This window comes from Alloacidobacterium dinghuense (genome assembly GCF_014274465.1).
Classification (GTDB): Bacteria; Acidobacteriota; Terriglobia; order Terriglobales; family Acidobacteriaceae; genus Alloacidobacterium; species Alloacidobacterium dinghuense.
Genome location: NZ_CP060394.1, coordinates 4,147,340 through 4,205,010, shown reverse-complemented (window position 1 = coordinate 4,205,010; position 57,671 = coordinate 4,147,340). Strand labels below are relative to the sequence as shown.

The 57,671-nt window shown below is 54.1% G+C and carries 46 protein-coding genes (2 of these 46 running past the window's edge); 29 read left to right on the top strand and 17 right to left on the bottom strand.

Annotated features, from left to right (window positions below):
• The 4 genes from H7849_RS17335 to H7849_RS17320 all read left to right on the top strand — a co-directional run.
• A protein-coding gene (locus tag H7849_RS17335) for an efflux RND transporter permease subunit (RefSeq protein WP_186741055.1) crosses the window boundary here: on the top strand, positions 1-2,837 show its 3' portion. The gene continues 340 nt to the left of window position 1, outside the view; the window shows 2,837 of its 3,177 coding nt (coding positions 341-3,177); the start codon falls outside the window, past its left edge; the stop codon is at positions 2,835-2,837.
• A gap of 10 nt (positions 2,838-2,847) precedes the next feature.
• A complete protein-coding gene (locus H7849_RS17330; protein WP_186741053.1) occupies positions 2,848-3,999 on the top strand; it encodes a permease in 1,152 nt (383 codons plus the stop codon).
• A gap of 286 nt (positions 4,000-4,285) precedes the next feature.
• Positions 4,286-6,085: a multicopper oxidase family protein gene (locus H7849_RS17325; RefSeq protein ID WP_186741052.1), complete on the top strand. Its 1,800-nt coding sequence runs from the start codon at positions 4,286-4,288 to the stop codon at positions 6,083-6,085.
• 166 nt (positions 6,086-6,251) lie between these two features.
• Positions 6,252-8,324 carry an alkaline phosphatase family protein gene (locus tag H7849_RS17320; protein ID WP_186741050.1) on the top strand — a complete coding sequence of 691 codons (2,073 nt, stop codon included), beginning with the start codon at positions 6,252-6,254 and terminating at the stop codon, positions 8,322-8,324.
• A 502-nt stretch (positions 8,325-8,826) separates the two neighbouring features.
• Here H7849_RS17320 and arsB read toward each other — a convergent pair.
• Both arsB and H7849_RS17310 read right to left on the bottom strand, forming a co-directional pair.
• Positions 8,827-9,942, bottom strand: coding sequence for an ACR3 family arsenite efflux transporter (arsB, locus tag H7849_RS17315; RefSeq protein WP_186741048.1), 1,116 nt, complete (start codon positions 9,940-9,942; stop codon positions 8,827-8,829).
• A gap of 3 nt (positions 9,943-9,945) precedes the next feature.
• Positions 9,946-10,338, bottom strand: coding sequence for an ArsR/SmtB family transcription factor (locus tag H7849_RS17310; RefSeq protein WP_251106331.1), 393 nt, complete (start codon positions 10,336-10,338; stop codon positions 9,946-9,948).
• A gap of 104 nt (positions 10,339-10,442) precedes the next feature.
• Here H7849_RS17310 and arsM point away from each other — a divergent pair, with 104 nt between their 5' ends.
• The 6 genes from arsM (at position 10,443) to H7849_RS17280 (ending at position 16,245) form a co-directional block, all read left to right on the top strand.
• Positions 10,443-11,372, top strand: coding sequence for an arsenite methyltransferase (arsM, locus tag H7849_RS17305; protein ID WP_186741044.1), 930 nt, complete (start codon positions 10,443-10,445; stop codon positions 11,370-11,372).
• Entirely contained in the window at positions 11,354-12,124 is a 771-nt protein-coding gene (locus H7849_RS17300; RefSeq protein ID WP_186741042.1) for a PP2C family protein-serine/threonine phosphatase, read from the top strand. Before arsM ends, H7849_RS17300 begins: the two co-directional genes overlap by 19 nt.
• A gap of 13 nt (positions 12,125-12,137) precedes the next feature.
• On the top strand, positions 12,138-12,629 hold the full coding sequence (locus H7849_RS17295) for an arsenate reductase ArsC (protein ID WP_186741040.1): 492 nt from the start codon (positions 12,138-12,140) through the stop codon (positions 12,627-12,629).
• 294 nt (positions 12,630-12,923) lie between these two features.
• Positions 12,924-13,340: an arsenate reductase ArsC gene (locus H7849_RS17290; protein ID WP_186741038.1), complete on the top strand. Its 417-nt coding sequence runs from the start codon at positions 12,924-12,926 to the stop codon at positions 13,338-13,340.
• 140 nt (positions 13,341-13,480) lie between these two features.
• The gene (locus H7849_RS27570; protein WP_432756553.1) at positions 13,481-13,984 is read left to right on the top strand and encodes a tyrosine-type recombinase/integrase; all 504 of its coding nucleotides are present in this window, start codon (positions 13,481-13,483) and stop codon (positions 13,982-13,984) included.
• 254 nt (positions 13,985-14,238) lie between these two features.
• Positions 14,239-16,245, top strand: a complete 2,007-nt coding sequence (locus H7849_RS17280) for an N-6 DNA methylase (protein ID WP_186741035.1) — start codon at positions 14,239-14,241, stop codon at positions 16,243-16,245.
• Here the strand turns inward: H7849_RS17280 and H7849_RS17275 are convergent.
• Positions 16,231-17,307: a hypothetical protein gene (locus H7849_RS17275; protein ID WP_186741033.1), complete on the bottom strand. Its 1,077-nt coding sequence runs from the start codon at positions 17,305-17,307 to the stop codon at positions 16,231-16,233. The two genes, H7849_RS17280 and H7849_RS17275, sit on opposite strands and share 15 nt — an antisense overlap.
• Positions 17,308-17,742: 435 nt before the next feature.
• Positions 17,743-18,123 carry a MarR family transcriptional regulator gene (locus tag H7849_RS17270; RefSeq protein ID WP_186741031.1) on the bottom strand — a complete coding sequence of 127 codons (381 nt, stop codon included), beginning with the start codon at positions 18,121-18,123 and terminating at the stop codon, positions 17,743-17,745.
• Between the two features lie 140 nt (positions 18,124-18,263).
• Between H7849_RS17270 and H7849_RS17265 the strand changes: the two genes are divergently transcribed.
• From H7849_RS17265 to H7849_RS17240, 6 genes are all read left to right on the top strand, one after another.
• Positions 18,264-18,413 carry a hypothetical protein gene (locus tag H7849_RS17265; protein WP_186741029.1) on the top strand — a complete coding sequence of 50 codons (150 nt, stop codon included), beginning with the start codon at positions 18,264-18,266 and terminating at the stop codon, positions 18,411-18,413.
• Between the two features lie 216 nt (positions 18,414-18,629).
• Positions 18,630-18,833, top strand: coding sequence for a hypothetical protein (locus tag H7849_RS17260; protein WP_186741027.1), 204 nt, complete (start codon positions 18,630-18,632; stop codon positions 18,831-18,833).
• 3 nt (positions 18,834-18,836) lie between these two features.
• A complete protein-coding gene (locus H7849_RS17255; protein WP_186741025.1) occupies positions 18,837-20,243 on the top strand; it encodes a tyrosine-type recombinase/integrase in 1,407 nt (468 codons plus the stop codon).
• Between the two features lie 154 nt (positions 20,244-20,397).
• The gene (locus H7849_RS17250; protein ID WP_186741023.1) at positions 20,398-21,315 is read left to right on the top strand and encodes a tyrosine-type recombinase/integrase; all 918 of its coding nucleotides are present in this window, start codon (positions 20,398-20,400) and stop codon (positions 21,313-21,315) included.
• A gap of 126 nt (positions 21,316-21,441) precedes the next feature.
• A complete protein-coding gene (locus H7849_RS17245) occupies positions 21,442-21,639 on the top strand; it encodes a helix-turn-helix domain-containing protein (RefSeq protein ID WP_186741021.1) in 198 nt (65 codons plus the stop codon).
• A complete protein-coding gene (locus tag H7849_RS17240; RefSeq protein ID WP_186741019.1) occupies positions 21,639-22,865 on the top strand; it encodes a tyrosine-type recombinase/integrase in 1,227 nt (408 codons plus the stop codon). Before H7849_RS17245 ends, H7849_RS17240 begins: the two co-directional genes overlap by 1 nt.
• 2,757 nt (positions 22,866-25,622) lie before the next feature.
• Here the strand turns inward: H7849_RS17240 and H7849_RS17235 are convergent.
• A complete protein-coding gene (locus H7849_RS17235) occupies positions 25,623-26,084 on the bottom strand; it encodes a hypothetical protein (RefSeq protein ID WP_186741017.1) in 462 nt (153 codons plus the stop codon).
• Between the two features lie 127 nt (positions 26,085-26,211).
• On the opposite strand from H7849_RS17235, the gene H7849_RS17230 reads away from it, so the two are divergent.
• The 3 genes from H7849_RS17230 to H7849_RS17220 all read left to right on the top strand — a co-directional run bounded on the left by H7849_RS17230 (position 26,212) and on the right by H7849_RS17220 (position 30,159).
• On the top strand, positions 26,212-26,475 hold the full coding sequence (locus H7849_RS17230; RefSeq protein ID WP_186741015.1) for a hypothetical protein: 264 nt from the start codon (positions 26,212-26,214) through the stop codon (positions 26,473-26,475).
• A gap of 84 nt (positions 26,476-26,559) precedes the next feature.
• Positions 26,560-28,671: an RNA-directed DNA polymerase gene (locus H7849_RS17225; RefSeq protein WP_186741013.1), complete on the top strand. Its 2,112-nt coding sequence runs from the start codon at positions 26,560-26,562 to the stop codon at positions 28,669-28,671.
• 753 nt (positions 28,672-29,424) lie between these two features.
• On the top strand, positions 29,425-30,159 hold the full coding sequence (locus H7849_RS17220) for a creatininase family protein (protein WP_186741011.1): 735 nt from the start codon (positions 29,425-29,427) through the stop codon (positions 30,157-30,159).
• Between the two features lie 731 nt (positions 30,160-30,890).
• On the opposite strand, the gene H7849_RS17215 is transcribed toward H7849_RS17220, so the two are convergent.
• The 4 genes from H7849_RS17215 to H7849_RS17200 all read right to left on the bottom strand — a co-directional run bounded on the left by H7849_RS17215 (position 30,891) and on the right by H7849_RS17200 (position 34,465).
• Positions 30,891-31,436, bottom strand: coding sequence for a DUF4760 domain-containing protein (locus H7849_RS17215; RefSeq protein ID WP_186741009.1), 546 nt, complete (start codon positions 31,434-31,436; stop codon positions 30,891-30,893).
• A gap of 100 nt (positions 31,437-31,536) precedes the next feature.
• Positions 31,537-32,307 carry a hypothetical protein gene (locus H7849_RS17210; RefSeq protein ID WP_186741007.1) on the bottom strand — a complete coding sequence of 257 codons (771 nt, stop codon included), beginning with the start codon at positions 32,305-32,307 and terminating at the stop codon, positions 31,537-31,539.
• A 3-nt stretch (positions 32,308-32,310) separates the two neighbouring features.
• Complete coding sequence (locus H7849_RS17205; protein ID WP_186741005.1) at positions 32,311-33,858, bottom strand: esterase/lipase family protein; 1,548 nt, start codon at positions 33,856-33,858, stop codon at positions 32,311-32,313.
• 220 nt (positions 33,859-34,078) lie between these two features.
• Positions 34,079-34,465, bottom strand: coding sequence for a hypothetical protein (locus H7849_RS17200; RefSeq protein ID WP_186741003.1), 387 nt, complete (start codon positions 34,463-34,465; stop codon positions 34,079-34,081).
• A gap of 149 nt (positions 34,466-34,614) precedes the next feature.
• Here H7849_RS17200 and H7849_RS27565 point away from each other — a divergent pair, with 149 nt between their 5' ends.
• Complete coding sequence (locus tag H7849_RS27565; RefSeq protein WP_186741001.1) at positions 34,615-34,770, top strand: pentapeptide repeat-containing protein; 156 nt, start codon at positions 34,615-34,617, stop codon at positions 34,768-34,770.
• Positions 34,771-34,842: 72 nt separating this feature from the next.
• Here H7849_RS27565 and H7849_RS17190 read toward each other — a convergent pair whose 3' ends face one another.
• On the bottom strand, positions 34,843-36,768 hold the full coding sequence (locus H7849_RS17190) for a phospholipase D-like domain-containing protein (RefSeq protein ID WP_186740999.1): 1,926 nt from the start codon (positions 36,766-36,768) through the stop codon (positions 34,843-34,845).
• A 536-nt stretch (positions 36,769-37,304) separates the two neighbouring features.
• Between H7849_RS17190 and H7849_RS17185 the strand changes: the two genes are divergently transcribed.
• The 5 genes from H7849_RS17185 to H7849_RS17165 all read left to right on the top strand — a co-directional run bounded on the left by H7849_RS17185 (position 37,305) and on the right by H7849_RS17165 (position 42,215).
• Positions 37,305-38,744: a hypothetical protein gene (locus H7849_RS17185; RefSeq protein ID WP_186740997.1), complete on the top strand. Its 1,440-nt coding sequence runs from the start codon at positions 37,305-37,307 to the stop codon at positions 38,742-38,744.
• A gap of 850 nt (positions 38,745-39,594) precedes the next feature.
• Positions 39,595-40,395: a hypothetical protein gene (locus H7849_RS17180; RefSeq protein ID WP_186740995.1), complete on the top strand. Its 801-nt coding sequence runs from the start codon at positions 39,595-39,597 to the stop codon at positions 40,393-40,395.
• Positions 40,396-40,583: 188 nt separating this feature from the next.
• Positions 40,584-41,156, top strand: a complete 573-nt coding sequence (locus H7849_RS17175) for a tyrosine-type recombinase/integrase (RefSeq protein ID WP_186740993.1) — start codon at positions 40,584-40,586, stop codon at positions 41,154-41,156.
• Positions 41,157-41,492: 336 nt separating this feature from the next.
• Positions 41,493-41,807 carry a hypothetical protein gene (locus tag H7849_RS17170; protein WP_186740991.1) on the top strand — a complete coding sequence of 105 codons (315 nt, stop codon included), beginning with the start codon at positions 41,493-41,495 and terminating at the stop codon, positions 41,805-41,807.
• A 33-nt stretch (positions 41,808-41,840) separates the two neighbouring features.
• On the top strand, positions 41,841-42,215 hold the full coding sequence (locus tag H7849_RS17165) for a hypothetical protein (protein WP_186740989.1): 375 nt from the start codon (positions 41,841-41,843) through the stop codon (positions 42,213-42,215).
• Between the two features lie 486 nt (positions 42,216-42,701).
• On the opposite strand, the gene drmB is transcribed toward H7849_RS17165, so the two are convergent.
• From drmB to H7849_RS17145, 4 genes are read right to left on the bottom strand one after another with little or no spacing between them, the layout of a single operon-like run.
• Complete coding sequence (gene drmB, locus H7849_RS26530) at positions 42,702-44,615, bottom strand: DUF1998 domain-containing protein (protein ID WP_222439676.1); 1,914 nt, start codon at positions 44,613-44,615, stop codon at positions 42,702-42,704.
• A complete protein-coding gene (locus H7849_RS17155; protein WP_186740985.1) occupies positions 44,608-48,102 on the bottom strand; it encodes a helicase-related protein in 3,495 nt (1,164 codons plus the stop codon). The genes drmB and H7849_RS17155 overlap by 8 nt, the downstream gene beginning before the upstream one ends.
• Positions 48,096-49,859 carry an NERD domain-containing protein gene (locus H7849_RS17150; protein WP_186740983.1) on the bottom strand — a complete coding sequence of 588 codons (1,764 nt, stop codon included), beginning with the start codon at positions 49,857-49,859 and terminating at the stop codon, positions 48,096-48,098. The genes H7849_RS17155 and H7849_RS17150 overlap by 7 nt, the downstream gene beginning before the upstream one ends.
• Before the next feature lie 16 nt (positions 49,860-49,875).
• Positions 49,876-51,099 carry a DISARM anti-phage system protein DrmE domain-containing protein gene (locus H7849_RS17145; protein ID WP_186740981.1) on the bottom strand — a complete coding sequence of 408 codons (1,224 nt, stop codon included), beginning with the start codon at positions 51,097-51,099 and terminating at the stop codon, positions 49,876-49,878.
• Between the two features lie 749 nt (positions 51,100-51,848).
• On the opposite strand from H7849_RS17145, the gene H7849_RS17140 reads away from it, so the two are divergent.
• On the top strand, positions 51,849-52,208 hold the full coding sequence (locus tag H7849_RS17140) for a hypothetical protein (protein WP_186740979.1): 360 nt from the start codon (positions 51,849-51,851) through the stop codon (positions 52,206-52,208).
• A gap of 297 nt (positions 52,209-52,505) precedes the next feature.
• Here the strand turns inward: H7849_RS17140 and H7849_RS17135 are convergent, their stop codons facing one another.
• From H7849_RS17135 to H7849_RS17125, 3 genes are all read right to left on the bottom strand, one after another.
• Positions 52,506-52,934, bottom strand: a complete 429-nt coding sequence (locus H7849_RS17135) for a very short patch repair endonuclease (protein ID WP_186740977.1) — start codon at positions 52,932-52,934, stop codon at positions 52,506-52,508.
• A gap of 86 nt (positions 52,935-53,020) precedes the next feature.
• Positions 53,021-54,145: a DNA cytosine methyltransferase gene (locus H7849_RS17130; RefSeq protein WP_186740975.1), complete on the bottom strand. Its 1,125-nt coding sequence runs from the start codon at positions 54,143-54,145 to the stop codon at positions 53,021-53,023.
• 923 nt (positions 54,146-55,068) lie between these two features.
• On the bottom strand, positions 55,069-55,812 hold the full coding sequence (locus H7849_RS17125) for a hypothetical protein (protein WP_186740973.1): 744 nt from the start codon (positions 55,810-55,812) through the stop codon (positions 55,069-55,071).
• A 3-nt stretch (positions 55,813-55,815) separates the two neighbouring features.
• Here H7849_RS17125 and H7849_RS17120 point away from each other — a divergent pair, with 3 nt between their 5' ends.
• The 3 genes from H7849_RS17120 to H7849_RS17110 form a co-directional block, all read left to right on the top strand.
• On the top strand, positions 55,816-56,799 hold the full coding sequence (locus H7849_RS17120; protein WP_186740971.1) for a ComEC/Rec2 family competence protein: 984 nt from the start codon (positions 55,816-55,818) through the stop codon (positions 56,797-56,799).
• Positions 56,800-57,119: 320 nt separating this feature from the next.
• On the top strand, positions 57,120-57,512 hold the full coding sequence (locus H7849_RS17115) for a type II toxin-antitoxin system RelE/ParE family toxin (RefSeq protein ID WP_186740969.1): 393 nt from the start codon (positions 57,120-57,122) through the stop codon (positions 57,510-57,512).
• Positions 57,509-57,671 carry the 5' portion of a helix-turn-helix domain-containing protein gene (locus H7849_RS17110; protein ID WP_186740967.1) on the top strand. It continues 149 nt past the right edge of the window, so 163 of the gene's 312 nt are visible here — the first part of the coding sequence; it begins with the start codon at positions 57,509-57,511; the stop codon falls past the right edge of the window. The genes H7849_RS17115 and H7849_RS17110 overlap by 4 nt, the downstream gene beginning before the upstream one ends.

The following is a 57,671-nucleotide window of genomic DNA, read 5'->3' as shown; positions in this document are numbered from 1 at the left end:
TGCAGCAGATCAGCGGACGCTTGCCAGAGAACGTGCATCCTTCCATCGGTCCGGATGCGACGGGAGCAGGTTGGGTTTATGAGTATGCCATCGTGGACAAGAGCGGTAAGCATAGCCTGGCTGACCTGCGTACCTTGCAGGATTGGCATCTGCGGTACGCGCTGGAAACAGTACCCGGAGTGGCAGAGGTGGCCACCATCGGCGGTTATGTCCGGCAGTATCAGGTGCAACTGGACCCTAACAAACTGCTGGCCTATGGCATTCCTCTCTCCACGGTCATCGACAAGGTGAAGATGAGCACGAACGAAGTTGGTGGGCGACTGCTCGACCTAAGTGGCGCGGAATATATGATCCGCGGCCTCGGCTATTTGCGCTCGCTTGACGACCTCGCGATGGTTGCAGTCGGCAGCAAGAACGGAACGCCAGTGCTGCTACGCGATCTCGGAACGGTGAGCTTCGGTCCGGATATTCGCGAAGGCGTTGCCGAGTGGAATGGAGAAGGGGAAACAGTCGGCGGAATTATCGTGATGCGACAGGGCTTGAATGCTCTGAATGTCATCAACGGCGTCAAGCAGAAGCTGCGCGAGATCGCGCCATCGCTTCCGCCAGGTGTCCAGATCATGCCCGGCTACGACCGCTCCGGCCTCATCGATGCGTCGATCAAGACTCTCCAGCGTGACCTGATAGAGGAAGCGATCATCGTCAGCGTCGTGATTATTGTTTTTCTCTTCCACTTCCGTTCAGCACTCATCGCAATTCTCGCTTTACCCATTGCTGTTCTCGTCTCATTCATCCCCATGTATTGGCTCGGCGTTACCTCGAACATCATGTCGCTCGGCGGGATTGCGCTGGCCATCGGAGTTCTTGTCGATGCCTCGATCGTGATGGTCGAAAACGGCTACCGCCATCTGTCTGAGCGGCAAGAACACAACACTGAGCCGGTATCGGAACCTGAGCGACACCAGATTCTCATCAATGCAGCGAAACAGGTCGGCCCGGCACTCTTCTTTTCATTGCTCATCATCGTCGTTTCCTTTCTGCCCGTCTTTCTTCTGGAAGCACAGGAAGGACGCATGTTTCGTCCATTGGCCTGGACCAAAACGCTGGCTGTTGGTTCGTCTTCCATCCTTGCCATCACGCTTGTGCCGGTTCTCATGGTGATGCTGATGCGTGGAAAGCTGCGTCCGGAGGAAGCCAATCCTATTTCACGTTTCACCAAGGCTATTTATCTGCCGATTCTCAAGTTCTGCCTGCGGCATCGCTGGCTCACCATTGCTGTCAACCTGATCTTTCTTGTCGCAACTTTCCCATTGGCTACAAAACTGGGAAGCCAGTTCATGCCGCCGCTCTTTGAAGGCTCGACCTTGTATATGCCCACGGCGCTTCCGGGGATCTCGATTGAGCAGGCGAAGGTATTGCTTCAGCAGCAGGACAGGATTCTTCGCAGCTTCCCGGAAGTAGCAAGCGTCTTCGGCGCGGTTGGACGCTCTGACAGCGCTACCGACAACGCTCCACTTGACATGTATGACACAACACTCATGCTCAAGCCACGCGAGCAATGGCCCGCGGGCATGACCTATGACCAGCTCATTCAGCAGATGGACGAGAAACTTCAGTTCCCCGGTCTCTCGAATACCTGGACCATGCCGGTGGAGAATCGTCTGGACATGGAACTGACCGGCATCAAGACACCGCTTGGCATGAAGGTTCAGGGGCCAGGTGTGGAAGGCATTCAGCAACTCGCATCGCAGATTCAGAATGTTCTTTCCGGTCTTCCTGAGATGCGTTCGGTCTTTGCAGAGAAGGTTGCGCAAGGCTTTTACATCAACGTAGATGTTAATCGCGAGGAAGCCGCTCGCTATGGCCTGACGATCGCAGATGTGCAGACCGCCGTACAGTCTGGCATTGGTGGGCAAAGTATTGCAGAGAACATTGAGGGCCGCGAGCGCTATCCCATCAATGTTCGCTATCAAAGGGATTTTCGTGACAGCGTCGAGCAGATGAGCAAAGTCCTGATCGGTACTCCATCCGGCGCGCAAATTCCGCTCGGCCAGGTGGCGCGTGTTTCCTTCTCACATGGTCCTGCAATGATCCGCGATGAGGACGGCGCACTGACGGGATACATCTACATCGATCTCAAGAACACCGACTACGGCGGCTTTGTCTCCAGAGCTGACAAGCTGTTGCATGAAAAACTCGCTCTTCCTGCGAATTACACCTTTCAGTGGTCGGGAGAGTATGAACTCGAACTCCGAGCGAAGCAGCGGCTGCAACTGATCCTGCCAGTTGTTTTCTTTGTGATTTTCATTTTGCTTTACCTGGTCTTTCACTCGGTTGCTGAGGCGCTTGTTCTGATCTTTCCCACGATCTATGCGATGAGTGGAGGACTGTTGCTGCAATGGCTGCTCAAGTACAACTTCAGCGTTGCTGTTGCAGTGGGATACATCGCGCTTTTTGGCATCGCGGTTGAAACTGGCGTCGTGATGGTTGTCTATCTTCACGAAGCGCTCGAACACAGACTGAAATCTGGAAAGACTTTGACGAATGCCGACATTGAAGCCGCCGCGATCGAGGGTGCGGTCCAGCGTCTACGGCCTAAGCTGATGACCGTTTGCGCGGTGCTTGCCAGCCTTGTGCCTATCCTCTGGGAGTCCGGCATCGGTTCAGATGTCATGAAGCCGATTGCGGCGCCGATCGTCGGTGGCATGATCACCTCAACCATTCATGTCCTGATCCTGGTGCCAGTCTTCTTTGTCATGATGAAGGAGCGGGCGCTGAAACGAGGAAGGCTTACTCCGCTTGTCACGTCGGAGTCACTGGTTACATCTCAATCGTAGGAGGCGTTCGATGCTCGCGGCAATCGGTCACGCTCTGATGATGTCGTTCGCAATGACCTGGGAGATTCTTTGGGCACTGATTCTCGGTTTCGGGCTCTCCGCAATCATCCAGGCTGTCGTGTCCAAAGAAGAGATGAGCCGATTGCTGCCCGACGACTCGGCTCGTACCGTAACTGTGGCGTGCGGCTTGGGGGCAGCATCATCTTCCTGTTCCTACGCCGCCGTCGCGCTCGCACGCTCCATGTTCCGCAGAGGAGCGAACTTCACGGCTGCAATGGCCTTTCAGTTCGCTTCCACCAATCTCGTTGTCGAACTCGGTATCCTGCTGGCCTTGCTCATGGGCTGGCAATTCACGCTGGCCGAGTTTACAGGCGGACCGCTCATGATCGCGATCATGGTCCTCTTGTTCAAGGCATTCCTGACGCCCAGGATTGTCGAAGCCGCGCGGCAGCAAGCTGACAAAGGCATCCAGGGACACATGGAAGGACATGCGGCTATGGACATGTCTATTCACGAAGGAACCATCTGGCAAAGGATGTTTTCGAGCAAAGGGAGGACTGCGATCAGCCACTTCTTCGTCATGGACTGGGTGATGATCTGGATCGATCTTGGCGGAGGACTACTCATTGCCGGAGCGCTTGCAGCCTGGGTGCCGCAGCACTTCTGGCAGGCATTCTTTCTACAGGGACACCCGATTCTGTCGAAGCTTTGGGGTCCCCTTGTTGGCCCGATAGTGGCCATCGTGTCATTCGTCTGCTCCATCGGAAATGTGCCTTTGGCCGCGGTGCTGTGGAATGGAGGCATAAGCTTCGGCGGCGTGATCGCGTTCATATTCGCCGATCTCATCGTTCTTCCCATTCTCGACATCTATCGCAAATACTATGGACTGAAAATCGGCGCATTTCTGCTGGCTATCTTCTACGCCGCAATGTCAGCAGCGGCGCTTGTGGTGGAATTTGTTTTTCAGATATTGCATCTGATCCCCCAAGAACGAAAGGCTCAAATTGTCGAGGGGACCATTCGCTGGAACTACACAACCATTCTCAACATAGTCTTTCTGGCGCTTGCGTCGGTTCTGGTGATCCGCTTCTTCCGCACGGGAGGGCCTGCGATGATGCGCATGATGAGCGGTCCGGGTCATCACGGAGAGCATCATGCCTAATTGCCACATTAGATAACGAGTAATGGGAAAATTTGCGGATCTGGGGCGCTTGGTCATTTGACCGCAGAACGCAAAGTCTGTTTTTTTCAGCTCGCACAGAATTTCCTGTGGCCTTCAAATTCAATCGGCGTCCGCGGCGGGATTTCAACCCGCGTTTCGCATGGATCACGGGCATTGTGTGGAATCCAGTGTTTGTCGTTGGACGCAACGATCGTCCAGCCCGGTAATTCATCTGGCTTTAATGCTGAGAGCTGGAACAGTTGAAACCATGGTCAACGGGACTGTGATGAGGTTGTGTGCCGCGAATCCAGCTTTTCGACCTGCCTATAAACGTATCAACGGTATCCTGATTACGCTTTGTGCCGTGTTTCTTGTCTTGTGTCCTTTTCGGGTGCACGGGGAAGTCTGTGCGCGTCCGCAGGCCGGAAGCGTTGTTACCGAGCCGCCTGACCTGCGCAGCAAAAACGGGATACTTGAAATCAACATGACTGCGGAAAATGTCAAGGAAAGCGATGGCCGCACACGCTACTGCTTTGTCGACGATCAGGGCCGCGAGTCCCCCAGTCTGCGGGTGAATCCGGGCGATCGGATCATCATTCATCTGAAAAATGCGATGACGGAGATGCCCCACGCGGCCGCTGTGGCGCAGCATGCTCATTCCCATGCGGCAGGTGGCGAGTGCGCGAGTGGCGCAATGACGCTGGTATCAACAAACCTGCACTTCCACGGGTTGACGATTCCGCCTACGTGCCATCAGGACGATGTGCTGAAGACGTCACTCGAGCCGGGGGACACGTTCGACTACAGTTTCCGCATCCCGGATGACGAGGCTCCGGGCCTCTACTGGTATCACCCGCATATTCATGGGTTCGGCAAACCGCAACTGCTGGGAGGCGCGTCGGGAGCGCTGATTGTCGAGGGCATTGAGCGCGCGAAGAAGGAAGTTGCAGGGCTGCCGGAGCGCGTGCTGATCATTCGCGACCAGGACCTTGTGAACCCCAACTCCCCGCCGTCGAAATCGGAGCCTGTTGTGCCGAAGTTCATGATCGACAAGGATGGAGATTCGGCAAACAACGGGACGGGATTCGGCAAGCCGGCGAAGGACCTTTCGATCAACTACGTGCCCGTGCCATATCCGGACTACCCGCCGGCAACGATCCAGATCAAGCCGGGTGAAAAGCAACTGTGGCGGTTACTGAATGCTTCCGCGATTACGTATTTAAACATCCAGATGCTGTTCGGCCATACGCCGCAGCAACTGGGGCTGGTCGCGATGGATGGCGTGCCGATCGGGCTTGGGACAGGGAATCAGGATGCGCTCGACGCGGTGAACTGGCAGACGCATCTAGGTATTCCACCGGGCTCGCGGGTGGAGTTTATTGTGCAGGCTCCGGCGGCGGGGCAGGATGCGCTGCTGGTGACGAGAACGGTAGATACCGGGCCGGGCGGCGAGAATGACACGAACCGCGCCCTGGCGAAGATCGTGGCTTCGGCGGATGCGGCTGAGCCAATTTCGAGATTGCAGAGCGCGCCGCAGCCGCTGCTTTCGCCTGCGGAGAAGTGGCTGGGCGCTGTGGCTCCGGTGCGAGTGCGGCACTTGTATTTTTCGGAGAAGCTCACGGATCCGAATGATCCTGCGAGCGCGGTCGAGTTTTATCTGACCGAAGAGGGCAAAACTCCGAAGATGTTCGAGATGAATGCGCCTCCGGACCTGGTGGCGCAGCAGGGGACAGTCGAGGACTGGATTATCGAGAATCGGAGTGCAGAGCTGCATGCCTTTCACATACACCAATTGCATTTTCTGCTGCTGGAATACATGGGGCGGCAGGTGAATGAAAACTTCCTTAGGGATACGGTGAATGTGCCGTATTACGGTGGCCGCTTGCTCACGTATCCGAGTATTCGCATACGGGTGGATTTTCGCGATCCGAATACGGTAGGGATATTTCCCTATCACTGCCATCTGCTGGAGCACGAGGACAAGGGCATGATGGGGACCATCCTGGTCGAGCCTGCGCAGGGGGACCAAAAGATGTCGGCAGAGGGACAGCACAAAGCACTACCCGAGTCACGTACTGCTCAGTAGCCCTCTTCAGTTTGTGAACGCCGGGTTAAACGTTCGTGAATCATTAACCGGAAATAGAAACAATATTTACACATTCTTAAACATCTGGACACGAACCCGCAATTTTCGCGGCCATATCCTCGACCTGGTTGACGGCTTGAGCCCCAACCCCCCAGGAGGCAGTTGAATGACCGTAGAGCGACTCGCATCAAGTATTGTGCGAACCGTGCGCGCGGGTGTAATTTCCGCGGCTGTGTTCCAGTTTGCAATCGGTAACTCTTTACTTCAGGCCCAGTCTTCGAGCAATTCCCGTGACAATGACACCAGTTCGCCGATCAAGCACGTCATCGTTATCATCGGCGAAAACCGCTCCTTCGATCACGTTTTTGCAACTTACGTTCCAAAGAAGGGAGAGACGGTGTGGAACCTTCTTTCCGAGGGCATCATCAAGGCGGATGGAACACCCGGCAAGAATTTCTCCAAGGCCGAGCAGAAGGCAGCGTTTGACCAGGCGCCGGACGCATTTCTGCTGAGCCCAACGAAGGACACTTTCCCTGGGAACTTTCTTCCGTCTCCGCTGACGGGCGGTCCAACGGACTCGTACGTCCCCAACGACAGCCTCAGCGTTGCGACGGCGTCTGAGAACGGCCTGCCGAGCGATTATTACAAGTACCTGGTCTCGGGCGGAACGGGTCTACCATCGAAGACTCCGGACACCCGTATCAAGGATGTGGACGTTCTTCCTACCGGACCGTTCCAGCTGACGAACGGCGATACCTTTACATATAACTCCTATGCGGCAAGCCCGGTGCACCGGTTCTACCAGATGTGGCAGCAATTAAATTGTGATGCGACAAAGGTCAGCACGGATAACGGCTCAGGCTGCGATTCCTCCCTATTTGCCTGGGTGGAAACGACGGTGGGCGCGGGTACCAATGGCAAGAAGCAGGCGGCAAACTTCAGCACGGAGTGGTATCCGGGTGCAGCCACAACCGGCGAGGGGTCCACGGCGCTGGGCTTCTATAACGTGCAGAAGGGCGATGCGCCCTATTTCAAGCAACTAGCCGATAACTATGCGATGAGCGACAACTTCCACCAGTCAGTGAACGGCGGAACGGGCGCAAATCACATCATGCTGGGCCATGGGGATGCGATCTGGTTCAGTGACGGCAAGGGTAATCCGCTCAGACCGCCGCACGGTCAGTTAGTAGTTGCGGGCACGGCGAATGCGGGCGTAGTGGATGAGATTGAGAATCCCAACCCGCAGAAAGGTACCAACAACTGGTATGCCGAGGATGGTTATGGCGGTGGGTCATTTGGATCTGCTTCGTTTGGCGGCGGGTCGTACTCGATGTGCGCGAGCCTCGCGCAGCCGGGCGTGGCTCCCATCGTGAACTATCTGCAATCGCTGCCGACGCCGATCGATCCCAACTGTGAGAAGGGACACTACTATCTGCTGAACAACTACAACCCGGGGTATTTCGGCGACGGCAGCAATGCCTTTACCGATACCAATGCGAACAACACGGTGTTCACGATTCCGCCGTCATCGGTGCGCAGCATCGGAGACGAGATGCTCGCCAAGGGTATCTCGTGGAAGTACTACGGCGATCAGTGGAACAACTACCTGAAGGACAAGTACCAGCTCAACTACGCGGCGATCGGCAAGAATACGGACGAGTATTGCAACATCTGCAATCCGTTCCAGTACGACACTTCCATCATGAGCAACGCGAAGGTCCGTACCGCCCATCTTCAGGACACGGCCAATCTGTACAACGACATCAAGAACGGGACGCTGCCCGCGGTCTCGTTTGTGAAGCCGAGCGGCCTCGTGGATGGGCATCCCGCTTCTTCCAAGCTCAACCTGTTTGAAGGCTTCACGAATAAGATTGTGGACGCGGTGAAGGCGAATCCCACGCTGTGGAAGGACACGGCCATCATGATCACGTTTGACGAGGGCGGAGGTTATTATGACTCCGGCTACGTGCAGCCGTTGGACTTCTTCGGCGACGGCACGCGCATTCCGCTGATCGTGGTGTCTCCGTGGACGAAGCCGGGCCACATTTCGCACGACTACTCCGACCACGTTTCGATACTGAAGTTCATCGAGCGGAACTGGGGCCTGGAGACGGTGACCGACCGCAGCCGCGACAACTTCCCCAACCCGGTGACGGATCCGGCCAACCCGTATGTTCCGGTGAACAGCCCGGCGCTAGACGACCTGTTCGGCCTGTTCGACTTCCCTAACAACGAATAACGGCAACAATGAGAGCCTCCCGTCGCGATTTCATCGCGCGGGAGGCTTTTCCTTTTTGCGGCCCAGGTATAGTTTTCAGTGCGACGCCGCCAAAGGGGGCGCGAGATATTCTTTTTCAATTGTTGCTCCCAGGGAGATGCGCTCAGCGAGAGTTTTATTCATGAAGACTCAAAGAATTGGAATCAAGTCTGGCGAGGACGGCGCAGACAGTCATGAGTTTGGGGGCAGACGGTTGACGGCTCTCTCAACAATTCGGTTTTAGTCGGCGCACGCAATGATTCCTACTTGAGTCTGATTTTGATAATTCCATCGAGAATGATGCAAACTACTGAGGGCAATAGAATGCTTCTCACGGGCCGCTCTCTCTGCGTCGGGCGAACTTGCATGTTGCTATGTGCTCTATGCATGCCTGCGATTTGGATCGATGATCATGTGCGCGAGGACCGGCACTGATGCCGGAGTCACTACCGCCGATGATGAGGAAGCGCATGCCGGTATCCTCTCAGGCATTGATTGCAGCTTTATTATTAACAGGCGCCGCGGAGGCAAAATAACGTTTCCGCAACCAGAAGGCCACATTCACCAGACCAATCAATGCCGGGACTTCTACCAGCGGCCCGATCACGCCTACGAAAGCCTCACCAGAGTTCAGTCCAAAAACCGCGACGGCGACGGCAATCGCCAACTCAAAGTTATTTCCCGCCGCCGTGAAAGACAGCGTGGCGGTCTGGGCATAATCGGCACCTAGCTTTTGCCCCATCCAGAAACTCACCAGAAACATAATGAGAAAGTAAACAACGAGCGGCACGGCGATACGCAGCACATCGAGCGGAAGCTTCACTATCAGATCGCCCTTGAGGCTGAACATGACCAGAATGGTGAAGAGCAGGGCAACCAGGGTAAGTGGGCTGATATGAGGAATGAACCGTGTCCGATACCACTCCTCGCCTTTTGCGCGAACCAGCATGAAACGAGTCAGCATGCCAGCGAGAAACGGGATGCCGAGATAGATGAAGACACTCTTGGCTATCTGCTCGATGCCAACATTTACAACTGCACCTTTAAAGCCGAACCATGTGGGCAGAATCGTAATGAAAACCCAGGCATAGATGCTGTAAAAAACAACCTGGAATACGCTGTTCATGGCCACCAGACCTGCCACGTAATCCGAGTCGCCTTCGGCAAGTTCGTTCCATACCAGCACCATGGCAATGCAACGCGCGAGACCGATGAGAATGAGACCTCGCATGTATGCAGGCTCTCCCCGCAAAAACACGATCGCCAAGAGGAACATCAAAATCGGACCGATGATCCAATTCTGAAAGAGTGAAAGGCCCAACACATGACGATTGCGGAAGACCTCGCCGAGCTTTTCATAGCGGACCTTCGCTAGCGGAGGGTACATCATTATGATCAGGCCGATAGCAATAGGAATATTGGTTGTGCCCGACTGAAAACTGTTCACGAAGACCGCAGACCCCGGGATAAAGTGGCCGATGGCGACCCCGATTGCCATTGCCAAAAAAATCCAGAGAGTCAGAAAGCGGTCCAAAAAGGAAAGCCTTTTCCGAGCAGCAGGCGCACACACCTGGCCTTGAGTGTAAGGGACACTGGACATGATTTACCTCGACGCCAAGATTGGAAATGAGTTAACTGGCGTTGGCAGGGGCACACCCTGCAACGTCCCGAATTTCTCCGGCATGCAGCAAGCCTTGGTTAGTTTGGCTCGGTCTGCCTGCATCGTCTTTTCTTCTTTGAACCACTGAAGCATCTGCTGTAGAACCTGGGCTGCCCCCTCATTGGGGGGCATGACGATCCGGTAATGCATCCATTTGCCATCGCGACGAGCAGTGACGATGCCTGCATTTCGCAGGTAGGCGAGATGCCGGGATATCTTCGGCTGTGACTGGCCCAGGATCTCGACGAAATAGCAGACGCATAACTCCTGATCTCCCATGAGGTTCAGGAGGCGCAACCTCGTGTTGTCCCCTAGTGCCTGAAAAAAGCGTTCCATGTTGAAGGATTTCTGTTTCGCGGCCATGTTGTGATTATATTCGCATTGACATATACGTCCAGTGAATAATATATTTGTTTTGGCGGATATATTCGGAGGAGCCGATGGAAGAACAAACAGTGCTCGAAACGGTGCGATCCAAGTACGCAGCGGTCGCTGAAAGCGAACTTTCAACGAAACATGAAGGAGTGAAGGCTGTTGCCGAGGCATTCGGCTATAGCGCTGAGGAGCTAACCTCGATACCCGCCGAGGCCAATATGGGCTTGTCCTGCGGGAACCCGACAGCCATTGCATCCTTGCGGCCAGGCGAGGTCGTTGTGGATTTGGGCTCCGGAGGTGGTCTGGACATTTTTCTCGCCTCAAAATTGGTGGGACCCAATGGTAAGGCGATCGGTATTGACATGACACCGGAGATGATCGAGCGCGCTCGCGGAAACGCTCAGAAGGGTGGCTATGGCAATGTCGAATTTCATCTTGCAACCATCGATCATCTCCCACTTCCCGATGCATCCGTAGATTGCGTCATCAGCAACTGCGTGATCAACCTCGCGCCTGACAAGCCTGCAGTCTTTCGCGAGATCGCCCGGGTGCTCAAACCAGGGGGGAGAGTTGCCATCAGCGACATTGCTCTTAAAGGCGACCTGCCACCTGCAATAGCGCAAAGCATGGCTGCCTATGTTGGCTGTATCTCTGGAGCAATGCGAATTGACGACTATCGTCAGAGCCTTTTGACTGCGGGATTCGAGCACGTCGAAATCGTTGACAGCGGAGCGGACCTCAACGCCTACGCCAAGGTCGAAAATCAAGCTGGCTGTTGCTCGCCATCTATGACGAGCAACAATGATCTAAATGTGCTTCCCGGAGCGTGCTGCTCTCCCGCAGATTCGACATCTGCCACGCTTCATGAAGATCTCAGCAAGCTTCTCTCGGAATACGACGTGAACGGGGCAGCCGCGAGCGTGAAAGTCTATGCGGTCAAGCCGGTAACCCTCCGGAATGAGTGCTGCGGACCGACATGCTGCCCTCCGAAATAAAGCTCATGACACTCGGTTTACAAATCGATGCAGGACTGGAAGCTCAACTGGAATTGGCTAGACAAGTCCAATTGAGCCTCCTCCCCGAGCGGGGCTGTTGTCTGGGTGGCTGGGAAGTCGCCTTTTCCTACGAGCCCGCGGGCTTGTTGAGTGGAGACTATGTCGACCTGATTCCTGCTGGGCCAGATGCTTTCTACTTTGCGCTGGGAGACGTGTCAGGCAAGGGAATCGCTGCATCCATGTTGATGTCTCATCTCCATGCCACCCTTCGGACATTGTTGCCCTTGAAAGCGAGCATTGAGGCGGTTGTGAAAACTGCAAGCCACACCTTTTGCCAGAGCGCTCTTCCCGCTCAATTCGCAACCTTGGTGATAGGAAAAGCAGAACGCAACGGAATGGTGGAGTTGGTCAACGCTGGCCATACTCCGATATTGCTTGCCGACGCCAATGAGGTACAAGTGATAGTCGCGGCAAATCTTCCTGTGGGAATGTTTTGCTCGACCGATTTTACGGCTGTGAAACGAATCGTTAGTCCTCGAAGCACCCTTGTTCTGTATTCAGACGGGATTACAGAGTCAACGGACAAATCTGGTAATGAGTACGATCTGAGTCGACTCTCTGAAACACTGTTCCAATCGAGACACCTATCCCCGCGCGAGATCTTGGATACGATCAGCGCCAGTATTGCTGACTTCAGCAGTAGTGCACCGGCCAGCGACGATCGCACGATGCTCGCGCTTCAGCGACTTTAGAAAGGATTTAGGGATGCCTGCACATTACAAAGTCTTGTTTCTTTGCACCGGGAACTCCGCCCGATCCATCATGGCTGAGGCGATCATGAAGCGTAAGGGTGTGCCGTACTTTACTGCATACAGTGCCGGAAGCCATCCGTCAGGAATAGTTCGCCCGGAAGCCCTGCACCAGCTTGAGATAGCAGGACTAAGCACGGCGGGTTTATATAGCAAGTCCTGGAATGAGTTTGCCGCATCAGATTCTCCGCGGCTTAATTTCGTTTTCACGGTTTGCGACAATGCCGCAAAAGAAGTTTGTCCACTCTGGCCCGGTCAACCGATGACCGCACATTGGGGAGTACCTGATCCTGCCGCAGTCCAAGGCACCCCGGAAGAAATTGAACGTGCTTTCCGCGAAGCCTTTTCTATACTCGATCGCCGAATCAGTTTGTTTCTCTGCCTTCCACTTTCGAGCCTGGATCAGTTTGCGTTGCAGAAAGAGATAGATGAGATTGGAAGGCAATAGAAACCCGGCTATTTGCCGTAAGCGTCACCAGGGCCGTTAATGCACACTTCGTCAGCACCTGGTGGAAACCAAGTGTCGGAGGACTCAGTGCCCAAAGATCCTCATGATTCGAAGCGGGTTATCGTAAATGGCTCCTGAGTGAAGCGCTTCGTTTATGATCGACTGTGAATGCTATATGAATTCCTCATGGATTGTCTTCATGGGCAAGATGGTGACGCGATACGCTAAAGGAGGAGAAGCTCTTACGGACGAGCTGATTTGCATGAAACCCAGACTCAAGGAGCATGTCAGAGAGTGCGAACTTTTATTTTTGCCTGCGTTCACAATGCCGGTCGGTCACAGATGTCGGCAGCGTTCTTCAATCAATTTGCGGATCCGGGATTAGCGCGGGCCATTTCTGCAGGGACTCATCCGGCGGAACATGTGCATCCGGTAGTGGTCGACGCGATGCGTGAGGTTGGAATTGACTTGAGCCATGCCAAGCCACAGAAACTTACCGCGGAACTTGCGCAGAATGCTGAAATGCTGATCACGATGGGTTGCGGGGATGAGTGTCCCTATGTCCCTGGTCTTCGCCGGGATGACTGGCCGTTACCAGATCCCAAAGGACAGGGAATTGAATCCGTGCGGCAGACTCGTGATGAGATCAAGCGGCGAGTTTTACATCTATTGGCTCAGGAGCAGCTACCCGGCGTGTTAGTTTCTGGTTAACGTAGAAGAGTCCGACTCCTTCTTTGTCCTCACTATTTCCTCTCGATTCCTCTGTTTGCTAAGGATTCCGTGCAGATGCCTGGGATGCATCAACCTTGACGTAGAAGGGCCGCGTCAAAAGCGAATACTCGGAAGATGACATCCCGCTCGACCCTGCTGTTGCTCAGGTCTTGCTCGACTGGCAGCAACGCTGTCCAGCAAGCGCGCCTGGTTGGCTGTTTGCAAACCCGGCAACTGCAAATCCATATCACGCGAGCGAGATTTGCAAGAACCATATACGGCCGGCGGGAGAAAAGCTGGGTCTCGAAAGGATCGGCTGGCATACGTTCCGCCACACCTATTGCACTCTTCTCGACGAAACTGGCGCGCCGATGAAGGTGCAACAGGAACTGATGCGGCACGCCAACATTCAGACCACGATGAATGTATACGGCTCTGCCATGTTGGAGAGCAAGCGAACCGCGAACAGCAAGGTCGTTCGCCTGGTTCTAGCTCCATCACCACAACCGGGAAGCGAAAAGGGCCGCATGCCTGCGGCCCCTAATGTTCCCTTTTGTTCCCCCGTTAACGGGGCAATCTCTCGTAACCTATTTAATCTAATGGTTGCGGGGGCTGGATTTGAACCAGCGACCTTTGGGTTATGAGGGCAACTAAATCCTTTGTTTTCAACAATTGAGCGGCACTAATGGCGACGCTAAACGACTGAAAACACTTTAGCACTACACGGTACCTGTCCCTGATCTGTCCCTATCATGCCCATTCTGTCCGAATAGGGCAAATCCATAAACATGAGCTGGAGGGCACTTGTCAGGGAAGCTGCCTTTTTAGATCAATCGCTTAACCGTCCCCACAGGAATTGTAGTAATCTTCAACCCAAACACATTCTGTTTGAGACCAAATGCGCAAGCGATCATCGTCAAGAAGAAGCAGTAAAGAGGCGCCGTTCTTTCCGGGCATGCTCACCCCGAAAGAAGCCTTTCGGCATATCCGCAACTATCTTGCTGGCCAGCATGTCGGAGCCACCCGTGACGATGCGTTGCTCGACGAAGTTCTGAAATGCCTGTTCTGCAAGCTATATATCGAGAGTTCCACCGCCCCGGAGATCCCCGCCAATCTCGACGTAATGGAGAAAAGCAAGCGAGTTCGCCAGGTCTTTGCCAAGGTGCGCTCCGATTTTCCAGACATCTACGATACAGACACCGAAATCATGCTTGATCCGAACGCGGTGAGCATGATCCTTAGTGAGTGCGACTTCTCGCTATTCGACGCAGCGAGCGACCCCATCGGAGACGCATTCGAAGTCTTCGTGGGGTCTGAATCTCGAAGCCGCGCGGGTCAATTCTTCACTCCACGCCCAGTGAGCGATTTTCTCGCTCGTGCCTTAAATCCACAGCCCGGGGAGACAGTCATCGATCCCGCGTGCGGCGCCGGTGGCTTCCTGACGTCCGTCACTCGCCATTTCATCGCCCAGGGCGTTCCAACGAACGAACTGGAAGCGATCACTTCGAAGACGATCTACGGCATCGACAAAGATGCCTACCTGGTCAAGCTCGCAAAGCTTCATGTCGCGCTGATGACGAAAGGTCACCCGCACGCGATCTTCGCCGACAGCTTAGCGCTTTCGAACGGCGAAAGTTCGATCAAGAAGAGACTACCGAAGGACGGATTCGACGTGCTTCTCACCAATCCTCCCTTCGGCGTGCATATCGTTGCGGCGAACCCGGACGTGCTGAGGACGTTCGAATTGGCGAAGAAATGGAAGCACGACATGCACTCAAATAAATGGCTTCCGACGAACATCCTTCAGATGCAAGTTCCTCCTCAAGTCCTTTTCGTGGAGCGTTGTCTTTCGCTTCTCAAGGAAGGCGGACGCCTCGGAATGGTACTCCCGGAAAGCATCCTGTCGAACAAGTCTTACCGGCATGTGATGGAGTTTCTCTTCCAGCACGCCGACATACAGGCAGTCATTGGAATGCCGGAGTCTCTCTTCAAGACATCGGGGAAGGGCGGCACGCACACTAAAACATGCTTGCTCATTGCGCAGAAGCAGACCCAGAGACAATCGGCCAAGGTGTTCATGGCCGAGGCCAAATGGTGCGGCCATGATTCCCGTGCACGGGCGATTCCGCACAACGACCTTCCCGCGATCTCCGACAACTTCGAGCTACACAAGCAGCACAAGCGCTTCGAAGAATCGGCACTGGGCTTCGTCCTCAACAAGACCGAGGTACGTTCGAACGTCCTCTGTCCGCGCTATTACGATCCGCAAATCACCATTGAACTGAAAAGCCTCACGGAGACACACACTCTTGTTTCCTTCAAGGAACTCGCCACCGACGGCGTGTTGTCAGTCACCACCGGCGACGAGTTAGGAAAGCTCGCCTACGGGACCGGAACGATCCCCTTCATCCGAACCTCGGACATAAGCAACTGGGAGCTAAAGGCCGACCCGAAGCACGGCGTGGACAGGAATCTCTTTGAGACGTTCAAGCGCAAGCAGGACGTCCGCGCGGGCGACATCCTACTTGTGAAGGACGGCACCTATCTCGTCGGCACCTGCGCCATCATCTCAGAAGCCGACACGGAGATCATCTATCAGAGTCACTTGTTCAAGATCCGCGTCAATGCGAACAGGCTTGGGCTGGATCCGTATTTGCTACTCGCGATCCTCAGTTCGCCAATCGTGCAGCGCCAGGTCAAGGCGAAGCAGTTCACACAGGACATCATCGACAGCCTGGGCGAACGTCTCTACGAGTTAGTCATTCCAATTCCGAAATCTCCGGAATTGCGACGCGAAGTAGGTGAGAAGGTCAGGAAGGCGGTAAAGCTGAGGATCGAAGCGCGCGAGCTCTCGAAAGAGGCACGCGCGCGTGTGCACGGGTGTGCTGTACTAGACGAGGTGTAGCTCCTCGTAATTGGCAGCGATCTTCCGAAGCAGTTGCCTTACGGTCGTCAGGCTTAGCGATCCCTGGATCCGATTGCCGTCCTCCGAGATCCAGCTAATGTTGTCCGCGGTATGACCGAACACATCATTGCCCGGTTCGTCGAGTTTTAGGGGATTCAGATGCCCCACTTGGAAGCTGGACTTGCCGTGCTGCGGGTTCAGAAGCGCATCGCGGAACACCGGAAACGACATCGGTTCCTGAGTCACTGGGCAGCGGAAGGTCTTCAGATCCGCTGGCAGTATCCCCTCGCGCTGCAGGGTCTCTCGTGCAGCAGGAGGAAATCCCTCGAACGCACAGAGCTGCGTAACGAGCACGTATTCGATCTCCATCGCGGTCCTACGCGTTGCGAACTGCACCGAGTGTGGATGCGTTTCCCACCGCTTTTCCCGGTTCGTCTTATAGGGACCAGTTTGCGCGCGGTCAGTGAGATAGGTCTTGACCTTGATCTTCCCGTCCAGCACCGCCTTGAAGAACTCGACGTCCGGACTCGTCTCAGGCTCACATAAGAAGCGGCGCAGCTTGAGAGTGCGGAGCATAAGCTCGTCATAGATCCAGCCCAGGTTGCCAAGGCGATGGATGCGCGTCGAATGGTCGTCCTTCGCCGGAACCTCTCGATAGTCGAGCGGCGCCTCGTATGCAAAAAGCTTTTCATCGCAGGAGAGGCTGAAGAGTTCGCGATGGTTCTCGGTCTCAAGCCATGGTCCGAGCTCCGTCAGCAGTTCCGCTGCGATTGCCAGGCACTCGTCGAAGGAACACTCTCGCTGATCGCCCGCAAGCTGTTCGTACCAGCGCACGCGGAACTTGGTTGATTCTATCTTTGGCACCTTCACTAGTTCGATCAGGAACGCGTGCCTTAAGATGATGTCGCGCAGCTCCTCGTAATGCTCTCCAAGGCCCTCTTTCAGAGCGTCAAGGTGCACGCGGGTGAGTTCGTGCCGCTCGACAAGTGGCCATGCCGCTCGGCTCAACTGGCCCATATTGAACCGCTCTACATCAATAAGTCGTTCGATAATTTGCTGCAACTATTCCTCCCATCGAAGTTCGACGGGAGTGAAATCCTGCGTCAACTTCCCTGGCCTATTAATGCTCGTTCTCATCACCGGAACCGATTTCCATTAATGATAGAACCCGCAACGGGCTAAGTCGGTTCCTATTCCGAGTTTACTTAAAGCGGCCGGTAACTTCAGTGATGGCCCGAATACGCCAACGCTTAACCGCCAGGATGCGCGCGTTCGGCTCAATCGAACATGCCCAAACCGTGGGTTGGTCGGTGCCAACTCGCTACCGTGACTTAAGAGTTTCAAGCCTAATCGTTTTGGAAGGAGGTGAGGTTATGCGCTACTTATTGTTCCGCGCCATTGGCAGCTTTCTGGCCTTTCTTATGGTCGGTGCCGCTTTTCGCTTTATAGAACGTTCACTGACATCGCGTAGAGGATAGTTGCCAATCGGCAACTATATTATTCCTGATCGTCGAATAGGGTGACGGCGGGCTTGACCGTCTCCTTCTCTCGGGGCGTTTGGATAGCCGTCCTTATGCTCGACAGCAGGTCTGTTCCGTCTTCAGTAAGGGTCAGCCGTTTCATCCGGGGATTCGTGCCGTCCCTCTCATGACTCAATAGACCTGCTCTCACTAACGAGGCGACGAGTTTACTTATGGCGTCCTTCCGCAGCCCAGTCTGGTGGATGACCTCCTGTTGCGTCACGCCTATCACCCTTTCAGCAGCTCGGAGAACGCAGACAACGCGACCAGCATTACCTGGCACGCCGCGCTCATCGAGCAGGCGTTCGACGCGCATGGCTTGCTCAGCAAACTCCCTCAACGATTTCTTAGTTGCCATATTGCAACTATAGCCCACGCAATGGTTTCGGTCCGTGCTTCCCTTTTGATAGCCGTCCGCCGAATTGCCTTTGTCCTGCGACCTGATCCCGCCCGGACGGTCGCTCCCACTCACTCCAACATGAAAGGACCAATCACTCCATGTCGAAATTACCTCGCGATGTCAAGTTCTTCCTCGAGGAGATCATTCAGAAGTACGCTCACGGCGAGCGCGGCGAAGAGTTCGCCGAATGGGTAGCCACCAAGGCCATCTTCATCCTGGAATATCGTCAGTTGCTATATGGCAACTGAGGGGAGGATGGTAGGTTCCCGTAGCATCCCCTAATCACCGTACCTTGTCTTACCCCGCGTCATTGCTGGGGAATTGACGCTGTCTTTGGTACTCCTACCTCTTTATTCCATCATCGCGATGTCATCAGGAAGGTGTGGGCGCGAGCCGCAGACGTCGCGCTGGACGGAGCTTTGGCCCCCACCGTTTGCTGGACGAATTCAGTAGGAGAAGCCAAATTGCTTAATCACCATGAACGCAGGCTGCTGGTGCGGGGCGAAGTTGAAGCCCTGCTCCAGCTGCCACCGAATGACGTGCAGCAGTTGATCGATACTCGCCAGCTGCTCGCTATCAAGATCGCTGGTCAGGAGCGCTTTGACTCCAAGGACCTCTACCAGCTTGTTGAGACGTACAAGATCACTGCCGCGAGGAGGGTCCACTAAGACATGACCAACGAAGAACACGTCCGGAAATACAACGCAGGCGATCGCGCCTGCCCCGTCTGCACTTCACCGCTTCCTGCCCACGAAACTTGGCCCGGAGCACGCTACAAGTTTTGTGGCGGAGCAGTATGTGCCAGGATTCTGAAGCAGAGCAAGCGGTACATGTACATCGAAGCCAATCGGCGCAAGTGCGAGGGGCCGAACTGCGATAACTTCATTCCCGAAGGCCGTTACGACCTCAGGGCGGATTTCCTGACCTGCTCCGGCGAGTGCTGGCTCCGCCGTCGTTCGAAGGGAACGCGGCTGCTGACGTGCGGATGCGGATGTGGTCAGGAGTTCCTCGGCAAGGCCGAACGGAGGCCGACCAATGGTCTCTACTTCCTGAACTCGAAGCACTATGGGGTCTATCAGCGCGAACAACACATGATTGCTTCGTGCGGTCCCCTGTTGCCGATCGCGAACAAGTATTTCAACGGCTGGGCGCCCAGTCACTATCGCGAGACGGACACGGTTCGATCATGCATGTACCCCTTTTTCGAGTTCTTGCAGATCCGCGGAATTAATTCGCTTGACGATGTGACTCCCAAGATCATTACCGACTACCTCATTTGGGGAAGGGAAACTGATCGCAGAAAGGTCGCCAACAGCCCTTCGTTCATCTCAACCTTCTACAAGTGGGCTCGCGCCACAGGGTACTGCACAATCGCTAGCCCTGTCGTCCCGCTTGTTCACCAGACCCGTAAGCCGAAACGGCTCCCTCGGCCGCTGAAGAAGGATCAGCTGGCATACCTGTGGGAGCTGTTGACCACGCGTGGTAATGCCCGGCTTCGGCTTGCCGCGGCCATTGCTGAGGAAGCAGGCCTTCGTATCGGTGAGATCTGTCGCCTTCGGTTGGAAGATCTGGATCTGGTTCGCAAGCGCCTGTTCGTCCGTCTCCCGAACAAGGGCAACCGCGAACGGTTCGCGTTCTTCTCCGAGAAGACCGAGCGCTACTACGCCGAGTGGATGGCAGAACGCGACCCTCGTTGTAAGCACGACCACCTGCTGCACAATACCCGCCTTAATCCCTGCCTGGGCGCCGCACTGGCAGCTGAGTTCAGCCGCGTTCTTTGCAAGACGCACCTTGGGAGGAAGCTGAACGAGGAAGGCTTCGATCAGTGGTCTACTCATGCACTGCGCCACACGATGGCGTCGAACTTGGCTGCAGCCGGTGCAGATGCAATGACGGTGATGCAGTCCGGTGGGTGGCAGACCTACGAAGCGATGTGCGGATATACCGAGATCGACACCGAAATGGCGCGTCGCGGATACGACGAGGCCATGAAGCATGCAGCCCAGCAGAAGCAGGCCCCACGCAAGAAGGCGATCTCTCTTGCTGAGTTCATCGAGCGCGAGCAGAAGAAGGCGTGATCTCGTCCTGCGCCGGTGCCCAACGTGGCGTGTAATCTGAGTTACATGCCACGTTCGAGGGCAGTGAAACGTTGCGTATAAAGTGAGTTACACGCAACGCTCTCTCCACCGGCTCTGAAGCCAAACTCATGTCCACAATTGAAAGGAGTTAACCATGGAGTTTGAGGCATTTCTGTCTCATTGGCAGGCCACCAAGAACGTCAGTCCGCAGACGATCCGGGCATATCGCAGTGACCTTCAATTCTTCGAAGCCTTTCTGCAACAGGAGGGCACTCGCGGGATCGAACAGGTCGACCACGGTGTGATCAATAAATACATCGAGTATATGAAGCAGATGCCGAATCCAAGGTTCGGCCGGACTGGGCTTTCGGACGCGTCCATCTCGCGCCGATTGGCCTCGCTTTCCAGCTATCTCGAATTCACCCGCGCTACATCGAACCACCAACTCCACAATCCAATGCTGGATTTCACCCGGCGCTGGAGTAAGAACGACGATCCCAAACCGATTGAGGAGGTTGATCTGGATCGGCTGCTGTCGGGCGTCACGAGTCTGCGCGACAGGTTTCTGCTCACGTTGTTCGTTGCCACGGGCCTTCGCGTGTCGGAGATGTACCAGCTCAATCGGGATAGCATCACGATCGAGGAAGAGGTCGGTGACATCGGTGACGTGCGGGTGCTCGGCACCGGCGAGGTGATCGGAAAGGGAAATAAGAAGCGGCGCTTCTTCGTGGATTACGAAACATTGCGGCTCTACGCAGAGTACATGGCCACACGTGCGGACGAGACTCCGGCGCTGTTCCTCTCAGAACGGAAGCAGCGGATGAGCGTCCGGGCAATGGAGTACACGCTCGCAGCATGGTGCCGGAAGTTGAGTCTGAGCCATGCCAATGTCCATAGACTGCGCCACAGCTATGCGACCAGGCTGGCAAACGCGAACATCAGTTCCCTGATCCTGAAGGACCTGATGGGCCACACCAGCCTGTCGACGACACAGAGGTACTTCAAGCTGCACGACACGACTCTTGCCCGTGGGTATTTTTCGGCTATGGAGTTCCTCAGGACAGGTTCTTGAGAGTCTGAGTCGGTGGGCAAATCACTCTTAATCGCCTATGGGCGCAGAACTAAGGTATCCACCTGATTTTGGTACTTGCCGCCCGTTGCGCAGAATCAATTCAGCAATAACTACGCAGGAGATTCGATGACTCAGGGTAATACAGCATTTCTCACTGTCAATGAAGTCGCACAGCTTTTTCGCTGCGATCCAGAGACTGTGAAGCGCCAGGCGCGGAGTCGGAAACTGCCAGCCTTCAAGTTTGGCAAGGCTTGGTTCTTCCGTCCTCGCGACATTGACGCTATGATCGACGATGCCATCAGTGCCGCTCATCAGGAGAGTTAATGATTCCTCATGAGCAGCGTCTGCGCTACCAGCACGGGACCCTGGAGCGCATGAAAAGAAAGATTGGTCCTGATATCTGGACTTACCGGTGGGTCGAACGCGGCAGCGGCAAACGCCGCCGCGTCCGTCTCGGTACAACAAAAGAACTCACAACCATGCAGGCGGTCAAGAAGGCGGCGGATGGTTACAGGCTCAGCGCCAATCGCGAGAGCGATGCGGTGTCGCATGTGACCATGGCTGCTGTACTGGATCGTTATGAACGCGAGCTGATCACTCCGTATGTCAACGTGCCCCTGGGCGCTGTTGACGATGGCAGGATCAGCTCGATGACAGCACGTGCGTACCGGTCCTACTTGAAACGTTGGATTTGTCCGCGCTGGGGCAAGTACCTCATCAGCGATTTGGCAAAACCACAACTGCGTTCCTCAATCGAAGCGTGGCTGCGTGAGCTTTGCGAGTCTGGCAGGCTGGCGCCGAAGTCAGTTCGGAGCATCGGATCTCTGCTGCGCCTCGTATTTCGTCAGGCGGTCAAGTGGGGCTATCTCGATCACAGCCCCATGGACTACGTCGATCTTCCGGACGGCTCGACCTTGCGGAAGAAGGAACCTCGTGCGCTGACGCCGGCTGAATACCTGCAGCTGGTCGAATTGTACGGGCCACGGGAACGACTGGCGATCAAGATTGCTGGTTGGCTCGGAACACGACGCGGTGAAGGATTTGGCCTTCGCTGGCAAGATCTGGATCTCGATCGTGACGTCGTGACCTTCCGCCAGGGCTTCGTCTCCGGCCGGATTACTCCGCTCAAGACGAAATCCTCGAGGGCAGAAATGGCTATTCCGGCGGACGTGAAAGAGGCATTGCTTGAGTGGAAGAAGCATACCGCATATAGCGCGCCGGAAGACTGGGTCTTTGCCAGTCCGATTACGAAAGGAGAGCGCCCATTCTGGCCGGACTCAATTCTGGCCAATCACATCCAGCCCGTTGCCGAAGCCGCAGGTTTCGGCCGAATGGGATGGCACACCTTCAGGCATTCGGTTTCGCAATGGTCGAAGCAGGCACTGAAACTGGAGGAGACGAAGGAAATACTCCGTCACGCCAACATTCAGACCACGTCGGACATCTATAAAGGGCTGCCGCTTGAAGCGAAGCGAGCAGCACAACAGCGCCTCGTGGAGTTCGTACGTGAGGAAGCAAAGAAGTCATCGGACCAGGCAGTGTCCGCTTAACTGTCCTCAACTGTCCCCGGAGGTCCGCGGCCAGTCACTTTTCTGATCTTGTATGTGATTGAGATGAGATGAGTTGATTGGTTGCGGGGGCTGGATTTGAACCAGCGACCTTTGGGTTATGAGGAGAGGCGGATTTTACAAAGAAAGGACTTATGCACAATGGAACGAGGATGAGGCCTTGTAGGATCAATGACGTACGACCTCTGCCTCCGTACATCACTCTTATCTCACTCTCCGTTGTTGGCCCCGAAGACTGCGCTTTTCCCACTTCTCCACAGAGAGCTAGATTTTGACAATCGCATGTCCCCCGAAGCGTGCAGAAAGAGCATAACTAGGCTTGGTGTGATAAGTCAGACTGCTTTTTCTAATTGATTGTGAGAAATTGGCGGGCTGTGTCATTAAGTTGCAGGTTATCTTGACTTTCAGTTTCGACTTTCTTACCATCAAGCAGCCTTGAAACCCAATGGAGTGAGTTTGGGGCGTCAATACATTTCCATTGGGAGACAAGGAATGCTCGCACAGCAAACGAATCCACCGCAAGAAATCTCGACGGCCGTTTCCGAAAGACAAGAAAGCGTTGATCCTAGCCCGGTTCTTCATGATTACCTACGGCGCGAGGACCTAGCTAAAGAGCTTGGTGTAAGCCCACGAACAATCGACAGATGGCAAATGATGCGCATGGGCCCCCCTCGTGTGCATATCGGGCGCACAATCTTATACAGCGCTGAGTCCGTACGCGAGTGGTTACGCTCTAGGGAACAGGCATCGCCTCGCGCGACAAGGCGGCGGTATCACCGCTAGGGCGAGCACCTGGGCTCTTAGCCTCTGTCACTGATTTATTCCTTCACAAGCCGTTCATCACGCCCTGGATTCGGGACTAATCCAGCATGAGCATTTTCACGCGCAGCCGGTGGAACATCTGGCTCATGAGGTGCTCTTCACTCAATATCACTTCGTCCATAACGGAGATGACACCCCTATGTAGAAGGGCAGCCAAGATTGCAACCAATTGCAGGAAACACCATAAAAACGAATTCGATTAGGAGATGAGAACCATGCAAAACTTAGCCCGCTGGTATGAGCGTGAGCGTTGGCCGTACGCGGTAGACCGGCAGATCGTAGAAGAATATGCAACGTGGATTAGAACGATACCGTGGCAACTGTTCTGCACATTCACCTTTGCATCGCGTGTATCCGACCAGCAAGCCGAGAAAGTCTTCGCAGAGTATATAAATCAACTCGAGAAATTCTATCGGAGCGATATAGTCTACGTGCGCGGTGATGAAAAACGTCTTTCTGGATGTGGCAAACCAGCATCCGGTCGTCACTTTCATGCCCTCTTGACCAGTGCCGCACCACTGCGTCCGCTCTTTGTGGAATCCATTTGGACAAGAATGGCTGGCAAGAGAGCCAATGGGTCTGGCGCATCGGCCAAACCATACGATAGCACTCGGAATGGCGCTTCATACATCCTGAAGATGATGAATCACCCTGACGGAGGGTTGGCATTGCGGAAACTTCATCTATTTCATCCAGAAGCTGTACTGCTCAATAAGAGAGAGAGACGCCACCTAAGTCGGCATCGTACTCGACAAAAACAATTTGGGAATACGGGGCCTCCACAATGCCATCTACGACCGTAGGTCAGGAATCAGTGGGAATCCGATTTGAGTAGCGAATATTGCGAGCGAGCCTAGGCTAGAGAACGCGAGCGATGCCTTTGCGGCGAGCAAGGCCGAGCCGCGGGTTCTTAAAAAGAAAAGAAGCCTGCTTTGGCGCCGAACGAAGTGGAGGCGCTGATTGATTTGGCGGCGAGCAGGTCGAGCCGCAGGTTTTTCTGAGCAGCAGAATCCGATCTGCATATGCTCAGCGGAGAAAGGGTCCAAAAGAATGCCACCATCGACTAAATCATCGAAGCTTGCATTTCATTGGCAGTATCAAGTAGCTACAGCGCTGAAAGCTGATTCCGCACCATTAACCCCTAAACAGGCGGGGCAGTTAAAGCAGCTTTATCGAAAGCTGGGGATGTATACAGAGCCAGTAGTTTCTTATGCGGTCAGTCACTGGTGTGAATTCACGACACGAGCCAAATGTTGGAACGGACTGGCAACCTGTCCTGACACCCCTCATATCGGATTTTTGCTCGCACATTGTTTTGTAGCAGTCAGCTTGATGACTGACAAAAAGCTCATAACCTTGGACGAGATCGAATGTGCGATGAAGGTCTTATACGGGAAGGACATGTACGCCTAGTTCGATCCCAGTTCGGAGGAATGCCAGTGCAATCGATTGCAATTCTTGGAATTGCTTCGAGTTCTGCTTGCAATCCCAGAGTCCTGGGGCAGGACAGAAGGTTCTGCGTCGAAACAAGTAAATAAGGTGTCAACAGTCGAGAAGCCTAAATCGTGCTACCGTGGCTCAGATCGATAGACCAGTCATCGCTGCGTTGCAATTGATTGCAATTTGGAGACGGCTACACAAGCGAGCCTGAACACTCACCAGCACTTCGCGAAAGCGAAGCGACCGACGGACACGAGGGTATCAGTGTCTCATCTGGGCGCATCCGGATGGGTGGTTTTAACTCCAATCAATTGCAGGGCGCGCGCAATCAAGAACACTCTTTTTCACCAATTGCGAAGCAACACACATATCAGTTGAAGATTTTGTGCGGCCGCGTCCTGCTATTGATTGCACTGGGACCAAGAGAGAGTGGAGAAGAATAGCCCAGTTAAATCTTGAAACGCCAGTCCCCTGTGGTCAATACACGCCGATCTGACGCAATCGCTGCGATAAGGTAATTCGCAACTCTCTGAGATACACCTCAAGATGCCCATTTGGCTCAATTTGCGTGTCCGTCGCCTCAAGCAATAGCTCGTTGACCTTACGTTCAGCGGCGGCCAGACTCTTGCTATATAGCTTTCTAGAAGCGTCGCTCGCCTTACGTTGCAGTTCCCATTCGTATTTTTTGGCTCTTTCTCTAGCTTCAGCCCTGTATTTCGCCGCGGCGATCTTGCGTTCGGCCGGTATCTCGTACTCGTCCGCCGCCTTAACATCGGCGGCGGTCTTTAGCTCGGCACGCTTCCGTTTGACGCCTTCCTTACGATCTTCGTCGGCCTCGCGCTCAGCGGTTCTGAGTTTCAAGACGGCGTCATAGCACTGTGCTGACGCCCCCTTCAGCACAAAACCCGAGAACTTACTCGTCACCTGCTTGCTTTTCATCTTGTCTTCCGCCCCATAATTGCCTAAGAAATCGCCTATCTTCCTGCCGATGAAGAACAGCTTAATGCATTGCACTGTGGCGTAGAAGTTACCGCCAGCGGCGTTTTGGACTTAAAGGCGAGTGATCTTGTCTGCCAAGAATACAAGCCACCGCCCTGCGCCGACGAGTTACGAAGGTACCGTTTCGCCGAAGTCTGCTCAATCTGCGGGCAGCACCTGCAGCAATCAATTGCAGGTTCAGGGCTATCGATCCGCAGGCGGCGACGGGATCAAATTGCAATCAATTGCACAAAACTATTTGGATCGTGAAACCGTTCTGTCGAACACGCAGGGCGCGTTCAAAAAGGAAGCAGGAGGCCTGATCGAAGGGATTTCCGGGTGGCACCTCTGACCTCCCTCGCGACAGTTAGCGATGCGCTCGCAGTTCGATTGACGACCGCATTACAATTTCAGCTTCGCCGGAGGAGGCGCTTGCATGATCAGCAAGGCTTCGCTCATCTCGTTTGGTAACCTCGACCTTGCCTGGTCGCGCATCACCACGGCCATGAACCTCCAGCACAAGCGAATGTTTCGCCACCTCTACCGCGCATACGAGCCTGGGCGAAAGGCGAACCTTCAACTGCTGCACGAAAAGCTCAAGGGCGGATGGAAGCCGACGAGCCCCATTCGCATGTACCTGCCAAAAGCGTCCGGGCTACTTCGCCCACTGACATTGCTCGCGCTGGACGATCAAATCGTCCTTCAAACTATCGCTAACCAAGTGGCGAAGCAGATGTTTAAGCGCCGGCGAGCCGTTGAGAACAGGCTGGTCTTCAGCTCGTGTTTGAATTCGAAGCCAGACTCAATTTTCTTCCTGCAGGACTGGCGACGGACCTATCACGATTTCAAGTTGCGGCTGGCAACGCATTTGGTCCGCGGCAATCACTGGATTGCACACTTCGATCTGGCTGCCTTCTACGAAACGATTTCCCACAGGGCACTGCAGAACGTCGTTTCACCGTCCGGAGGTAGTAACGAAGCCTGGGAGATGATTCGGAAATGCCTCAGCGTCTGGACCTCTGATACCAAGGGTATCCCAGTCGATCACGGCATACCCCAAGGGCCCATAGCTTCAGATTTCCTCGCGGATATTTTCCTCTTGCCGGTGGATGAAGCGATGGACAAGGCCGGCATCCCTTACATTCGCTACGTCGACGATATCCGCGTTCTGGCGAAGACAGAGGATGAGGTTCGGCACGCTGCCGTTGTCCTGGAAATGGAATGCCGGCGTTGGAGCCTGATCCCGCAGGGGTCAAAGTTCAAGGTGTCCTTTGCCAAAGACGTCACGGAAGCTTTGGGCACACTACCGAGTATTGCGGAGTCGACGGGCCGTGACCCCGACGAAACTGACATGGTCGAGGACGCGGCGGTTGAAATATTCGGCGATGCGATCGGAGGCCGCCCGCTGCGCGTGATCGACAAGAGCCGGCTTCGATTTGTGCTTTACCGGAGTGGCCCATCGCGCACCATCTTGAACAAGGTCCTGAAGCTCCTGCCGACGCATCCCGAGCACATCGACGCATTCGCAGCGTTCTTTCAGAACTACCCGAAATCGCGGCTTATAGTCCGTCACGTCACATCCATGCTGAAGAAGGGTGTGCTGCACGACTACGTCCAAGGAGAACTTTGGCTGATAGCATCGCGCCAGGCCAGGCCCAACGAGCTGCAGGTTCTGCTGCCAGTAGCGATCGCTCAAGCAAAGCGCGGTAGTCTCTCATTCTCGATGCAGCGGGCGATATGCGTTTTCTTCCTAGCGTGCCGGAACGCCGGGCTGTATTCCAGCTTCCAGGCACTCAAGCGTGTGCGGTCCAAGAGCCCATATATCCAGTCCCTGCTGGTCCCATATCTATCGAACGAGGATTATTTGAAGGGCGGCATCGCAGCTGAGCTTTGCCAGAGGCCCATGCCGGCGCCGGGCATGACTCTGGCGGAGGAAATTGTCGATCGAGGACTGTCACCGAAGCAGATGGGCATAGCTACCTATCGCCTTTCATTGGAGGTCAAGAACGTTTTTCAAGGCCTGGGGCTAATCAGCGTTGGGTTCAAACCACACTTCGATCAGATCGGCGATATCCTCCGTACGTCCTATAAGCTGCGACCTTGGCGCGGCTGGAAGGCGCTCCTCGGATCGAATTATCAGCACGCCCTCCAGCTTTTGCTGACCGCGGAGAACAAGTTCGACTCGGATCGCTCGGGCTGGCTCGCCTTGCAGAACTCCTTCAACGATGCCGTCTTCGGGGCATTTCAGGATGTCCTGAATACCGAAGGCTTGCCTGGTGCCATGCCACGCAAGGGAAAAACCGGCAAGTGGATATCGTTCGGCGTGATGTTGGAAGCGGCTGCACCGTTCGCACAGCACTTCCCAGCGATGGCGGCGGCCCTGCGATCGACGAACGACAGGCGAAACAGCATACCCGAAAGTCACCCATTTGAATTCAAAACTGGTCAGAAGACGAAACCCCTCAAAGTCAGAGAGCGCGACAGCATCAAGATCGACCTGACCGGCGTCTATCGCGACATTATGGATTTCCTAGACGCTCTTCCTTGAGGCGTATTTCTCGGAGGTGATGAACACATCGCCGTATGGCAGATGATCTCGCTGCGTGTCAGCGGACGGAACAGCACAGCATCGTATGGTACGTGTCTGCCGCAATCGAGACAGACTTTGTAGGTCTGATTGCCATGGGTGAACGGACGCGACAGGCGGTCTTGCTTATGACGGCAACCAAACACCAGGCTCAGCAGGTTCGACATCCAATTCATAACGCCTCATTAAAGAATAGCCGTCCGCCGAGGTGGAAAAGCTGCTCAGCGATGCCTGTACTGAAGTCGATGAATATATCCAGTACACAGCTGAAGAACCGACGTGACGATCCGGCGCACCTCCCAGACCGGCCGATTGGACCATTGCTGTAGCTTGAGAATCCCCGGAATCTGGCTCACGACCTCGGTACGCGATTCCGATACTGCGAACAGAAAAGTGTTGATCTTAGGTTCTTTGTGGCGAAATATCAGTTGTCAGGCGACCCGGCGAGGGAGACCTCTCCCTCACGCTACACAGACATATTGCAATCAATTGCAATTCTGGGGGCTCAATTTCCTTCAACGCGCTCCACCCAAAGGACGCGGGAAAGCGAGGGTAATACTTGTGAAGGCTGCAGAAGAAAGTAAAACAAGAGCGTCATCACCATGTTCCGCGTTCAGGTGCTTGTTGATTCTCCTCTCCGTTGGGCTGTTTACAATGCAATGTTCTGCGCAAAAGTCCCCAGCTACCAAAACACAAAATAGCAATCGCGGCATTTTGTTGGAGAATCTCTCATGGGACGAAGCGGAGCCGATATTGACGCCGGATCGGGTAGTAGTCATACCATTGGGCGCGGAATCGAAAGAACATGGGCGGCATTTACAGCTCAACAATGACTGGGTGATGGCGGAGTATTTGAAGAAACGAGTGCTGGCCGCGACTCCTGTGGTGATTGCACCGACCATCAACTACAGCTATTACCCTGCATTCCTGGAATATCCTGGCTCGACATCTCTCGAGTCGAATACAGCACGCGATATGGTCGTGGAAATCTGTCGCACGCTTGCATTACATGGCCCGCGGCGCTTCTACGTCATCAACACGGGAATTTCAACCATCAAGCCGCTTTCCGAGGCGGCCAAGACGCTCGGTTCTGAAGGCATAACCATGACGTATCTCGATCTCGACGAGATCGATGACGTAGTTAAGAAAGTGCAACAGGAGCCAGAGGGCACTCACGCCGACGAAATCGAAACTTCCATGATGCTCTACATCGCTCCTGACACTGTGAGGATGTCAAAGGCTGAGAGAGACCTGCATCCGCACCATCGAGGAGGGCTCACACGAGACCCGAACGCAACCGACAAAACCTACTCGCCAACGGGAGCATGGGGTGACCCGACGCTGGCGACGAGAGAGAAAGGACGCATCCTCACAGAGGCAACTGTGAAGGCCATCCTCAACGACATCCAGAGCCTACAAGAACTTCCGGTGAACCACGCCGCGCGTTGATCATATGCATTCGGCCACGCACTAATCGGAATTTAGGGGCTAGATGTTCGGATTTGTGCCCACCCTTGCTCCTAGATTCAGACGGGACGTCGGACCGTTTGCAATCAATTGCAATCCGACGGAAGCTCCCTTGCCCCACAATGCGGCCGGAACATCGGAAGGATACCTTGTGGATGGCAGCGTAAGGTCTCAATTGCAATCAATTGCATTCACGGACCGAGAGGCCTTCCGAGAAAGATCAGAATCTACGTGCTTCGAGAAAGAGTGAGGATGTCAGCGCGGAATATGTGTCTCAATGTAGAAAGTCTGGGGAATCTACCAGCATCCACCGCCTAGGGCATGCGGCAAAAGCCGAGAGTTCTGAGTAGCTTCTCAACGATTGTAACTATGTAGAAACTGGCGACCGCAATGCCGAAAATTCATATAGAGGCTCAACTCTCCGATCAACTCCAGGGTTTGTCCCTATGAGCCGATCATTAGGCCGTTCCTATTTTGCAATTGATTGCAGTGGAAGACCGAACGTGCCGAGAGTCGTATACAGTCGCCAAAACCGCAAAAAACGCGACCACCCAGCTCCACCGTCCCGCGTAGTCCCTTCCTGCCCACACTAGATATCGATAAAGCCGTCCTTCACCAGGCACGACAGCGTCGTGAACGCCAGTAGCTTCAGGCTAACTAGGCTTATAGGATTTATCGGATTGGCTGAAGAGGGTCTTCTCTCGCCTACTATTTTAGGCGGTATAGCGGCGTGGCTTAAATGGTTTTCTCTTCCAGTACGCGACTACGGCTGAGTAAGGTTCCCACGCTTCATAACCTCGGTGCTGATCGACGGTCGCTATGAAATTGACAAGAATGTCGTGGACCCGGATTAGTACACTCCGAAATGATTCTTCTAACATCTGCTCATCTGCCACTTTGTTTCGATACGCCGAGGCAATCGCCTCGAGGTGATTCAGGAATTCGACAAAATGGAAGCGAAGCTCCCACTCGGGAGTGTCTGGTTTGGCCGTATAGATTGCTGCCGCATCGGCCCTCGTAAGCTCCGTAGGTGTACCTTTACTGTCGAGATCGATGAGACCAGGTCGAAGCCTCTCTATCGCTTTGCGATGGATAGAAGTCTTCTCATTCCAGCCCGCCACGAGGATCGCTGTGTACTGACGTCTGTTCCAATCATGGTTTGCTCGGAGGGTCCAAACCGCCACGAAGACTCCGACTGCAGTGACAATGGGCCCGAAATCCTTAATTACATCGAGAACACCCGTATACGAGACGCTCATTCGCCTGATCACCTCGTGGAGAAGGATAACGTAGAGCGGCGCTAAACGAACGCAAGATGATTTCGGAACAGCTAGCATGATTTCGGAACAGCTAGCCTTCTTAGCGCGGTTTTGTCGTTGTGTTCTCAGCTCCTTCGACTGGCGGTAGTGCGAGCTTCTGTTTTGAGTTCATTTCTTGTTGCAGAAGGGCTTTATAGTCGGCGACCTTACCCGAGTCTAGAGAAATCGCTACATCGTTGATAGCAGCCATCTGTGTATCGACCTGATGCACATAACTGTCCAATGTCTCAGGCTGCGCATTCTCGGTGCTGCCTGTCGCACAGTAGCTCGCAATCCGGTTGCCAAGTGCCACATATTGCAGGTATAACGCCTTATTTGCTGTGATATTGTCCTGCTCCTTAAACACTGCAATAAGAGAGAAGAAATATGCCCCGATAACAGTTGAAATCACGAAAGTGGTTACGACGTAGTTGCTCGCTGTCGCCCATCCTTTGTTTGCGATGTAAAACAAGCAAATACCTGACACCGCTCCAAGGATGGAGCTCATAATGATGGCGCGATAGTAGTTTGCATAAAAGTAGATCATTACATTCAAGTGGTGCTGAATCCGTCCTTGAACTTCCTGCACGTCATCCTCTAGCCGAAGAGTCACTGCTCCTGCAACCTGTCCTGGTGGCTTGCAGAAACCGGCTTTGCCTGGCTCACGTAGACCATAATGCGGCCGAAGGGGAGACACCCATTCTCTCGCCAAATGGCTGGCATGCCAGTAGGCGATTGAAGAAGTCACGAAGCTCGCAACGATCAGGACCGCGGCGATGGTCGCGTGTTTTCCAAGTTCAGTGCGAACAAACCCGGTCACCAGGTTAAGCACAATTCATCTCCAGTTCGTTGTGACGAATTGGACCGCCGCGTTTGTCCCAAAGAGATCCGGTGCTTTGGGACCGGGCAGCGGGGCCTGTACATAGAAGCTCTCGTCATCCGACATAAGAGTAGGCGTCATTGGGATGCTTGGCTCAAGGCTCTCTGACGCCCACGAGTACTTCGTACGGTAAATCGTGCTCTCTTCTTCGCCCACCTGCTCCAGTTGGACAACCAGAGAGTCTGACCACAGAGGAAGTCGCTCGATGTGATCGCCAAACACTAAAAAGCCTTTTTCATACTGCTGCCCATATAAGGCAATCCTGATCATATATCGCATAGTGCGATCGTCGCGCTTGTTAAGCAAAAAGCTAGTAAACAGGGGCAATTCGTTATCAGGTTTGTCATAGCGCTTGCGATAAATATCTTGGTCGATCGCATCAGCACAGTAGTGCTGAATGGTACGCTCGTGCATGAGGATAGCTAGACCTCGGACGGATACTTGAGTTTCTACAAAGTACGAGAGATCTGGAGTATCAGGGTTATCGTTTTCGGAGTAATCCAGGACAAATTTGACCAGGGACATGCGAACCTGCACATTCCCGAAAAAGAACCTCTGTAGGTTTTGATATCCTTCTTCCGAATTGACCATGCCGAACCGGCCACTGTGACTACGGTGAATATATGCTCGGTGAGCGCCGTGCACATAGGCACTCTCCAACTGCACCAAACCGTCGCTCTGAGGACCAACGGCCGATCGTGAGAGGCCTGCGGCAACAGCATAGTCACCGGCGTTGGTACCAATTACGCAGAACACACGCTTGGTATCGAAACTGTCGGATGGCATCTCGCGCGGATCGAAATTGTCCGGGACCGTTTTCATTGGATTAGGCGTGAGGAACTCGTACATTTTTTCGGGCCCAAAATTGTCGGAGCCGTGATAGCCGACCAGATCGCGAAGCTTCTCCAGGAGGCGTCCGCCACTAATATCGAAATGAATGCCACCATGAGGAGTACCATAGGTGAATAACTTATCAACATAGTTCGAGGCTTCTCCCTTGGGATAGATCTTCTGCAACAAGCAGCGGCAAACAAGTCCTCCCATCGAGTGAGCCACAAGGTACACCTTGGTTAGAGGCACGGAAGCTAGATCGGTGCCTAGGGCTTTAGCCTGCGCAAGCTGTATTGAGCTGCGAACTGTATTGATGAAATCGCGGAGTCCGTCCGCCGCCTGTTCGATCGTGAGGCGTGTGCCTCCGGGACGATCAAACGTTTGCGATGTCGGGTCATAGTAGCGATAAATCCAGATGGTCCGCTCTGGGGCCTTTGGATTCGGTGGCAGTTGTTGGACTGTGCCGTCGATCACATCCTGATAGCCGTGGTCGCGAAACAACCGAGCAAATGGACTGACGAACATAAACATGTCAGCTTTCCCGTTCATCATCTGGCGGATGTGTGTGGAACCAGTGTTGAAGCCGTATGTGGGGTCATCGACTGTCTCCTCGACGTCGGACTGAGTTCCTGCATAACCCCGCACGTAAACGATCGGAAAGTGACTATTCACTTGATCCCTCCCCGGGAAGGCCGGAAAAGTAGCTAGTAGGCAGCAAACTCTACGAAATACCAACCGCCTTCTGTGAAAAATGTGTTAAATGGCAACCTTTACTTCGACACAGCCATAATCAGGAGCGCGAGCCTCCATGCACTCTCGGTAAGCGATAATCCCGCTTATGACCTATTGGGTGTGTCATTCGCCAATCAAGCGCGACTCCGGTCAAGACAAATTAATTTGTTCCGCAGAAGCCAACAATAACCCAAGCGACGATCATCGCGGTCATCGCGACCGCATTTGCCCAACCGGCCCAGACTGCCATCGTCACGGGAATTGCTTGAGTGTTGAGCAGCGTAGGCGGAGTAGGCACGGAACCGAGCACATCTTTTTCCGTCTGAGCATATTCAATTCCTACACGGCTTGAGTAGCGGGCGATAGAGGCACTCGTGATAACGGTTAACAGGCTCTTAACAATAAATACAATTGCGATGACATGATAGATTCTTGGCGAAGGTTTATTCTTTTCGGTGAACGTCAGCAGCCAACCCATCGCACCTAAGCTAAAAGTCAAGAAAACGGTATAGAACTTAATGTAATTATCCCAAGCCGCGCGGAACATAGTGCCTAGTTCTTCGTGTCGTCGCTTCAGCAGCCAAAGAGCGACTCCCTCATCTGCGGATTGCGTCGTTAGAGTAGGTTGAGATTCCCCCATGGGCCCGAATGCTATTCCACGAGCCGATTTGTTGGCAATAACGTTCAATACTTCACATGAAAAGTCGGGCTATCCTCCGGTCTGGCCTTCCACCAATCGTAGAGGCGTGCTTTGAGGCCAAGCTAGAAGGGTCGCAACTGAGTTACGCGAGACTCTTCCGGGCCAACTTGGAAGGGGCCAACTTAAAGAACCTGAGCGTGCGCACAGCTTGACCACATTCCCAAACCGGAGACTGCTGCCATTCGCATTTTTCCGCTATCCCCACCAATAGTTGTTCAGCGTGTCTACACCGCAGCCTTTTTCGCCGGGCGTTTCCGGGCCGCCTTCTTCGTTGCGGGTTTCTTCCGTAAAGGAGTCTTCGGTGACGTTGCGGGCCGAGCGGCCTTGGCAATTTTCTTTGCTTTGGCGGGCGTGACTTTGGTGACAGTCTCGCCCATCACGAACTGCGTCAACTGCAGGTTTTCACCCGCCATCTGGTAATCCTGCCAGGCGTCGGAGTCTTTGTTTCCGTCGTAGCTTGGCTTTACCGGAATCGGGGGCGCCTTAGTTCGTTTTGCGGCGGGTGGCGCCGCGTCCTTCGCCTGCCTCCATGCGTTGTACAGCCATTTGTAGTGACCATAAACGCCGAGAATATTGACCGCATATTCCTGTGCCAACCCCGGCGCGTCTTCGATGATCACAAGATTGTCGTCGTTCGATTTGCTCGCTTTCGGCCCCAGATTGTGCGACCCGGTCATCACCACTGGCTTTTCTCCAAACGGATCGACTACCACTACCTTGCTGTGAATCATCACGTTGCTGAAGTGGAATTCTTGGTGGAACCAGTTCATATTCGCCTCGGTGATCTGATGAGGTGTTATGGCTTCGGTGGAAACCGGGTTCTGAATCTCGTTGTGTTCGGTGAAACTAACGGTCGATTTAGCGCCGCCTCCCGGCTCGTCTTTCTTCGGAGCCGCCTGCGTTTGATTGATGACGCCATGGATATACAGACCCCGTTGGCCCAGGGCTTGGATGTCCTGAAGCAAAGACGGTTCCTTACCCTTGGTTCCGCCCGTTCCGGGGTTGAACATCAGGAACAGGACGCCTTGTTTCGCCGCCCGGATGTATGCCTTCGCGTCTATCAGATCCACGTACTTGTTGCAGGGGACATTCCAAGCAGTGATAGAAGCCGAACCCAGTGGTGCCTTTGCCGGCGTCGATCCCTCTACCATCAATGACGATGGGTATCCGTTTCCAGCCCCCTTCAATTCAGTCCAACGAGTCTTATAGGCCGCCGCGAGCGTAGCGTCCTCGATGAGCAGACCGTTATTGACCTGGGTGCAAAGCCCGGTGACTGTTGTATTGGTGCTACCCGTCCACAACGTCGTTGGATTGCCCTGCTTATCGCAGAAGACGATGAATTTGTTGTGCGCGAAATGAACACCTCCCACGATACGGTCGTAAAGGTTGATCTTGCCGGCTTTACGCAAGGTGGCGCGGACCTGGTAGTTTTCATCCGTCTGCTTGTGGACGTCCTTGCTCGTCTTGTTGAACGCTCCCGAACCGAGCAGCAGATTGCACCTCCTACCGAGTGCCGCGAGGCCTGAAAGGATCTCGCGATCGTTCAATTCATAGAGTGCGGCGTAGATCGTCCCGCCATCACTTTTGGCCTGTGCCAGAAGGTCCAGAAGAGCCACACGTAATGGGCCAGAAAGGAAAGTCCTGACCGCGTTCGGCCGGTTGCTATTAATGTCGCCGGTGAGCGCCTTCGTGAAATCCGCACTTGAGCTGAACTGTCGTGACAGGAATTGGGCACCTACTATGCCGCGGTTGAAATAAGCCTTGAAACCCGGCGTCTGGGCGGTCCCTACTGTGATCCAGTCAGACCAGTCACTCCACTGCGATTGTGGCGCTTGCCTCAGATTGCTCGCCGGACCGAGCATGGGGACAACCCGATAGCGCACAGTTTGACCCTGACTGGGCGCATAGTCGTTCCAGATATACCGTTGGACTGGCCAAACCGTCGACGGTTGCGCCTCACCGCTGGTGTGCTGCTGTCCCTCAAAGCCAACGTAGGTGTTGACGAACCCGTCCTTCGCGTCGCCGGCCGCCCCTCTTACCTGCCGCTCGAGCGCGAAACCACGGCATTCCGGGATTTTTCCATCAGCCTGCCAGGCAATCAGGGTCATGTCGCAGTTTACGAAGACTCGAATCTTCTGAATAGACGGCATTGGTCACTCCAGTCCACGTTGCTCTGTAGAGTCCACTAAGATGTCTGAGGGTACGAGGGAAGGCAGCTCCAAGCGTTGCGCACTCTTGCGATTAGGTCAAGCAAATTTCTTGCCAACTTGGGCGAAGTGTTCCTAAATGGGACTTATTCAGCTCCGCGATGCGGAATCACGTTACCTGGGGAAGGCGGAAACGCATTGATCCCAAAAAACTCTCACCTTAACCATGTCGAGGGCGTGCAATACATGCATCGCGCGGGCCGCGATGTCATGGAGAGGATCCTCACCCGGGAGGGACTTTTTCCGTGACTACCGCGACCTGGCGGGCAAGGGAAACCAGAACCGCGTCGCTGCCAAGAAACATCTCTGGATAAGTGAGCCGTTTCTGCAGCACTATTCCTCGAACTCGTGTCGATCAAGTTTGCTATTCGCGAGTCAGTTCTGCGGTTTTATCAACATTTCGGTGGAGAACAAATGATTCATTGGAGAATGTGCAAAGCGTCCAATGCTTATTTCCACCGAGCTATAATTTGTGACGCATGTGGCAGACCGACCAATTTTACAGTGTGTATCAGGAGGATGCTCTTCACCTGATCAATACTCAAATCGGGACTGTGAATTACTTGCTTCCTCCAATAGCCCCGCGAAAGCGTATACCGGATGCATCCACCTTCACAAATGAAGAGCTCTGGACGAACCTCTTACCACCTAAGGAGCTCTATCGCGCGGGGATGACATTGAGCCTAGAACAATTTTTCCTCTTCGAGTGGTTCCCGCGAGCTCCCGGCTTGTATTTCACGAGAGAAGGTAAGCAAGCTCGACTCTACGCCCGCGAATTCCTCCGACGCGTTGCGGTGCCACGAAAATCGGGAACCCATATGCTGGACACCAATCGTAAAGATCGGGAATTTCTGGACATTTACGATCCGTATGGGAAAATTTCCATGTTAAAGGGCGGCGTCGGCTGCATTCGTTTGCGTCCCAAGGTGCTTGATGGCGGAACCGCATGGTTTCTATCTGCTTCATCTACGGGTGTGGCTCATGAGGGTTTTCCGGTCGCCATCCCCGATCATTTGTTTCAACGCTACATCGATTCGATTAAGAGCGCAGGCGCTCTGCGATGCACGTTGCGAGGTAAACTTCAGTTTCTGCCGGACCCGGTCGCTGAACTATACCGAGAATATCGCGGCGTACCACAGTTGTACCTGCTAGTTGAAACGCTCATTCCGGAGACTAACCAGGATCACGAGCACCTGCTCGTAAGCGCAGGAATTAGCTTCATGAGCAGCTTTGAAGGCATGAATAAAATGTACGCGTCTTACGCAACCTTCGATGCTGCTGTGTCTAATTCCGTTGATGAGATAGTGGACTGGCTTCAAGAAGTCTATGTTCAAGGTCTGTATGGCGGGCGCGTAATCACGGATTTCGACGAACAAATGACTCATTTCCCAAACGCGACATTCAGCCTGCGAAACGTCATGAATAATCAATTAGACCGTGAAGCGGTACAAACAGTTGTTCAAACAATGAACCTTTATGCAGCAGATACCGCGCAACTATTCACAGGCCTGAGTACAATCGGCACGATTCAAATAGAAAGGGTTGAGCGAATGGAACAGAACAAAACCATCAATATCGGCTCAGGCGCGACAATAACAGCCCCGGTGGTCATTGCCGATCATTTACAGGAGAGCTTTAACGTGTTGGAGCAATCCGGAGCAGACAAAGACTTAAAAGACCTTCTGAATCGTTTGCTTCAGGCCGTTGCAGGAGCGGCGCGGTTGGCTCCGTCGCCTGCTGCGGAAAATGCAGCACGTGACTCGCGAAATCTTATTGAAGAGGCCACCGCGAAAGCACCGCGACCAGGTGAAGGCGTGCGTCTGGGAGAAAGAATCATGGACTGGGCTAAGGCAATCGGCGAGACCGGCAAGCCAGTCGTCGAATTGGCTGCGGCGATAATACCCTTGTTGCCCCATTGACTGGCGCAATATTCCCGCAGATGAGATTGATTTTGTCGCTATGGTTCATGCCGTCAGCTCAATCGAAAACAAGTATGAAGGCGGCATTTCTTAGCGTGCACACCATCGCGCTCGGCGCATCTGTCCGGTGCAATCAATTGCAATTCTCAGAATTCATGCAATCAATCGCTATCCTTCCCCCATAAGCACAATTAGTCGCTACACGTTCCTTGATGCTCGCCCACTCTTTCCCAATGCGAGAACATTCGCGCCTTAAAAAGTCGCCAAGAGGAGCACCGACTTCTACATCAAACTCGTGACACGCTAGAATTCCCAGCGTCGATCGTTTCTGATGTGTTGATTTGCATTTCCGCACATTTCACCGCCTTGCCCAAACAAATCCCCGATGTTGGAAGCGCCATCTTCAAGCGCCCTCTCAGCCCTATTGAAGTTCCCCTCTCCCTCAGCGCATTACCCAGAAAATTATCGCTTAACGCGTTTATTTTTAGCCACTTAGAGGAACATACGAGCCTCTTCTTCCGTCTAAGTTAATAGGTACACCATTCCAATGAAATTCGCAGAAGAGTCCTTCTTTTTGAAGTCATTCAGCGGGGGGACTTGGTACCACATCTCCCGCGATGCCAGGACCTGCGACTGCGCCCAGTTTCGGGCAATGCCTGGTCCAGCATGCAAACACTTGAGAGCCGTTGGCGTCCACAGTGAACGACGCCCATTCCTACCTACAGTTCGGCCAACGTTTTCTCAGGCGCTTTCCGGACTGGTCAAATCCCTCCGACTGCGACGGCCCGAGGATGCCGTGTATTGGCTCGTCTACCTAAATACGTTTCGAGAGCCGGCTAGTCGATTGCGAATGGCGCGGCGCCTGCTCATCGGGTCGGCAGAAGACGGTCATTCCATCGAGGTCATGGAAGGTGTCGTTGGCAATTTTCCGCAGCTGGTGCTTGCTCGGGTAGACATCCTTTACCTGGCTGCGGAAGCACTCCGCATCTGCAAGATGCCAAACTGGTGGCATCCCTTATCAGGAGGCAAGGACTATATCTACAGTGGCCTTCTTGCCGAGCGCAAACTCCTACATTTTGACGGGCACCACACACTCGAAAACATGACTCGCATGATTGAAGTAGGCATCGCGGAGCAAGATACGGTTTCAGCCATTGCCGGAGTGATCGGCCTTTCACATGCCCGACTGAGCGCCACCCGGCAAGCGGAATTCCTGGCGGGGATGGCGGCGAAAACGACACATTCTCTTGCGCAGAGACTAGTCGAGATTCATCTGCGGGCCAAATCGGCATTGTCGAGCGACAACAATTTTCTATGTCAAGCAGCATGGATGATGGCGGGAGGCTACAGCCCGGTTGCAGACCGGAGCGAGCCGGTTTTTGCCACAGACGTGTTTGACCTAGTTGACACTGCACGCGAGCGGTGGAAGAACCCACAACCGATTCCGAGGTGGTGTTGCGATGGCCTTCACTCAGCTGGCGACGACGTCCGTTTCATGGGCGTCTGGTTCCACATGTATGCAGCCTGTCTGGCATTCGAGCGTTACGGACGCCTCGACCCGCAGGACAACTGGATACCGAAGTTCTACTGCTACGACGGGCTAACGATCGCCACTGAACTCCCGCCAAGCATGGGTGAAATTCCGCCCTGAGTGCTGCCTCGGCATACTAGCCAAAATACAACAAACTACCCATTCTGTTGCATTCTCGGATATCCTCAGCCGCTAAACAAACCCCTTACGAACTGAAATGGGAGAGCCTCAACTCAATATAAAGTTGCATTTCAAGGAGAATGAACGTGAATCCTACGGGACTTGGCCTCAAGCAAAACGACACTTCCATGCAATACCTCGAACCCGCTGAGGTTCTTGCGACTCTTCGAGCCGCAAGAGCAAGGGGCGCTCGTGAATGGGCAATGGTACTTGTCACCTACAAACACGGGATGCGTGCTTCGGAAGTATGCAATCTGCGGCTCGAAGACATTGATCTCAAGAACGGCAACATCCTAGTCAAGCGCCTGAAAGGCTCTCTACGGACGACCCAAGCCGTGACCGAACACCGGGGCGAGCCTCTTCTTAACGAGCACCGAGCCATTCGGGAGTGGCTACGAGAACGCCGAGCCGATGGCTCAGATTACCTCTTTATAAGCCAGAAGGGTGGTCAAATTCATCGCTCGCAGTTTTTCCGCCTGTTTAAGCGACTGGCCACCGAAGTGGGGTTGCCGCCGGAAAAGCGCCATCCTCATACGCTCAAACATTCCCTAGCAAGCCATCTAGTCGCTGCGAACGTCAACCTCGCACTTGTGAAACAACAGCTCGGCCACAAATCTATCGGATCGACTATGCGTTACGTTCGGACTACGGATCGTCAAGCATCAATTGCCACCGCTTCAGCACTGATGGCGATCTTCTGAGGAGGGCAAATTTGAAATTGCAATCAATTGCAACGAATGAGGTCGCCCCGGGGGACTCGTACAGATTTAACCAATTCCATCAGGAAGGTCCGGCATCTCTCCGGACATCGGCTCCGACCTGTAGTTCTCATCCCGCAGAGGCCCAGTCGTGCTGTATAGCAGATTCACAGGCTTGTGCCTGCTTGTTCCGATGTGGGACTGGGGTTGAGATGAATCGGAGGAATTTCCGGGAACGTCACTACAATAGTGCGTGTTGCTTGTTGAGATCACAGCGGACTTGCACTATCCCCCGGTCGTACAATTCTTATGTTGAGGGTCGTCTCCTTGGAGAAGAAAATGGAAGAGTTCGGTGGAGTTCTGGATGAAGAAGAGATTGTTGAACGAGTAGCCGAAGCACTTCAGGCAAGTGGGCTCGATGCAAGCTCGCAGGATACAGGCGGCGACATCTACTGTGTGGTGCTTCCTACTCAGGTAGGTGGCGAGATCGTCTGGGGCACGGCGGACGTCAACTGGGGAGCGACTGTGACTGACGAGAGCGGGGAGATTGTGTCGTCAATCTCAACGACATGCCCGAGCGAGAGCCAAGACATCGAGACCATTTCCGAAGTCATTAGGTCTCGTTCGATAGAGGCTGGTGCGGCATCACTCTGATGCTTTGCCCTGCAACAGGGACGAGAATACTGTATGCCTAGACAAGAGACATTTCTGAAAGAGAGTGCAGGCCCCGTGACAGTCGAGGTAATCAAAACCTACGACCGCGACTTCGCCCGCGAAGTGTTTAACAGCATGGAACAAGATGCGAAGGAGACACTTGCACAGGCTCTCGAACTGAGCAAGAAATTCGAGCCGGAGGACATCCCGAACTCCAATGGAATTGAGTACGATGACTTTCTTTGGGAAGAACTCAGCGAGGACTCCCTTGAGGATGTCAGGCAGTATCCCAGGCAGCATTCATTCTTTGTGGTCACCGTGAACAAGGATGGCAAATCTCAGGATCGTTACGTCTCCACCGACTGGCCGAGCGCAGAGAGCTATGCTAAATCCGCACTTCAAAAGTGAGGGTGTAAGTACGTCTAACGACAATCTAGGAATCCTGAATTCTCTGGCTTGCAGATCGTCTCAGTCAAAAGCAAATGCAAGCGCCCTGATGAAGATCTATTGAAACCTGTTCGACTAGCTGGCGATATACGCTCGTTTCCGGTCGTAACGACGGGATATTCGATGGAGTGTTGTGGTCAACTTACGCATTGCAATCAATTGCAAATTCCACCAAAGTTGTCCGATGTTTGCCGGTGTTGATCTGCATGAACAAATGCGCCAGTTCTATTGGCGACTTTGTTTCTCCAATCGAGACCAGATGCTCCGGTGAAACTCAGGACATCGATGAGATCGTCCACGCGATCAAAGGGCCTTCCTTCAGCAACGGCGCAGTCATCTCTCAGACCTAAGACAGTGGCTCCGTTGGGTGTGGTTGGGCCGGATTGCAACCTATATTGCTGCTGTATATTAAGTTGCTTGCGCTTCCTTTCAGAATCAGCATTTGCTTTAGGAATTCTCACCGATGCGCCCACCCGGGAAGAAGCCCAATCCGGGGCTTTCGATATCCCCGACCACACAGGCCCGATCAAGGAACCGATTGAATCGTTCGCAAGCGGTTTCCGGAACTAAGGCACAGCCATGGCAAGCAGCGAGATTGCAGGAATCTGGACCCTGTCCCCCCCGTCGGCCCATTTCCAAGCAAACCGGATCGGCGGAACACCACGATGCAGCTTCTAGGGCACGCCGGATCATCGGTTCAAGGTAGCCGGGCTGACCCATCCGAACTAGGCCGCCCATGGTACCTTCTGCATCACCCGCAGCCGTATAGATCAGAATGCCAGCCATAGGAGCCTTCCGGTTTGGCGAAACGAACAACCGCTCTCGAAGTGCCGCGGAACTGTACCCACACTCGAACGTGAGGCGGTTCATCAACAGATGAGCAATAGTATGGAGGAGCACAAATCGCGGGACGATCGGTTCAAAGGGCTGGCGTCGATTTCCCTGCAGGATTCGATAGCTGGCATCGAGGCGACGTATTCGTTCCCCGATCTCAGGGCGCTGTTCCCATTGGTCGATCAGAGCTTCGTGAAACTCAAAGAAAATTCCTTCTCCATAGACTAGGTAGGCCGGCAACCATGGTTCTAAGGGGGAATCGCGCCGAAGTAACCGCACTTTTTCCTCGAGGGTGGCAGCAGCAGTTGGAAATACTCGAGTGAAGCCCGTTAGTGCGCGAGTTTCTCGAAGTTTGTGAATAAGCATTATCCGTTCGAAGGCGCCGGCAACTTCCGTGTCATATTTGCTCATTTCTGGAGCCCGGATCAGGAGCTGATCTTCGTCACGTGCTATCCGCAATGCGCGGTATTCTGCTCTTCGGAATGCCATTTCGCTGTCGTCACCAGGCAACCCAACATCAGCCTCAGCATCTTGCTGCCCAGCGCCAGTGACAATTCCGATGGCCCCGGCGATCTGTTCATCGGTATACTTCCGCAGAACGATGGAGTGTTGGTTTCTGAGCATGTCAGGCTTTATGGTCTTGACGGCACCCTTCAACAAACTGATGAGCGTTGATAGTGGTGGTTCCTGCAGCCGATCGACGAGGTCGGATGGTGCATTTGCGCTGCTGCGGGGCAAATATAGCGCGGTCTGAACGTCAGCAAAATATAGGTTCGACGCACTGCGGAGAGAGCCGCGAAGAGGTCGAGGACACTGCTCGACATCTTCAAGTCCGAGCCACGGTTTCAATCCGCGGCAGAGGTACAGAGTGCCGCTGTCATCGAGGTTGCTGCTTAGAAAGGTGGTCTCCCCCGACTGTGCGGCTGTCGTGATCTGCGCGAGTGTACGGTGAGCGCCACACTCACATTCCACTTTTTGAGCTGACAGAGATGCTCCGCCGGTAGCCACCAGTTTCAGACTCTTGTGACAGGATGGACTCGCGGTCTTGTGGACCCATTCACGCCACGGGAAGTCTTGAAGGTGTCCCTGGTCGCACATGGCAACAAACGGAACCTGCAATAGAACGATTCGCTTTTTTCGAGATTCAAGGCATGCTGGGCAGCGTTCGCGCGTCCTGACCGTAAGCGGCAGTGTGACGAGAAGATTACACGATGGACAAAAATGCCATTTGGGAAATCTCAGAAAGGGGACCGTTAAGTAAAAGTTAGGAGCCTTATCACTCTGGCGCCGTACACGGAAGTCTGGAGGGAGTCTGAAGTGGTCAACACCGAGTCTTCTCTGAAGACGCCACTCTTCAATTCGAAACTCATTAACGTCGATGGTTTGGCCGCTCTCGTCCCTCTGCTCTCTTTCATACCAGTGGTCAACGCCACAAGTAATAACCGAGGTGCCGTCTCTTACGACAGAAAGTGCTCCAACACCAAACGGTGCCACAAGTTGGGCCCTTCGGATCGGACCTTTAGGCATTGTCGGCTCCCCGGTCGTTCAAATAGAGAGTTGTGATCTCGACCTGGCATTCAGCATCGACGGCCCGCATCGATTGGGGAGTGGGCCAGGAAATTCGAACGTGCTCGGGACTTGCATATCCTCCGGCTGGCCGCAGAAGCGGAATCTCTTCGTCTGACGGAGCTCCGCTATACCGGTTGCGCTCCCATCGGCGCCACTCATCTGTTCTTGCGTCATACAGTCGTTCGAAGCTCGCCCTCTCGTCGGGGTCAATTTGAGTCACACGTGGCACAAGCAGGTCACGAAGTGCAGCTAGCTCCCCCTGGGGTATCGGATAGGGGCTACGTCCTGCCGCCTCCGTGCCGAACTGCCGCACATAGGCAACCATGACGGCGTGCAGCGCTCGCTCCAACGCCGGGCGCGAATACGGCGTTACGCTCGTCGGTTCTACTTGGGCGTACAGCCTCTCGTGGTAACTTCGGAATTTCTCGAAATGGGAGCGGTCACGGGGCTTTGATGCAACATATATTGTCACTACCACCCCAGGACGCTCCCACCAGCGTCGCCCCACGCGCCCTGTGACCTGAATGTACTGAGATGTGGTTTTTGGCTGCCCCACGACGGCCATGAGCGAAAGACGATCTATGTCCACACCTACCTCAATGATGTTCGAAGCCAGACAGATATCAACAGGTGTCCGCTGGCCTCCGTATTCCGCTTCAAGCGTTGAGATTGCAAGGGGGATCTCTTCGCTAGGAAGTCTACCCGTAAGCTCCTTCACATTACGGAGACGCCGAATCAGGTCCGGTGCCGCGCCAGTCCGGTTTCGAATGACTTTCAGGTAGTCCGGAATATCGGACTGCAGAAGGGATAGGGTCGTGCCCAATTCGCGCAGACTGTTGAAGAAGGCGAGGATAGTCCACCATGGATCTCTTGCCGCGTCGGGCAGAGCCAGCGGTGCTTGAAGCAAGCCAGTAAATGCTCGAACTTGAGCGGTCTGGAGAGACCCGAGGCCAGGAGCGTGAACACCGACGTAAATCCGGCCGGGAGCGAGAGAGCCATCAGGTCGCCGCGCGTGCTGCGCGAAAAAAGAATCTGATGCGCTAAGGCCAGGAGGCGGAAACAGAGCGACCGTCTCGCGGCCGTAAAGATCCCTAACCTGGCTCGCATACCTCCTAATTGTGGCAGTTGAACTCACGATCTTGGGAGGGACAGAACCGTTGCGGCGGTCTGTACAGAGCTCTTCAATCAGGGCTTCGTAGAGGCCCACCATTGAGCCAAGCGGGCCAGAGATTAAATGGAGCTCGTCTTGGATTATTAGTCCTGGCGGTGACGATTTCCGTGTTCCATTCGAACCAAGACCGAAGATCGCTCTAGCCTCGGGCCGCCACGCAAGCATTGCGAATTTGTCCACTGTGCCGATAATCAGGGTAGGGCACATGTCGTAAATATCCTCGTCGATGACGACGATTGGAAGCCCCGACGAGAAATCACATGTGCGATCTGAGCACTTAAATACGACAGTATCGCCCTGCCTTTCATAACCGTGCACCTTAGGGATGGCAGAAGGTATTTTCCCCTCCAGTTCCACGGGTCCCATTTCAGCCGCACACCAGGGACACTTGGTGATGATGAACGGATTCTCTGCATAAGGCTGAGCCTGGCTGAGGGCCGTCAGTGCACTGCGAGCCTGCTGCCGTGAATTTGGAGTAGAACTTCCGCCCAACCAGATGCCGATTGAGAATCGAACTTGGCCGAGATCTTTCTCGTTTGTCGGTTGCCGCCGGAGGTACTCCAGAGCACATAGTAGACCCGCAGCGCGCTGAAATTGCTGGGCCGTCAAAAGGCGAAGCGTGTAGCGCATGATCACCTCGACCCCCGCGTCAGCCGGATTGCGGAGCCGGCGCATTAGAATCGAAAAAGCTGAAAGCGCGAGATAAGCCTCCGTCTTCCCTCCGCCGGTGGGAAACCAAATGAGTTCAACCGTGCTGCGGTCAGATGCTCTGCCGTCCGCCGTGGATCGGAGCGTCATGAGGAGGAATGCAATCTGAAAGGCGCGCCACTTTCCGCGGCCAGCCGTTTCAATGCGCGTGTCCTGTGCAACGTACGGATCAGAAAACGTCAGCCGCTTTCCCTTTGTGTCATAAACTAGCCGACGCGATTCGCGGCGGCTATGCAGCTGCTGCAACAGAATCGCCTCATTTGCGAGCCTAAAGGCTCTCATGGCGCGCGGATCGGAATTGAGAAAGTCTATGCCATCGCGCATGCGATCTGCGCAGCGGGCGCATTCCCTCATGTGGCGTTCAGCTGGAGTTCTGTGCTTAATGTCCAGAAGAGAAATCCCCTTTTCCCTTTCATCTATCCATTGCTCATAGGCGGCCACTACATCCTCAAGGGCATCGAGTCCGTCGTCGCCTTGGATTAGGCCAGCAAGCGCGGCCATGGAGACATCAATCGCGCTGCCGTCCTGGCGGCGGATATCAGGTGTGACGCTGGGTGTTTCAAACGTGGGCAAGCACTCGCCTGTGATTGCGAGTGCACTAGTCCGTGTTGCGTTGATAGACCAGTCAGCGGCACACCCATGCCCAATCGCAAAGGTTTCGGTTTCTCTGTACAGCAACGCGAGGGACTGCTCCTCATCATCAGGTTTTTCCAATTCGACCGCAGGGTAAGGAAGAATCTCGGCCTGTTTTCCAGTGGATTCGAAATGCGCCTTGAAGTGGAATTGGAAGAGACTACGCTCATCAATCGACGAAGCCGACGAGCGGTTGACGAGACAAACGGTGAATAGCCGGGCATCTGAGATCGAGGAGGGCCTGCCATATACTTCGATTCGAATGTCGAGATCACTCAGATTAGTGCTTTCGACATCAGTCGGTTGAATGAGCTTCTTCTGAATGGAGAGGAGGTCGTCGCGATTGAATTGTGCGCGCAGCCTGACTGGAGACCTAAGCCACCACGTCCGTTCCTTTTCTTCGATCGTAACGGGAAAGCGCTGATAGCGGCCTCCTGTAGCCTCGACGATTAGCTGTGCGCCTTTTGGAACCGAAGCAAGAAAGCTGACTGCGACGCTGCTTGGGCGGTAAGAGTTCGCGGACGACAGGTCCAAGTCCTCCGTTTCTGGTTCCGCTGAGGATCTTTCAGTGCGATGTTGAATATCCTCAAGGTCTCTTCGGGCCTGCGCTGTAAGGGGATCGTCTTGTGGAGGGTCCAAAGCGTCGGGAAGAACCACAGCTGGCTGCGTCAGCAAGGCATCAACACCAGAATCATCTTGATCGAGAGTCTGTGCCGGGTACAAGACGCCGATGCCGTAGCGTTTCGTTGGAGGGTCACGTTGGAGAACCTCTTCGCCGTTTTCTTTCTGACGCCACGGGCCATATGATTTATCTAAGGCCGCAAACGAAACGGGCTGCGTGCAGTCGAGTTCTTCACCGCGAGGATCAGGACCGACGAGTTCGCGGCGGAGCGAATCTAGCAGGAGTGCGCGGTCCGCGATGTGATTTACCATGATGGCTCTCCGGATGAGTTAAGGTTCGGAACAGCGCCTTGTCCCGTCAACGCACGGATGATGTCGGGGCGCGCGGACTCGTGAACTAGAATCGTCAGTCGGTGCAACGCGCGCGTTACAGCAACATAGAACAAATCCACCGCTGCGTCGCCAGTCAGATGTTCAATGTCCGTAACGACAACCGCCGAGGCCTCTAGTCCTTTGAAAGCATGGATTGAAGCATAAGAAATTTGTCCTCCCGTCGACTCAGCGCATGGGCGGAGGCGGCTGCGCCAGGGTTCCTTCGCTACGTGTGCAGCAAGGCTGGTCCGGTCTGCACGCGGCGACAATACGACGATTTCACCTCCACCGAACCCTTCTCCGTACCAAGACTCCAAAACCTGGAGGAAAATGGCTTCTTGTTCAGCCGACGACCCGTAGTATTTCAATTCCGGTTCGATCCCGTTGTCCGGCCGCAGTACGCGGCTGTAATTTGGTGCGAGGCCTCCGAGGAGGTGCACCAAAGTGGAGATTCGCGGCGAATTGCGACAGTTGACTCTGAGCGAGAACAAGGGAACGCTGCCTGTTCGTTGCTGCAGAAGCGCAACAGGGTTAGGAATGCTGCCTGAATATATGGCCTGTTTCTCCAGATCGCCAAAGAGGCGCCATCGGCCCGATGCGAGCCCTCCTCGAAGGAGCAGGTCGAGAACGTCCAGGTAATTGGCTCGAAGAAGATCCTGCGCCTCGTCGATAATGAGAGTATCGAAGGGCGTGAATTGAGGATCACGTTCGACTAGCGCCTCGATTGCCCTCTCTGGAAGCTCCTCCTCCCAGAACGATGTGCTGACGCCTTCACCCTGAGGAACGCAGCCCGCAAGCGATAGGAGAAAACTGTGGAACGTGGATGTGGTCATAGTCTCCCCCAGAGGGGCCATCTCCTCCTGAAGCCAGCGCCCAAGGAGACGGTTGAAACAGACGAAGAGACACCGTTCTCCTCCGGAATGTGCTCGGCGTGCTGATTCAATTGCCAGCAGTGTTTTGCCAGTCCCGGCGGGGCCGGTAAACAGCACGCGCGAGTTGGCCTGCATCGCGTCGAGCGAGGCGAACTGCTCCTCTGTGTAGCGACGTACTTCTTTATCCCAGCGGTCTCGGCGAACTTTAGTACTTTCGAAAATCTCGAAGCTCGGACGCAGTTCCTGCGCAATCGCTTTGGCCTGCTTAGGTGTGAGAGTAGGTAGACCTGCATTGAACCATCGGGCACTCTCGCAAGTCGACAAAAATTCACGGGCATTCTTGAGAACGTTTTCTATGCTTTCTGGAAGAGGGCGCTGCCTGAAGTGCGCGGCATCAATGACCTGCCAGTCGTGCCACTCGTTGGATGGAATCTTGAAATCGATGTACGGAAGGACAACCGCCGACCAGAACAGGATGTGAGCCAAGTCTGGTCTTTTTCTAATTAGGCGGTTCCGTATACTGTGCATGGCTTCCGACGCTTGGCGAAAGGGGCCGCGGGAATCTGGGATTTGCTCAGAGCCATAAAGCCAACCGGCTTCGTTTCGATGTATACGCCGATAGGCTTTAACCTCCAGACAAAGAACGCCTCTAGTTGGAATGATCACGACGAAGTCTGCTTCACCGCTCACTCGCCGGACGTGGTGGGCAATATCCAGAGAATGCAGGACGATCCAATCTGGTGTATTGGAACTATCTTTGAGTCGCGCAAATACCTCGCGTTCCCCTGGACTGGGGCAGCCACTGAAGATCTCAGCTGGAAACATTTTCGCCATACCGCGTTCAGAGCTCGAATGGATGACCCAAACCGTGAATGTCTACGAGTTGGGAGTCGGGTGATACGTCGAGAACGCGGAAAGCCGTAAACCCTCCAGCGTCCATCTCAGGCAGCGTTATCTCCATACGACCGACACGTTCGAGCTCGGTCAGATCCAACTCCTCTAGTTTCCTAAGCAGTTGACGCCGGATACGATGGCCCGCAAGGCGGTGGGCATGATCAATCTCACCCATCATGTTCCAATAACGCTGCCACTCTTCACCCAATCCCACGAGACGCATGATGGCCTGAAAGTCCTCCGTGGCGCGTGTTCTGATGCTCCGGGGTGACAAATAGTTCCGAACGTTGATCTCCTCTGCGCTAGACGAACCCAAGTCGATCAATCGCACACTGGTGCCCAGGAGACCATCCTTCTGCACTTCCTGGCGCAAGAGTGCCTTCCAGCGCTGTTGCGCTTCGCGGACCTCCGGGGCGCGGCCTTTGAGGAAATGACGGTCGGCCTCGGTGACGATATAGTCGCCGCCGCCGCTCGTGCGCAGGAGTAAGAAGGTACCCGGCCTGACCTCATTTGTGGCGATCCGCGCAAGACGTTCTGTGCTTTCATCGGCATCCAAATCGATGGTTAGGACTGACGCCCCATCAGCCGCCTCAAGAAAAACAGCACGCTCACCTTCTAAGAGCACCAGATTGGCTTCCGCCGACTCAAGCGTATTTTGCAGTTCAGCAGCGGCAATCTTCCGTCCTATGCTTCTCCAGTCGACAACTGGGAGCAGATCGGCGGCGTCATAACAATCTTCGTGCTCGGCCGGATCGTCCTCCATCTCGAATGTCGGTTCGGCGGCACAAAGAAACCTCTTGGCGTCCTCACGATGCCCGTCCTTTATCCATGCATACCGGATGACTTCCGTTTTCGTGGAACGTGGGGCATCGAAAATGAAGCTAGGGAACCACCTTGCCGCACCAAGAACATAGAGCACATCGAAGCACCTGTCTCTTGTCAGCTGAGCTGGTGTAATAACGGATAACCGGCGTGTTGAGGGGTTGCGGTAGAGCTGGCGTTCAGCCGCGATAACTAACCGGGAATCACTGATGAGCACTGCTCCGTCCCCAGGATTTCGAAGAACGGCCTCTGCAAGCCAAATTCTGTAAGGATTCTCGTTGCTCTGGATGAGTGCTTCCAGGCACTGGATTGCCCTTCCGAACTGCATTGCTTCGGCCGGATAGACCATCGCCAGGGCTTCCTTACGGGAGTGAAGTTCTCTGATGTCCAACGGCTGAATTGATGGCTCGTTGAACGGCAAGGGGGCTGCACACAGGGCAAATCCGTACCTGCGGAGCGGTGTGAGAATATGCTTCCAAGGCTCTTCGATAACTGCCTCTCCTATACCATGAATGAGACGCCTCACGGCTAGGGAATAGGCTCGAAAACGATCATGCGAAAGCCTTGCGCGGACAAGCACATTAGTTGATCCACAGTCATAGATAGTGCTAGTGGCCGCGAGGGTTGTGATTCTCATTGCCGGTCCTCTAGATGCACCATGAGTTCAATTCCAGCGGGCGGTGCGATGAGCCCGGACAATGAAAAGTCGTCGAGTCGATTGAGGTACCGAGCATTTGCCGAGTCGATCGCGGTTCCGTATTCACACTCTGTTCTGGATAGGATCGAAACCGAATCGCAGTGCGAGTATTCATGGGCCCATCGAAAGTGTGAGACGGCGCCATCGAGGATTAAGAGCGAACTTTCGGCTGTCGAACCGCCGTTCTGGATTGAGTGGCCCCTCGAGCGAGCGTAGACATCTGCCCGACAACCAACCCCGCCCGAAGAGAACTTGGCGACCCGGATTAGATCCTGAAGGACACCCTCGACGTGGTGAATCCCACTCGGAACTGCAAACTGAGTTTGCACAAGCTCGGTTCGAAGGCGATTCTTTTCTCCGATAATGAGTACCGATCTTGCTGTGCTGCACAGAATCCTGTAGTGCTCCGCCAAAGTAAAGAACCGGCCCACGAAAGGTTTCGGATTCCTCAGTCGGCCGGAGTGGCTTATTGGTTTGCCGTTCTCACTTTCCGGTTGCACTTCGACGAACAGACAGTGGCGCTTCGGGATCATGCAAGTCCCTCCGCGGTGGATGGCCATACGAATGAAGTGGCTGTTAGATTGCTTCGCAATACCCAGGAGCGGCCCATTGTAAAGAGCTTTCCCATTGAAGTAGATCAATGGAGTGTGCGTCGGCAAAGCGGCGAGCATGTCGAAGTGAGCATCAACAGCACTCTTCGCTGGTTCCGAAATCGGCTCACTGAGAACGCGGCCGAGAGCAATGAATGCAGCGGCGAATGATGGGGTCGGCACTGATAACGCCGCAACGATCCTGCGTTCGGGTGAAAGAGCCGCCGACATGGCGGCACCCAGCGAGATAAAGAACCTTGCCCAAAGGGGAATCGGCCTCCATTGTATGCCGTCCCAAAATTGCATTCCGAGACTCTTAGCTACCCGTTCGACCATTCGTGAAGACTATCGCCATGACACGTTGTGATTCTAACGGGCCAATCAGCAGGTTGTGGTTGCAGCATCAAAGTAGTAGGTTACCGTGGTACCCTGCGTCACCGCACGTTCAGGTCCGTGAGGGGTCTCGTGCTATTTTTTAGAGCCAGCCTCTGTTTTCCCGAGAAACCGCTTAACCTGGTCTACCACCGCGCCGGAATCTTTCAACTGACATTCCCAAACGACGAGCGTTTCCCAACCCAGCCTGGTCAGCTCCGCTTGATGTTTCCGATCACGCTCAACATTGCTCTGAAGTTTTGGTCCCCAATAGGACTGCTTCGAGGCCGGCATTTTTCCCTCCCGGCAAGCAGCGTGCTGGTGCCAAAAACAGCCGTGAACGAAGATGACCTTCCGGCGCGACGGGAAAGCGATGTCTGGAGTACCTGGAAGGTCTTTGCGGTGGAGGCGGTACCGATATCCCATTCCATAAAGTAGGCGCCGAAGTGCTACTTCAGGGCTCGTGTCTTTAGATCGAATCTGCCGCATGTTGGCACTGCGGCGCTCAGCACTGAGTCTGTCCATTCCGGGCCTTTCCTAGACGGCTAGATCCTCTGAATCCCTCCAGTCCGTCTAGTAATCCCATACCAGAGCGAGCTCTCCGGAAGATCCTAAGCGCGGATCGAACAGGCTGAATTAGCAGTGGTAGCTCGGTCATAGCCTAATGCGTCGATAAGCGAATTTGCTAGAGCTTCTGCCAATGGTGGCGGCACAGCATCCGACACGAGACGGATCTGGTCCGATAGAGTCCCGCATAGCTCGTATTCGGGAGGAAATCCCTGCAAAAGCATTGCTTCATAAACACTCAGTCGCCTGGTTGCGCTCGGATGAATGTGTACCTCACGATTTCCGTAAGCAACCGTCCAACTTGGCGCGTCCCACTTCAGGACTCGAAACGGACGACCTTTGATTTCTCCCTCCTTTAGCGAACCATTAAAGAAACGATCGGATCGCGGGACCATGCACCAATGATTTGGATGGTGTGGAATGTCGGTCACGGAAGTACCTCTCTTGAAGAACAGTGGTGCCGGCAGTTCGGCGATAAGATCGCGGACACTTCGCTTCGGTGCACCGTTCTGGGTAGGGAAAGTGAAACTGATATTCGGGTACTTGTACCGATTCAGCCCGACCACAAAAAGGCGCCTTCGAACTTGTGCTACACCAAAATTTTGTGCGTTCAGTTCTGATTCGAAAATCCTAAAGCCCGCCGCCGAAAAGAGCCGTTTAATTTGCTTGAATTGCTCATCGTGACGATCCTGTCTTAGGCCTAGAACATTCTCGAAAACGAAGAAATCTAGATCGCAAGCGTCATTTAATTCACGAAGGATCGTGGCGTAGGTCTTGGAAAGCAATGCGCGCGGATCGTCGTCACGCTTTTGCCAGTTTCCTTGGGAAAAGGCCTGACACGGCGGTCCACCAACAATACCGATCGGCTTTACCGTGGTGGATAGTTCAGATAGACGCTCCAGGATGTATTTTCTTGGGAGCTTGGATAGATCACGTTTGAACACTCGGGTGCTGACATGATTCCGTTCGTAGGTTCGACACGCAGCAGCGTTAGCGTCGATGGCAAGTATGGACGTGAACCCGGCGTTTGCAAATCCAAGATCGAGCCCACCGCAGCCCGAGAATAAGCTGATAACTGGGAGCGGGCACACCACTTCATGGTGATCGGCACGTGACGGGTGGTTACCATTGCTGTAGGCTGATGCTTTGTTCGCGTTGTTGGTTGTCATACTGTTTTCCATGAAACTTGGACGCGCAAATCAAATACCAGCAGTACCAGAGGGTAAGCTATTGTGTCACGCCAGACTGCTCGTCAACTCCGATCCTTGCTGTTCGGCAATGCGACTGAACTAATCGAACTCACCTATCAGGTGCGATAGACTCTTTCGATTTCGTCGGAATACGTCCCGTCTTCACCATAAAGAATTTTACGCACGACCATCTGCCTTACTGATGGCCAGACATTGAAGGCAGGGTCCCAGATTCACTCACAGTCTCCACAGATAAATCATACGTGGACGCGCGAAAGAGTTCTTCGTCGCTTTTTTCCACCGGCCGTTTGACTTGATCTCTTCTCCGCTCAAGAGACTGAATTGCTGATCGGTCAGAACGACTACCCTCGCAGGGTGTAGCCAAAGAGGGCCATCCCCGCACGAACACTGGCGCTCAATATCGCTTCTTCTTCGATATCACTCGGGCTTCTTTCGGTGTTTGAATTCGGGAATCAGTGTCCGCCTACAAATGCGGACATAGCACGGACACAATAGATTGTTTTTTAGAGGATATCTGAGGAAACCCGCGTCTTTATTGGCTGCCCCCCAGGCAGCCATATGTGCTGATTTCACAGGTATTTAGAGATGCGAATCAGGTAAGTACCCCCTTTGATACCCCAATATTTTCGTGGATGAGTTCGCACCATTCGTACAGCTTGGAACTGTTTCGACCTGTCACGGCCGCACGCGCATTTCGCTCTGCGCGATCAACGATACTGCGCGCTCGGATTTTATGTCCGTTTTCCACAGCGCGAATAACGTTCACACAACCAATGAGTTGGGCGCATTATCCAGCGCGCACTTAATTTTACTGAAATGCACCAAATGAAAGTACAAAGTGGCACCAAACGTGGCACCACTTCCTCACCAGCGTTTCATGTTTAAGACTCGGCGGCCGCCTTCTTTGTTGGGGCTTTTTTGGCTTTTTGAGGTTCACAGCTACGCAGAAGCGCCACAGCATAAGCTTCGGCGCTACGCTTCACAAAGTCGGCATTGATATAAAGTACCAACAATAAGAGGACCGCAATAGATATGGCCGCAGAAAGCACCCACAAGAAAGAAAATCCTCGCCCGCGGAATATCGCGCCACCTGATGCAATGCAGATAGAAGCGACCACGATACCAAGCCAGCGGATACCGTACAGATTGCGTGCGAAGCCATAGTTGCAGTTTTCGTTGAAGCATAGCCTGAATTGCTTTGTATCTCGTCTATGCTCCAGGAGCGCCTTAATGGCCGAGCTGTAAATCATGTCGGCGCGAGCTGGATCACTCTTTTCCTCTACTTCGGAGGGAAACGTCAAGCCGCAAAGCGTCTGTAGTGTAATTTTTAGGCGTGCTTTTGTTAGTGGGTCCAAAAGGGAGTTTTCATGACGTAAAATGCGAGTGGTCGGCGGTCCCCCCCACCGGTCGAAAAGCCGTTTTTGTTGTTTAACTCCACGATCTCGCGCAATGCGTCCTAAGAGAAATAGGACAGCTCCTTCAAGTAACGTTCCGATCCCCGCCGTACCAAAGGGATTTCGCGTAGTAGGCGCGACAGCATAGACAAGCGCCATGGCCGGAATGCTGACGATGAGTGCCGGGAAGATGCGTGCCCGAAGATCGTATTGATCGAAGGGGAAATTCATAGAATGTCAGTTACGAAACTCGAAATTCATTTTCTCCATGTCGGCCACGGTGACTGTACAATCATCGATTTCCCCGACAGACTCACTGTGGTTGATATTAACAACTGTAAGAAACTGGCCGGTCCGACGCGCGACGAGTTGCGGAAAAGGTATTCCCATGGAGCTACGTTCTCGAGCAGTTCTCTTGCCGCGTATGTCGTGGATGCACAGGTCGACAAAGATCAATCTCATCTCGTTGACCCGATCGATTATCTGAAAGCGAAATTCCCCGGCAGGTCGATATTTCGATACATACAGACCCACCCGGATATGGACCATATGGGCGGTTTGAATAGGCTCGGTGATGAGGGCTACATAGTCACCAATTTTTGGGACACTGACCACTGCATCAGCAAGGATATGGAGCTAAACAAGTGGGCCCAGGTAAATCACGACGAAAAGGACTGGGATAGATATCAGACGTTCCACTCAGGAGGTTTCAAAGACTGCACGATCCTGAAGCTTCGGGAGGGCGCGGTAGCGCAGTTCTACAAAGATGATGGCATTTCCATCTGGGCACCATTTGAAAATACAAAGTCCACCGACCCGGAGGCCGACCCGAATTACTTCAGTTATGTTTTGCAGATACAGCACGGAAAATGCTCTATCGTGCTGGGGGGCGACTTACCGGCAGAGATGTGGGACAAGCTGCTCGAACGAAGGAAAGGGGCCCTCCCGAAAGCTCACTTGTTAAAAGCGTCTCACCACGGCAGACGAAGTGGCTACAGCATAGATGCTGTAAAGGCCATGAACCCAGATGCCACAATCTGTTCAGTCGGAGAACTGCACAACAAACATGATGCATCCGCGAGTTATGAGCGTTTCTCCACGCATGGCTGCTATTCAACGATTGACCATGGAACTATCGTTGCTAAGTGTTGGAGTGATGGGGATGTCTGGTTAATGAATAGTTCTGGCCAGAATATTCTTAAGACAGGTCCGTCCTGAGAAACCAGCTTACGGCCCTTCCCTTTTGACCGGTCTTCCGCCATTCTTCCGGGTCCATTTTTCGTGATACGGATGGCAGGGACCAAGCGCTTCGCGTAGCGTGCGCATCCCCGGCCCCCCTGCGCTGCGTGCAGACCGGATGCCCCCTTCCGCTACACTGATCCTTGCTGCCACTCCCCGCGAAGGCAGGTCCGGTGTTGCCGGTTGGAGGTGCAACCGGCAGAAAACAAGGGACGTAAGAGAAGGGTACATGGCATGATGATTGTGACAATGGGACAAGGAAATGCTCTTGACAGCATATGCGCTTGGGAGCATAATCAATGAAGTGGTCGGTAAGTTTTTACGAGGAGTTTGAGGCGGAATTCGACGAACTGCCCGAAGAAGTGCAGGACGAATTCTATGCTGAAGCTCAATTTCTCGAAATGAACGGTCCAGCCACCGGGCGACCGCATGTCGACACGCTGAAGGGCTCCAAGTACCCGAACATGAAGGAGCTCCGATTTGAAGCGATGAATGATGAATGGCGTGTGGCTTTTGCGTTCGATCCGAAGCGTGTTGCCGTTATGCTTGTTGGAGGCGGCAAGGTCGGCATGAGCAAAGAGCGTTTTTATAAAGGTTTGATCAAAAAAGCTGATGCCCGATACGCGCGGCATTTAGAAAAGTTGAAACAGGAAGAGAAATCGAAGAAGGAAGAAAAAGGGAAAAAGCGATGACGACCTTACAGGAAAAACTCAGCCGCTTGCCCGAGGCGCGGCGTAAGAAGATCGACCAACGCACAGCCCAGCTTGTCCTTGAAGAGCAGTCCATGAAGGAACTGCGTAAGGCGCGAAAATTCACCCAGGCGGACCTGGCGAAGGCCTTGGACGTGAAGC

Coding starts and splice junctions, on each gene's coding strand:
- H7849_RS17255 (WP_186741025.1), top strand. CDS start 18,837: ATGACCAACGAAGAACACGTCCGGAAATACAACGCAGGCGATCGCGCC.
- H7849_RS17125 (WP_186740973.1), bottom strand. CDS start 55,812: ATGAATTTCCCCTTCGATCAATACGATCTTCGGGCACGCATCTTCCCG.
- H7849_RS17120 (WP_186740971.1), top strand. CDS start 55,816: ATGTCAGTTACGAAACTCGAAATTCATTTTCTCCATGTCGGCCACGGT.
- H7849_RS17170 (WP_186740991.1), top strand. CDS start 41,493: ATGGAAGAGTTCGGTGGAGTTCTGGATGAAGAAGAGATTGTTGAACGA.
- H7849_RS17185 (WP_186740997.1), top strand. CDS start 37,305: ATGTGGCAGACCGACCAATTTTACAGTGTGTATCAGGAGGATGCTCTT.
- H7849_RS17250 (WP_186741023.1), top strand. CDS start 20,398: ATGGAGTTTGAGGCATTTCTGTCTCATTGGCAGGCCACCAAGAACGTC.
- H7849_RS17215 (WP_186741009.1), bottom strand. CDS start 31,436: ATGAGCGTCTCGTATACGGGTGTTCTCGATGTAATTAAGGATTTCGGG.
- H7849_RS17300 (WP_186741042.1), top strand. CDS start 11,354: ATGCTGCCCTCCGAAATAAAGCTCATGACACTCGGTTTACAAATCGAT.
- H7849_RS17310 (WP_251106331.1), bottom strand. CDS start 10,338: ATGGAACGCTTTTTTCAGGCACTAGGGGACAACACGAGGTTGCGCCTC.
- drmB (WP_222439676.1), bottom strand. CDS start 44,615: ATGCCTAAAGGTCCGATCCGAAGGGCCCAACTTGTGGCACCGTTTGGT.
- H7849_RS17330 (WP_186741053.1), top strand. CDS start 2,848: ATGCTCGCGGCAATCGGTCACGCTCTGATGATGTCGTTCGCAATGACC.
- H7849_RS17265 (WP_186741029.1), top strand. CDS start 18,264: ATGTCGAAATTACCTCGCGATGTCAAGTTCTTCCTCGAGGAGATCATT.
- H7849_RS17145 (WP_186740981.1), bottom strand. CDS start 51,099: ATGGTCTATCCGGCCGAAGCAATGCAGTTCGGAAGGGCAATCCAGTGC.
- H7849_RS17270 (WP_186741031.1), bottom strand. CDS start 18,123: ATGGCAACTAAGAAATCGTTGAGGGAGTTTGCTGAGCAAGCCATGCGC.
- H7849_RS17225 (WP_186741013.1), top strand. CDS start 26,560: ATGATCAGCAAGGCTTCGCTCATCTCGTTTGGTAACCTCGACCTTGCC.
- H7849_RS17235 (WP_186741017.1), bottom strand. CDS start 26,084: ATGAAAAGCAAGCAGGTGACGAGTAAGTTCTCGGGTTTTGTGCTGAAG.
- H7849_RS17115 (WP_186740969.1), top strand. CDS start 57,120: ATGAAGTGGTCGGTAAGTTTTTACGAGGAGTTTGAGGCGGAATTCGAC.
- H7849_RS17200 (WP_186741003.1), bottom strand. CDS start 34,465: ATGTTCCGCGCGGCTTGGGATAATTACATTAAGTTCTATACCGTTTTC.
- H7849_RS17135 (WP_186740977.1), bottom strand. CDS start 52,934: ATGGACAGACTCAGTGCTGAGCGCCGCAGTGCCAACATGCGGCAGATT.
- arsB (WP_186741048.1), bottom strand. CDS start 9,942: ATGTCCAGTGTCCCTTACACTCAAGGCCAGGTGTGTGCGCCTGCTGCT.
- H7849_RS17325 (WP_186741052.1), top strand. CDS start 4,286: ATGAGGTTGTGTGCCGCGAATCCAGCTTTTCGACCTGCCTATAAACGT.
- H7849_RS17245 (WP_186741021.1), top strand. CDS start 21,442: ATGACTCAGGGTAATACAGCATTTCTCACTGTCAATGAAGTCGCACAG.
- arsM (WP_186741044.1), top strand. CDS start 10,443: ATGGAAGAACAAACAGTGCTCGAAACGGTGCGATCCAAGTACGCAGCG.
- H7849_RS27565 (WP_186741001.1), top strand. CDS start 34,615: ATGAAAAGTCGGGCTATCCTCCGGTCTGGCCTTCCACCAATCGTAGAG.
- H7849_RS17320 (WP_186741050.1), top strand. CDS start 6,252: ATGACCGTAGAGCGACTCGCATCAAGTATTGTGCGAACCGTGCGCGCG.
- H7849_RS17190 (WP_186740999.1), bottom strand. CDS start 36,768: ATGCCGTCTATTCAGAAGATTCGAGTCTTCGTAAACTGCGACATGACC.
- H7849_RS17180 (WP_186740995.1), top strand. CDS start 39,595: ATGGCGCGGCGCCTGCTCATCGGGTCGGCAGAAGACGGTCATTCCATC.
- H7849_RS17130 (WP_186740975.1), bottom strand. CDS start 54,145: ATGACAACCAACAACGCGAACAAAGCATCAGCCTACAGCAATGGTAAC.
- H7849_RS17280 (WP_186741035.1), top strand. CDS start 14,239: ATGCGCAAGCGATCATCGTCAAGAAGAAGCAGTAAAGAGGCGCCGTTC.
- H7849_RS17240 (WP_186741019.1), top strand. CDS start 21,639: ATGATTCCTCATGAGCAGCGTCTGCGCTACCAGCACGGGACCCTGGAG.
- H7849_RS17175 (WP_186740993.1), top strand. CDS start 40,584: ATGCAATACCTCGAACCCGCTGAGGTTCTTGCGACTCTTCGAGCCGCA.
- H7849_RS17165 (WP_186740989.1), top strand. CDS start 41,841: ATGCCTAGACAAGAGACATTTCTGAAAGAGAGTGCAGGCCCCGTGACA.
- H7849_RS17150 (WP_186740983.1), bottom strand. CDS start 49,859: ATGTTTCCAGCTGAGATCTTCAGTGGCTGCCCCAGTCCAGGGGAACGC.
- H7849_RS17155 (WP_186740985.1), bottom strand. CDS start 48,102: ATGGTAAATCACATCGCGGACCGCGCACTCCTGCTAGATTCGCTCCGC.
- H7849_RS17295 (WP_186741040.1), top strand. CDS start 12,138: ATGCCTGCACATTACAAAGTCTTGTTTCTTTGCACCGGGAACTCCGCC.